General features: G+C 39.6%; 62 protein-coding genes, 5 pseudogenes and 2 other annotated features (1 of these 69 running past the window's edge). Of the genes and pseudogenes, 66 read left to right on the top strand and 1 reads right to left on the bottom strand.

The genetic code is table 11. The features are described 5' to 3' along the window. Window positions 1-581 precede the first annotated feature (581 nt). The 28 genes from KI343_RS07335 to tuf all read left to right on the top strand — a co-directional run bounded on the left by KI343_RS07335 (window position 582) and on the right by tuf (window position 33,393). On the top strand, window positions 582-1,268 hold the full coding sequence (locus KI343_RS07335) for an MgtC/SapB family protein (protein ID WP_244856809.1): 687 nt from the start codon (window positions 582-584) through the stop codon (window positions 1,266-1,268). A 176-nt stretch (window positions 1,269-1,444) separates the two neighbouring features. Next, the gene (locus tag KI343_RS07340; RefSeq protein ID WP_212925787.1) at window positions 1,445-1,912 is read left to right on the top strand and encodes a CtsR family transcriptional regulator; all 468 of its coding nucleotides are present in this window, start codon (window positions 1,445-1,447) and stop codon (window positions 1,910-1,912) included. Between the two features lie 29 nt (window positions 1,913-1,941). Continuing rightward, on the top strand, window positions 1,942-2,502 hold the full coding sequence (mcsA, locus tag KI343_RS07345; protein ID WP_212925788.1) for a protein-arginine kinase activator protein McsA: 561 nt from the start codon (window positions 1,942-1,944) through the stop codon (window positions 2,500-2,502). Beyond that, window positions 2,499-3,563 carry a protein-arginine kinase McsB gene (gene mcsB, locus KI343_RS07350; RefSeq protein ID WP_212925789.1) on the top strand — a complete coding sequence of 355 codons (1,065 nt, stop codon included), beginning with the start codon at window positions 2,499-2,501 and terminating at the stop codon, window positions 3,561-3,563. Before mcsA ends, mcsB begins: the two co-directional genes overlap by 4 nt. Window positions 3,564-3,575: 12 nt before the next feature. Beyond that, entirely contained in the window at window positions 3,576-6,005 is a 2,430-nt protein-coding gene (gene clpC / locus KI343_RS07355; RefSeq protein WP_212925790.1) for an ATP-dependent protease ATP-binding subunit ClpC, read from the top strand. 272 nt (window positions 6,006-6,277) lie between these two features. Further along, entirely contained in the window at window positions 6,278-7,651 is a 1,374-nt protein-coding gene (gene radA / locus KI343_RS07360) for a DNA repair protein RadA (protein ID WP_212925791.1), read from the top strand. Window positions 7,652-7,747: 96 nt separating this feature from the next. Further along, on the top strand, window positions 7,748-8,845 hold the full coding sequence (locus tag KI343_RS07365) for a PIN/TRAM domain-containing protein (protein WP_212925792.1): 1,098 nt from the start codon (window positions 7,748-7,750) through the stop codon (window positions 8,843-8,845). Window positions 8,846-9,018: 173 nt separating this feature from the next. Continuing rightward, the gene (gltX, locus tag KI343_RS07370) at window positions 9,019-10,488 is read left to right on the top strand and encodes a glutamate--tRNA ligase (RefSeq protein ID WP_212925793.1); all 1,470 of its coding nucleotides are present in this window, start codon (window positions 9,019-9,021) and stop codon (window positions 10,486-10,488) included. Window positions 10,489-10,630: 142 nt separating this feature from the next. Continuing rightward, window positions 10,631-10,846 (top strand) — a binding site (T-box leader). 142 nt (window positions 10,847-10,988) lie between these two features. After that, on the top strand, window positions 10,989-11,687 hold the full coding sequence (gene cysE, locus KI343_RS07375) for a serine O-acetyltransferase (RefSeq protein WP_212925926.1): 699 nt from the start codon (window positions 10,989-10,991) through the stop codon (window positions 11,685-11,687). Then, on the top strand, window positions 11,638-13,044 hold the full coding sequence (gene cysS, locus KI343_RS07380) for a cysteine--tRNA ligase (RefSeq protein ID WP_212925794.1): 1,407 nt from the start codon (window positions 11,638-11,640) through the stop codon (window positions 13,042-13,044). Before cysE ends, cysS begins: the two co-directional genes overlap by 50 nt. Continuing rightward, window positions 13,044-13,445: a Mini-ribonuclease 3 gene (locus KI343_RS07385; RefSeq protein ID WP_212925795.1), complete on the top strand. Its 402-nt coding sequence runs from the start codon at window positions 13,044-13,046 to the stop codon at window positions 13,443-13,445. Before cysS ends, KI343_RS07385 begins: the two co-directional genes overlap by 1 nt. 43 nt (window positions 13,446-13,488) lie before the next feature. Continuing rightward, window positions 13,489-14,217 (top strand): 23S rRNA (guanosine(2251)-2'-O)-methyltransferase RlmB, encoded by a 729-nt coding sequence (rlmB, locus tag KI343_RS07390; protein ID WP_244856845.1) that lies wholly within the window; start codon window positions 13,489-13,491, stop codon window positions 14,215-14,217. Further along, entirely contained in the window at window positions 14,218-14,724 is a 507-nt protein-coding gene (locus KI343_RS07395) for an NYN domain-containing protein (RefSeq protein ID WP_212925796.1), read from the top strand. 413 nt (window positions 14,725-15,137) lie between these two features. After that, window positions 15,138-15,788, top strand: coding sequence for an RNA polymerase sporulation sigma factor SigH (sigH, locus tag KI343_RS07400; RefSeq protein WP_212925797.1), 651 nt, complete (start codon window positions 15,138-15,140; stop codon window positions 15,786-15,788). Window positions 15,789-15,960: 172 nt separating this feature from the next. Continuing rightward, window positions 15,961-16,110, top strand: coding sequence for a 50S ribosomal protein L33 (gene rpmG, locus KI343_RS07405; protein WP_212925798.1), 150 nt, complete (start codon window positions 15,961-15,963; stop codon window positions 16,108-16,110). A gap of 47 nt (window positions 16,111-16,157) precedes the next feature. Then, window positions 16,158-16,331, top strand: a complete 174-nt coding sequence (secE, locus tag KI343_RS07410) for a preprotein translocase subunit SecE (RefSeq protein ID WP_212925799.1) — start codon at window positions 16,158-16,160, stop codon at window positions 16,329-16,331. Window positions 16,332-16,467: 136 nt separating this feature from the next. After that, window positions 16,468-17,004: a transcription termination/antitermination protein NusG gene (nusG, locus tag KI343_RS07415; RefSeq protein ID WP_212925800.1), complete on the top strand. Its 537-nt coding sequence runs from the start codon at window positions 16,468-16,470 to the stop codon at window positions 17,002-17,004. A gap of 279 nt (window positions 17,005-17,283) precedes the next feature. Beyond that, on the top strand, window positions 17,284-17,709 hold the full coding sequence (rplK, locus tag KI343_RS07420) for a 50S ribosomal protein L11 (RefSeq protein ID WP_212925801.1): 426 nt from the start codon (window positions 17,284-17,286) through the stop codon (window positions 17,707-17,709). 176 nt (window positions 17,710-17,885) lie between these two features. Continuing rightward, window positions 17,886-18,578 (top strand): 50S ribosomal protein L1, encoded by a 693-nt coding sequence (gene rplA / locus KI343_RS07425; RefSeq protein ID WP_212925802.1) that lies wholly within the window; start codon window positions 17,886-17,888, stop codon window positions 18,576-18,578. A gap of 50 nt (window positions 18,579-18,628) precedes the next feature. After that, window positions 18,629-18,770: a sequence feature (ribosomal protein L10 leader region), on the top strand. 50 nt (window positions 18,771-18,820) lie between these two features. Beyond that, window positions 18,821-19,318: a 50S ribosomal protein L10 gene (gene rplJ / locus KI343_RS07430; RefSeq protein WP_212925803.1), complete on the top strand. Its 498-nt coding sequence runs from the start codon at window positions 18,821-18,823 to the stop codon at window positions 19,316-19,318. Between the two features lie 54 nt (window positions 19,319-19,372). Then, a complete protein-coding gene (rplL, locus tag KI343_RS07435) occupies window positions 19,373-19,735 on the top strand; it encodes a 50S ribosomal protein L7/L12 (protein WP_212925804.1) in 363 nt (120 codons plus the stop codon). 406 nt (window positions 19,736-20,141) lie between these two features. After that, window positions 20,142-20,747 carry a class I SAM-dependent methyltransferase gene (locus KI343_RS07440; RefSeq protein ID WP_212925928.1) on the top strand — a complete coding sequence of 202 codons (606 nt, stop codon included), beginning with the start codon at window positions 20,142-20,144 and terminating at the stop codon, window positions 20,745-20,747. 406 nt (window positions 20,748-21,153) lie between these two features. Then, window positions 21,154-24,699, top strand: a complete 3,546-nt coding sequence (rpoB, locus tag KI343_RS07445; RefSeq protein ID WP_212925805.1) for a DNA-directed RNA polymerase subunit beta — start codon at window positions 21,154-21,156, stop codon at window positions 24,697-24,699. 359 nt (window positions 24,700-25,058) lie between these two features. After that, window positions 25,059-28,673, top strand: coding sequence for a DNA-directed RNA polymerase subunit beta' (gene rpoC / locus KI343_RS07450; protein WP_212925806.1), 3,615 nt, complete (start codon window positions 25,059-25,061; stop codon window positions 28,671-28,673). A 375-nt stretch (window positions 28,674-29,048) separates the two neighbouring features. After that, window positions 29,049-29,468 carry a 30S ribosomal protein S12 gene (gene rpsL / locus KI343_RS07455; RefSeq protein WP_212925807.1) on the top strand — a complete coding sequence of 140 codons (420 nt, stop codon included), beginning with the start codon at window positions 29,049-29,051 and terminating at the stop codon, window positions 29,466-29,468. Between the two features lie 35 nt (window positions 29,469-29,503). Beyond that, the gene (rpsG, locus tag KI343_RS07460) at window positions 29,504-29,974 is read left to right on the top strand and encodes a 30S ribosomal protein S7 (protein WP_040985105.1); all 471 of its coding nucleotides are present in this window, start codon (window positions 29,504-29,506) and stop codon (window positions 29,972-29,974) included. Between the two features lie 42 nt (window positions 29,975-30,016). Continuing rightward, window positions 30,017-32,095 carry an elongation factor G gene (fusA, locus tag KI343_RS07465; RefSeq protein WP_212925808.1) on the top strand — a complete coding sequence of 693 codons (2,079 nt, stop codon included), beginning with the start codon at window positions 30,017-30,019 and terminating at the stop codon, window positions 32,093-32,095. A gap of 107 nt (window positions 32,096-32,202) precedes the next feature. Continuing rightward, a complete protein-coding gene (gene tuf / locus KI343_RS07470; RefSeq protein WP_212925809.1) occupies window positions 32,203-33,393 on the top strand; it encodes an elongation factor Tu in 1,191 nt (396 codons plus the stop codon). Between the two features lie 212 nt (window positions 33,394-33,605). Here tuf and glpX read toward each other — a convergent pair. Continuing rightward, a pseudogene (gene glpX, locus KI343_RS20455) lies at window positions 33,606-34,452 on the bottom strand (class II fructose-bisphosphatase). 456 nt (window positions 34,453-34,908) lie between these two features. On the opposite strand from glpX, the pseudogene KI343_RS07480 reads away from it, so the two are divergent. From KI343_RS07480 to KI343_RS07660, 38 genes and pseudogenes are all read left to right on the top strand, one after another. Beyond that, a pseudogene (locus tag KI343_RS07480) lies at window positions 34,909-35,961 on the top strand (sigma 54-interacting transcriptional regulator); the annotation flags it as partial. 81 nt (window positions 35,962-36,042) lie between these two features. Then, window positions 36,043-36,198, top strand: coding sequence for a helix-turn-helix domain-containing protein (locus KI343_RS20065; RefSeq protein ID WP_244856847.1), 156 nt, complete (start codon window positions 36,043-36,045; stop codon window positions 36,196-36,198). A gap of 397 nt (window positions 36,199-36,595) precedes the next feature. Then, window positions 36,596-37,289, top strand: a pseudogene (locus tag KI343_RS07485) (CoA transferase subunit A). Window positions 37,290-37,313: 24 nt separating this feature from the next. After that, complete coding sequence (locus KI343_RS07490; protein ID WP_212925810.1) at window positions 37,314-37,988, top strand: 3-oxoacid CoA-transferase subunit B; 675 nt, start codon at window positions 37,314-37,316, stop codon at window positions 37,986-37,988. 97 nt (window positions 37,989-38,085) lie between these two features. After that, window positions 38,086-38,862 carry a 3-hydroxybutyrate dehydrogenase gene (locus tag KI343_RS07495; protein WP_212925811.1) on the top strand — a complete coding sequence of 259 codons (777 nt, stop codon included), beginning with the start codon at window positions 38,086-38,088 and terminating at the stop codon, window positions 38,860-38,862. A 111-nt stretch (window positions 38,863-38,973) separates the two neighbouring features. Further along, window positions 38,974-39,072: pseudogene (locus tag KI343_RS07500) on the top strand (hypothetical protein); the annotation flags it as partial. A 170-nt stretch (window positions 39,073-39,242) separates the two neighbouring features. Next, window positions 39,243-40,527, top strand: a pseudogene (locus KI343_RS07505) (GntP family permease). Between the two features lie 322 nt (window positions 40,528-40,849). Further along, window positions 40,850-42,175, top strand: coding sequence for a short-chain fatty acid transporter (locus KI343_RS07510; RefSeq protein WP_212925812.1), 1,326 nt, complete (start codon window positions 40,850-40,852; stop codon window positions 42,173-42,175). Window positions 42,176-42,534: 359 nt separating this feature from the next. Further along, window positions 42,535-42,843, top strand: a complete 309-nt coding sequence (gene rpsJ, locus KI343_RS07515; RefSeq protein ID WP_152657755.1) for a 30S ribosomal protein S10 — start codon at window positions 42,535-42,537, stop codon at window positions 42,841-42,843. Between the two features lie 28 nt (window positions 42,844-42,871). Beyond that, window positions 42,872-43,501: a 50S ribosomal protein L3 gene (rplC, locus tag KI343_RS07520; protein ID WP_212925813.1), complete on the top strand. Its 630-nt coding sequence runs from the start codon at window positions 42,872-42,874 to the stop codon at window positions 43,499-43,501. Between the two features lie 26 nt (window positions 43,502-43,527). Then, window positions 43,528-44,151: a 50S ribosomal protein L4 gene (gene rplD / locus KI343_RS07525; RefSeq protein ID WP_212925814.1), complete on the top strand. Its 624-nt coding sequence runs from the start codon at window positions 43,528-43,530 to the stop codon at window positions 44,149-44,151. Then, window positions 44,151-44,438, top strand: coding sequence for a 50S ribosomal protein L23 (gene rplW, locus KI343_RS07530; protein WP_212925815.1), 288 nt, complete (start codon window positions 44,151-44,153; stop codon window positions 44,436-44,438). The genes rplD and rplW overlap by 1 nt, the downstream gene beginning before the upstream one ends. Window positions 44,439-44,481: 43 nt before the next feature. Then, complete coding sequence (gene rplB, locus KI343_RS07535) at window positions 44,482-45,312, top strand: 50S ribosomal protein L2 (RefSeq protein WP_212925816.1); 831 nt, start codon at window positions 44,482-44,484, stop codon at window positions 45,310-45,312. A gap of 57 nt (window positions 45,313-45,369) precedes the next feature. After that, complete coding sequence (rpsS, locus tag KI343_RS07540; protein WP_212925817.1) at window positions 45,370-45,648, top strand: 30S ribosomal protein S19; 279 nt, start codon at window positions 45,370-45,372, stop codon at window positions 45,646-45,648. An 18-nt stretch (window positions 45,649-45,666) separates the two neighbouring features. Further along, window positions 45,667-46,008: a 50S ribosomal protein L22 gene (rplV, locus tag KI343_RS07545; RefSeq protein WP_212925818.1), complete on the top strand. Its 342-nt coding sequence runs from the start codon at window positions 45,667-45,669 to the stop codon at window positions 46,006-46,008. Between the two features lie 3 nt (window positions 46,009-46,011). Then, window positions 46,012-46,653 carry a 30S ribosomal protein S3 gene (rpsC, locus tag KI343_RS07550; RefSeq protein WP_152657748.1) on the top strand — a complete coding sequence of 214 codons (642 nt, stop codon included), beginning with the start codon at window positions 46,012-46,014 and terminating at the stop codon, window positions 46,651-46,653. Between the two features lie 18 nt (window positions 46,654-46,671). Continuing rightward, entirely contained in the window at window positions 46,672-47,106 is a 435-nt protein-coding gene (gene rplP, locus KI343_RS07555) for a 50S ribosomal protein L16 (protein ID WP_212925819.1), read from the top strand. Then, a complete protein-coding gene (gene rpmC / locus KI343_RS07560; RefSeq protein WP_212925820.1) occupies window positions 47,096-47,296 on the top strand; it encodes a 50S ribosomal protein L29 in 201 nt (66 codons plus the stop codon). Before rplP ends, rpmC begins: the two co-directional genes overlap by 11 nt. Window positions 47,297-47,321: 25 nt before the next feature. Continuing rightward, window positions 47,322-47,585 carry a 30S ribosomal protein S17 gene (rpsQ, locus tag KI343_RS07565; protein ID WP_077605113.1) on the top strand — a complete coding sequence of 88 codons (264 nt, stop codon included), beginning with the start codon at window positions 47,322-47,324 and terminating at the stop codon, window positions 47,583-47,585. Window positions 47,586-47,627: 42 nt separating this feature from the next. Next, entirely contained in the window at window positions 47,628-47,996 is a 369-nt protein-coding gene (rplN, locus tag KI343_RS07570; protein ID WP_077605112.1) for a 50S ribosomal protein L14, read from the top strand. A gap of 34 nt (window positions 47,997-48,030) precedes the next feature. Next, on the top strand, window positions 48,031-48,342 hold the full coding sequence (gene rplX, locus KI343_RS07575; protein WP_212925821.1) for a 50S ribosomal protein L24: 312 nt from the start codon (window positions 48,031-48,033) through the stop codon (window positions 48,340-48,342). Between the two features lie 27 nt (window positions 48,343-48,369). Next, window positions 48,370-48,909 carry a 50S ribosomal protein L5 gene (rplE, locus tag KI343_RS07580; RefSeq protein WP_212925822.1) on the top strand — a complete coding sequence of 180 codons (540 nt, stop codon included), beginning with the start codon at window positions 48,370-48,372 and terminating at the stop codon, window positions 48,907-48,909. Between the two features lie 29 nt (window positions 48,910-48,938). Further along, window positions 48,939-49,124 carry a type Z 30S ribosomal protein S14 gene (locus KI343_RS07585; RefSeq protein ID WP_010652082.1) on the top strand — a complete coding sequence of 62 codons (186 nt, stop codon included), beginning with the start codon at window positions 48,939-48,941 and terminating at the stop codon, window positions 49,122-49,124. Between the two features lie 29 nt (window positions 49,125-49,153). Then, window positions 49,154-49,552 carry a 30S ribosomal protein S8 gene (rpsH, locus tag KI343_RS07590; protein WP_212925823.1) on the top strand — a complete coding sequence of 133 codons (399 nt, stop codon included), beginning with the start codon at window positions 49,154-49,156 and terminating at the stop codon, window positions 49,550-49,552. Window positions 49,553-49,583: 31 nt separating this feature from the next. Next, a complete protein-coding gene (gene rplF, locus KI343_RS07595; RefSeq protein ID WP_212925824.1) occupies window positions 49,584-50,120 on the top strand; it encodes a 50S ribosomal protein L6 in 537 nt (178 codons plus the stop codon). A 29-nt stretch (window positions 50,121-50,149) separates the two neighbouring features. Further along, on the top strand, window positions 50,150-50,509 hold the full coding sequence (gene rplR / locus KI343_RS07600; protein WP_212925825.1) for a 50S ribosomal protein L18: 360 nt from the start codon (window positions 50,150-50,152) through the stop codon (window positions 50,507-50,509). Between the two features lie 25 nt (window positions 50,510-50,534). After that, window positions 50,535-51,038 carry a 30S ribosomal protein S5 gene (rpsE, locus tag KI343_RS07605; protein WP_212925826.1) on the top strand — a complete coding sequence of 168 codons (504 nt, stop codon included), beginning with the start codon at window positions 50,535-50,537 and terminating at the stop codon, window positions 51,036-51,038. A 13-nt stretch (window positions 51,039-51,051) separates the two neighbouring features. Next, window positions 51,052-51,234, top strand: a complete 183-nt coding sequence (gene rpmD / locus KI343_RS07610; protein ID WP_077605106.1) for a 50S ribosomal protein L30 — start codon at window positions 51,052-51,054, stop codon at window positions 51,232-51,234. Between the two features lie 30 nt (window positions 51,235-51,264). Further along, window positions 51,265-51,705: a 50S ribosomal protein L15 gene (gene rplO, locus KI343_RS07615; RefSeq protein ID WP_212925827.1), complete on the top strand. Its 441-nt coding sequence runs from the start codon at window positions 51,265-51,267 to the stop codon at window positions 51,703-51,705. A 1-nt stretch (window position 51,706) separates the two neighbouring features. Further along, the gene (gene secY / locus KI343_RS07620; RefSeq protein ID WP_212925828.1) at window positions 51,707-53,002 is read left to right on the top strand and encodes a preprotein translocase subunit SecY; all 1,296 of its coding nucleotides are present in this window, start codon (window positions 51,707-51,709) and stop codon (window positions 53,000-53,002) included. A gap of 34 nt (window positions 53,003-53,036) precedes the next feature. Then, on the top strand, window positions 53,037-53,681 hold the full coding sequence (locus KI343_RS07625) for an adenylate kinase (protein ID WP_212925829.1): 645 nt from the start codon (window positions 53,037-53,039) through the stop codon (window positions 53,679-53,681). Between the two features lie 459 nt (window positions 53,682-54,140). Then, window positions 54,141-54,359 carry a translation initiation factor IF-1 gene (gene infA / locus KI343_RS07630; RefSeq protein WP_040985051.1) on the top strand — a complete coding sequence of 73 codons (219 nt, stop codon included), beginning with the start codon at window positions 54,141-54,143 and terminating at the stop codon, window positions 54,357-54,359. 31 nt (window positions 54,360-54,390) lie between these two features. Further along, entirely contained in the window at window positions 54,391-54,504 is a 114-nt protein-coding gene (gene rpmJ, locus KI343_RS07635) for a 50S ribosomal protein L36 (protein ID WP_010095733.1), read from the top strand. A gap of 23 nt (window positions 54,505-54,527) precedes the next feature. Then, window positions 54,528-54,893 carry a 30S ribosomal protein S13 gene (gene rpsM / locus KI343_RS07640; protein WP_212925830.1) on the top strand — a complete coding sequence of 122 codons (366 nt, stop codon included), beginning with the start codon at window positions 54,528-54,530 and terminating at the stop codon, window positions 54,891-54,893. 21 nt (window positions 54,894-54,914) lie between these two features. Further along, entirely contained in the window at window positions 54,915-55,304 is a 390-nt protein-coding gene (gene rpsK / locus KI343_RS07645; RefSeq protein ID WP_040985036.1) for a 30S ribosomal protein S11, read from the top strand. 204 nt (window positions 55,305-55,508) lie between these two features. Then, window positions 55,509-56,453: a DNA-directed RNA polymerase subunit alpha gene (locus KI343_RS07650; protein WP_212925831.1), complete on the top strand. Its 945-nt coding sequence runs from the start codon at window positions 55,509-55,511 to the stop codon at window positions 56,451-56,453. A 44-nt stretch (window positions 56,454-56,497) separates the two neighbouring features. Next, a complete protein-coding gene (gene rplQ, locus KI343_RS07655; RefSeq protein ID WP_212925832.1) occupies window positions 56,498-56,851 on the top strand; it encodes a 50S ribosomal protein L17 in 354 nt (117 codons plus the stop codon). A gap of 703 nt (window positions 56,852-57,554) precedes the next feature. Next, window positions 57,555-57,671, top strand: partial view of an energy-coupling factor ABC transporter ATP-binding protein gene (locus KI343_RS07660; protein ID WP_212925833.1) — the start only. The gene runs 726 nt beyond the window's last position; the window shows 117 of its 843 coding nt (coding positions 1-117); it begins with the start codon at window positions 57,555-57,557; the stop codon falls past the right edge of the window.

The raw sequence follows: 57,671 nt of genomic DNA on the forward strand, positions 1-57,671 counted from the left end.
AGATACACTGCCTCTAGCCGCTTTTTTATGTATCTACTTATAAATGATTTCAAAAAAGATGGATTTCACTTCAAAACTCAATGTGAAATCCATCTTTTTTATTTTTGGCTAGTTATGTCCCAGCCTCTTTTTTTATATAATTTTGGAACAAACTCTATGGTTAATATTAAAGAATCCTCTATCTAGTTATATAGTCGGAATTTGTTGGATGGAAATTACTTTTTTCTTATCTTTGCTAAAAGTGTAATTTTATTCGTTGTATCTACTAAATATTTTGGTGAAAGCCTTAAATATAAGTCGAAAAATCGGACTTTATAGAGCTTTGTATAGAAGATAGTTATGCTATATAAGGTGCTGTTACGAAATACCGATGTTGTCAGTTGAATAAAAATTATTAAGTAGTAAATCAATTTTATTCATCTTTTATAGCTTCGTCTCTTTATTTATGTAAGCGTGATCTCTTTATGTAACAAACAAAACGACGATATAGTTGAAAAAAGTCTATTTTAGAGATAATTTAATACTATATATATTATGAATAGTTTAGGGTGGAAAAAATTTTAAGAAAGGAGCAAGTAAAATTGGAGCAATTCCTCGGTGATGATTTTTTTGTCATTGTATCACGTTTATTTATAGCGTTGATATTATCTGGCCTAATTGGTTTTGAACGAGAAATCAACAATCATTCTGCCGGGTTCCGTACGCATATACTAGTTGGAGTAGGCTCTTGCTTAATGATGATTTTATCTATGTTTGGCTTTACTGCTTTTATGGATGCGTATGATAATATCCGATTTGATCCTGCTCGTATTCCTTCCTATGTAATCAGTGGTATTGGTTTTCTCGGTGCAGGCACCATTATTGTTTACGGAGGAACCATTAAAGGATTAACAACCGCTGCTTCTATATGGACTGTAGCTGGCATTGGATTGGTTGTCGGGGCCGGTATGTATAGTATTGCTATGGTGACAACGTTCATTATTCTTATTAGTTTGATTTTCTTAAATCAAATTGAGAATTTCTTTCCGCGTTTTAAATTTAGTAATTTTATTGAAATTACTGCAACAGAGGAATTTGAGGTACATGAAGCTGTAAAAGCCGTTGAAAAGAATCAATTTAATATCAAACAAATTGAAATAAAGCTGTTAGAAGGTAACCAGCGCACAATTCTTATATGGACAAATAAGAAAAAGAAGAATGATTTAGTCTATCTATGTATTGAAATATCTAAACTTCCAGGAGTTATAAACCTGTCCAAACGAACGTAAATTTAAATATTTTCATAGAGTTTCTATAATTATGTTTTGATTTCTTGTTGGTTTGTCAAAAATAGAAATACCATCCATTTGCAACTTGAAGATTTTATATTATAATAAAGTCATAGTCAAAGTTAGTCAAAGTCAAAAGAACTTATCGAATAATTATTTGATTTGAGGTGCAAAGGATGAGCAACATTTCAGATATCATTGAACAATATTTGAAAAAAGTATTACAGGCAGAGGAACAACAAGCTATAGAAATTAAAAGAAGTGAAATTGCAGATCAGTTTCAATGTGTACCTTCTCAAATAAATTATGTTATTAATACGCGTTTTACAGTGGAAAAAGGGTATATAGTAGAAAGCAAACGTGGGGGCGGCGGCTATATTCGCATTATGCGCATTCGCCATCAGAATCAATCGGAGCTAATCGATGAAATCAATTATTTGATTGGTGATTCGATTTCCCAACGTGCTGCAGTGGATATTTTAGATCGACTTTTAGAGGAGGAGCTGATTACCCCGCGTGAAGCGAAGTTAATGTTAGCAAGTATTGATAGAACAACATTAGCTTTTCAATTACCACTTCGAGATGAGTTGCGGGCACGTATACTCAAATCTGCATTAACAACACTTAAGTATTTGAACGATTAATTACCTATTACCTAAAGGGGAGGAATCGTATGGAGTGCCAGGAATGCCATAAAAGAAAGGCTACCTTACATTTTAAACATATAATAAATGGTCAAGAAGCAAAAATTAGTCTTTGTGAAATGTGTGCGAAGAAAAAAGGATATATAACTTATCCAGAAGAAGGTTTTTCATTAAATGACCTCTTATCCGGTCTATTTCAAACGGAAGGATTGAACTTAGGATCAACAGGAACAGCGAAGGCCAATCAGCCGAAGCATCCTCAAGAGGTAAGGTGTTCTTCTTGCGGCAGGACATTTACGGAATTTAAAAAAGCTGGTAAGTTTGGATGCGCAGACTGTTATGCTTCCTTTGGTTCTAAGGTAGAACCTATTTTACGACGCGTTCATGCAGGGAATACAAAGCATACAGGCAAAATACCAAAACGTGCTGGAAAGTATATCCAACAAAAGCAGCTAATTTCTTCGCATAAAGAGAAATTAAAGAAACTTATTGAAGAAGAAGAATTTGAAAAAGCAGCTGTACTGCGTGATAAAATTAGAGAACTGGAAAAAGCGAATAATCATAATAAAGAAGCGGGTGGTAACACGTGACATTAGAATCATTTATTAACGAAGCGATTAGCCCGTGGATGTTGGAGGATGGCCCTGATAAAGATATTGTGATGAGCAGTCGCGTTCGTCTGGCCCGCAATTTTGCGAATAAGCTGTATCCTACATCTGGGAATAAAGAAGCTTTGCAAGAGGTGCTACAATTTGTAAAGCATTCTTATATCGATCAAGATAATTCGGGCCAACAACCTCTTGCTTTTTTACCAATGAAAAATCTAAATATGATTGAAAAGCTTGTATTAGTGGAAAAGCATTTAATAAGCCCGCATTTAATCAAACATAGTGATTATGCAGCGGTGTTACTATCGGAAAATGAGCAGACTTCAATTATGGTAAATGAAGAGGATCATTTGCGCATTCAAGTGTATTATCCAGGGCTTCAACTAGACAAAGCGTTAGAAGAAGCATACTACTTAGATGATTGGCTAGAGGAGAAGGCCGACTATGCATTCAATGAAACAAAGGGCTATCTAACGAGTTGTCCTACCAATATTGGAACTGGAATGCGCGCCTCCATTATGATGCATTTACCTGCCCTCGTACTGACAAAGCAAATTAATCGATTAATTCCTGCAATTAATCAGTTAGGACTTGTTGTAAGAGGAATATATGGGGAAGGCAGTGAAGCGAGGGGCAATATATTTCAAATTTCTAACCAGATTACATTAGGTAAGTCTGAAGAGGATATTGTGGAAGACTTAGAAAGCATTGTTCACCAGTTAGTAGAACATGAGCGTATGGCTCGCAAGTATATTTACGAACAATCAGAGATTGGTTTAGAAGACCGTGTCTTCCGCTCATACGGAACATTAAAAAATAGTAGAATTATTGACTCAAAGGAAGCATCTATTTGTATTTCTAATTTGCGTTTAGGTATTGACTTGGGCATAATAGAAAACATTTCTGAGAATATACTGAATGAGCTGATGGTTTTAACACAGCCAGGATTCCTACAACATTATGCTAATAAAGCATTACGCTCTGATGAACGTGATATTCGAAGAGCTTCCATTATTCGTGAAAGATTAAATTTGAAAAAGTAGGAGGAAAAACATATGATGTTTGGTCGCTTTACAGAGAGAGCACAAAAGGTACTAGCGTTATCTCAGGATGAGGCTGTACGATTAGGCCATAATAATATTGGAACAGAACATATTCTTCTTGGCCTGGTACGTGAGGGGGAAGGTATTGCTGCAAAAGCACTTCAGTCCCTTGGGTTAGAAGTATCTAAAATTCAAGAAGAGGTTGAAAAACTGATTGGCGTGGGTAAACAGCCTTCTCAATCGATTCATTACACACCTAGAGCGAAGAAAGTGGTTGAATTATCTCAAGATGAAGCAAGAAAACTAGGTCACTCCTACGTGGGAACAGAACATATTCTTCTTGGTTTGATTCGTGAAGGAGAAGGGGTGGCTGCCCGTGTTTTAAATAACCTCGGTGTGAGCTTAAATAAAGCTAGACAACAAGTACTTCAATTATTAGGGAGTAATGAGTCTCAAACTGGCCGGCAAGGACGCTCAGGACAGCAAACAAACGCAAGTACACCTACTTTAGATTCTTTAGCCCGTGATTTGACAGTAAGTGCAAAAGAAGGAAAAATAGATCCCGTCATTGGACGGTCTAAAGAAATTGAACGGGTGATTCAAGTATTAAGTCGCCGTACAAAAAATAATCCTGTACTGATTGGCGAACCTGGTGTCGGGAAAACAGCTGTTGCTGAAGGATTAGCACAGCAAATTATCGACAATGAAGTACCGGAAACATTACGAGATAAACGTGTCATGACATTAGATATGGGTACAGTTGTTGCTGGTACCAAATATCGTGGTGAGTTTGAGGACCGTTTGAAAAAAGTAATGGAAGAGATTCGTCAATCTGGAAATGTTATTTTATTCATTGACGAACTTCATACCCTTATTGGCGCTGGCGGTGCGGAAGGTGCCATTGATGCATCCAATATCCTGAAGCCTTCTCTTGCACGTGGGGAATTACAATGTATTGGTGCAACAACTTTAGATGAATACCGTAAATATATAGAAAAGGATGCTGCTTTAGAGCGCCGTTTTCAGCCAATCCAAGTTGATGAGCCAACACTGGATGAGACGATTCAAATCTTAAAAGGTTTAAGAGATCGTTATGAAGCACATCATCGAGTAACGATTACAGATGAAGCTATTGAAGCGGCAGCAACTTTATCTGATCGATACATTACTGATCGTTTCCTGCCAGATAAGGCGATTGATTTAATTGATGAGGCTGGCTCGAAAGTACGCCTAAATTCATATACTGTTCCACCAAATTTAAAGGAATTGGAACAAAAATTAGAAGAAGTAAGAAAAGAAAAAGATGCTGCTGTTCAAAGTCAAGAATTTGAAAAAGCTGCATCCTTGAGAGATTCTGAGCAGCGTTATCGTGAAAAACTGGAAAAAACCAAAGATGAATGGAAAGAAAAACAAGGGCAGACAGATTCCGAAGTAACGATGGAAGATATTGCTGCGGTGGTATCTATTTGGACTGGGGTTCCTGTCTCTAAGCTAACGAAGGACGAAAGTGACCGCCTATTGAACATGGAAGAAATTCTGCATGATCGCGTCATTGGCCAGTCTGAAGCTGTGAATGCAGTGGCAAAAGCCATCCGTCGTGCGCGTGCAGGATTAAAAGATCCAAAACGTCCAATTGGCTCCTTTATTTTCCTTGGACCGACTGGAATTGGTAAAACGGAGCTGGCTCGTGCGCTTGCAGAGGTAATGTTTGCCGATGAAGATGCAATGATTCGTATTGATATGTCTGAGTATATGGAAAGACATGCGACGTCTCGTTTAGTTGGATCTCCTCCAGGCTATGTAGGTTATGAAGAAGGTGGTCAATTAACAGAGAAAGTACGTCGTAAACCATATTCTGTTGTACTGCTGGATGAGGTAGAAAAAGCACATCCAGAAGTCTTCAATATCCTTTTACAAGTACTTGAAGATGGTCGACTAACAGATTCAAAAGGAAGAGTGGTTGATTTTCGTAATACGGTTATCATCATGACCTCCAATGTGGGAGCAAGTGAATTGAAACGTAATAAATTTGTCGGTTTTACCTTAGATGATGAACAAAAACAGCATCAAGATATGAAATCAAAAGTGATGGATGAATTGAAAAAAGCATTCCGACCAGAATTCTTAAACCGTATTGATGAGACAATTGTGTTCCACTCACTCGAGAAGAAACACATGAAAGATATTGCCACTTTAATGATTAAACAGTTGCAAAAACGTTTAGAGCAGCAAGATTTATCACTTTCTTTAACTGATAAAGCAATTGATAAAATTGCAAATGAAGGCTTCGATCCAGAATACGGTGCTCGTCCGTTAAGACGTTCCATTCAAAATAACATCGAAAACTTATTATCGGAAGAGCTTTTAAAAGGAAACATCCAAAAAGAACAAAAAGTGAAAATAGGTTTAAATAGCAAAGGCGAATTTATTGTTCTGACTTAAAAAGTACCGCCTATATAGCGGGATAAAACATTTAAAGCTAGAAGAACGCACTCTTCTAGCTTTTTCCTTTTTTAATATAGGTGTAATGTTTACATTTGAAAAAAGATTTTCTCAAAAATAGTAACTTGTGGCATAAATATGGAAGATTGTTTTTTAATTTGATGCTTTCCTGTAACCTATGAAACCGAGAAATGGTCTATAATAATAAGTAAGGGTGGTTCTAAGGCTGGGAAACAACTAGCTTGCGCATCGCTCGAAGGAGGTAATTCATTTTGGCAAAACGAAAAACAAAATTTGTCTGTCAAGAGTGTGGATATGAATCAGCGAAATGGATGGGGAAATGTCCAGCTTGTCATCAATGGAACACAATGGTAGAAGAAATTGAAGCTGCAGCTGTTAAAGGCAGGGCTGGATATATGTCTGGGGCAACCACCTCGCAAAAACCAGAAAAAATCACCTCCATTGAATCGAAGAAAGAGCCGCGCATCACAACGAGAATGAAAGAATTTAATCGTGTGTTAGGAGGAGGCGTTGTATTGGGGTCATTGGTTTTAATTGGCGGTGATCCGGGTATTGGAAAATCAACCCTCTTATTGCAAATCTCTGCACAATTAGCTGAGAAAGCCCTTCCGGTTCTTTATGTTTCTGGTGAGGAATCGATCAGACAAACGAAACTACGTGCTGACCGGTTAGATATTAAAACAGATGAACTATATGTATTATCAGAAACAAATTTAATGGATATTAGCAGGCAAATAGAAGAAATCAATCCTTCCTTTGTAGTCGTGGATTCCATTCAAACCATTTTTAAAGAAGAAGTAACAAGCGCACCCGGCAGCGTTTCGCAGGTTAGAGAATGTACGATGGAACTAATGAAGATTGCAAAGACAAAAGGCATCCCTATTTTCATTGTTGGACATGTAACGAAAGAAGGATCTATTGCCGGCCCTCGTTTACTAGAACATATGGTGGATGCTGTTTTGTATTTTGAGGGAGAGCGGCATCATACGTATCGTATCTTAAGAGGTGTAAAGAACCGTTTTGGAAGTACGAATGAAATGGGCATTTTTGAGATGAAGGAAGAGGGATTGCGCGAAGTGATGAACCCTTCAGAAATCTTCTTGGAAGAGAGGTCCCAGGGGGCAGCAGGATCTACGGTCGTTGCTTCAATGGAAGGTACGCGAACAGTTTTAGTAGAGATACAAGCGTTAATTTCGCCTACGAGTTTTGGTAATCCACGTAGAACTGCCACAGGAGTAGACCATAATCGTGTTCCGCTCTTGATGGCTGTATTGGAAAAACGCGTGGGGCTTATGCTGCAAAATCAAGATGCTTATATCAAAGTAGCTGGCGGTGTGAAACTAGATGAGCCGGCCATTGATTTAGCACTTGCGGTAAGTATTGCATCGAGCTTTCGAGACCAGCCGACCAAGCCGGATGACATTTTTATAGGGGAAGTTGGTTTAACAGGGGAAATTCGCCGTGTATCTCGAATTGAGCAGCGCGTACAAGAATCTGCAAAGCTAGGGTTTAAACGAGTGATTTGTCCAAAAAATAATTTAGACGGCTGGAATTATCCAGCTGGTATCGAAGTGATTGGTGTTTCCAATGTACAAGAAGCTTTAGAAATTGGGTTGAATCAGTAGTTTATCGCTTGTATTTTTATGTTAAATCCAGTTAAGAAAGCATATATAACATATCATTTGGTAATACTACTAATAATAGTTAGGAGGTGAAAGAAATTGATAAAGAAAGTTGTGCACTTGTTCTTTATTATATTAGGTGGTACCATGGGGTATCTTTATCTTCCAGGAATCGTTCAGTTATTAAATGTTGCTGAATCAAGTTGGTTAAGTTCATCTATATTGGGAATGATTGTTGGAGCCATTATATTTTTTATCTTGTCTTACTTACTAGTAAACTATATTGTAGATTTCTTTCGTTGGGTGGAAGATGCACTGATAAAGTTACCAGCTGTGGATTTATTCTTTGGAAGTATCGGTTTAATTGTCGGTCTAGTTATAGCTTACTTTGTTAATATGCCACTACAAGATATTAGTATTCGTGTGTTCTCACAAATCTTGCCGCTTTTCATCATGATTATCCTTGGTTATTTAGGATTCCAAGTTGGTTTTCGCCGACGGGAGGAATTTATGAATTTACTTAAATCAACCAAAAAGGACAAGCGTCGGAGCAGCGATGAAGAAGATATAGATTCGAATGTTCCATACCCAAGCCCTAAAATTTTAGATACAAGCGTCATTATCGATGGGCGGATCGCGGACATTTGTCAAACAAACTTCTTAGAAGGAACAATTGTCATCCCTCAATTTGTTCTCGGTGAATTACAGCATATTGCCGATTCCTCCGATGCATTGAAACGAAATCGCGGTAGGCGCGGGTTAGATATTCTTAACAGAATTCAGAAAGAGCTTTCTGTAAAAGTAGAGATTTATGAAGGGGATTTTGAAGATATTCATGAGGTAGATAGCAAGCTGATTAAACTGGCAAAAGTCATAGACGGCATTGTCGTTACCAATGATTTTAATTTGAATAAAGTTTGTGACTTCCAAGGAGTGCCTGTTTTAAACATTAATGATCTTGCCAATGCGGTGAAGCCGGTAGTTCTGCCAGGTGAAGAATTACATGTCCAAGTAATTAAAGATGGGAAAGAACATAATCAAGGCGTTGCATATTTAGACGACGGAACAATGATCGTTGTGGAAGAAGGCAGAGATTATATCGGTAAAAATATTGAGGTTGTTATTACAAGTGTGTTACAAACCTCTGCAGGCCGGATGATTTTTGCAAAACCAAAATTACTTGAAAAAGCTTTGTAAAAAGGGTATAACTGATAAAGGATAAAAAAAGTGATAACATGTACATGTTATCACTTTTCGCATAGAACTTGTTTGTAATAATGATGGGAAAGTTCCACCTTTAAACAATCTCTTTTAGCAAAAAGCAGGTAAATTATACAAACTTGAGAAAATCAGTGAGGGAGGCATTTTAAATGAGTAAGGAAGTTCGCGTACGTTATGCGCCAAGTCCAACAGGGCATTTACACATTGGTAACGCTCGTACAGCTTTATTTAATTATTTATATGCAAAACATTTTGATGGGAAATTTATCATTCGTACAGAAGATACAGATGATAAAAGGAATGTAGAAGGTGGCGAAGAGAGCCAATTAAAATATTTAAAATGGCTCGGCTTAGAATGGGATGAAGGCGCAGATATTGGCGGAGAGTACGGTCCATATCGTCAAACAGAGCGTTTAGATATTTATCAAAAATACGTAGATGAGCTTCTTGCACGTGATTTAGCTTATAAATGCTATATGACAGAGGAAGAGCTGGAAACAGAGCGTGAAGAGCAGCGTGCAAATGGACAAGTCCCTAAATACGCAGGTAAACATAGTAACTTGACCGAAGAAGAAATACAAGCCTTTGAAGCAGAAGGCAGGAAGCCAAGTATTCGTATTCGTGTTCCTAAAAATAAAACATATAGTTTCCAAGACATTGTACGTGGCGAAATTACTTTTGAATCCAGTGATTTTGGTGACTGGGTGATTGTAAAGAAAAATGGTATCCCTACTTATAATTTTGCTGTAGCAATAGATGACCATTTTATGGAGATTACAGATGTGCTGCGCGGGGAAGAGCATATTTCAAATACACCAAAGCAAATGATGGTTTATGATGCATTTGGTTGGACTCCGCCTCGTTATGGACATATGACATTAATTTTGAATGAAGAGCGTAAAAAGCTAAGTAAACGTGATGAGCATATCTTACAATTTATTGAGCAATATCGTAACTTAGGCTATTTACCGGAAGCGATGTTTAATTTCATCAGCCTGCTTGGATGGTCTCCGGTCGGTGAGGAAGAAATATTTACGCAGGATGAGTTGATTCAAATGTTCGACCCAGAACGTTTATCTACATCTGCTGCCATCTTTGACCAGCATAAATTGAAATGGATGAACAATGAATATATTAAAAAAGCAGATCTAAGCCATGTCATTGATCTTGCGTTGCCACATTTAATTGAAGCGGGAAAACTTCCTGAAAATATGGATGAGAAAACTCGTGAATGGGCAGAAAATGTGATTAGCCTGTATCGTGAACAATTACGCTATGGAGCAGAAATTGTTGAATTGACAGAGCTGTTTTTCCAACAGGATATTTCTTATGGGGAAGCAGAATGGGAAGTTCTAAATGAAGAACAAGTTCCGGAAGTGTTGCAAGTATTCACAGATAAGTTAATTCACTTAGAATCATTTGACAAGGATTCTATTAAGGCACAATTTAAAGCAACACAAAAAGAAACAGGGCACCGTGGTAAAAAGCTCTTTATGCCGATTCGTATTGCAACAACGGGGCAAATGCATGGCCCAGAGCTTCCTTTTGCAATTGAATTATTAGGAAAAGATGTTGTCGTGAAGCGCTTGGATAAATTATTAAAAGAAATGGGAGCTTAGGAGTTCACATTTGATTGGTTATATAATATATTAGGCTTATAAGATAAACGGTTGCTAAAACTTGATTCATTGAGTATATGCTCAACAAGTCCACTTTTACACCGAATCTGAATGAAGCATTGCAGGAATAAAACGAAATATCCATAAAGCGTTGATGAGGTAAAGTAAAAAAGAAGTTCTTACCCAGAGAGAGTCACAGTTGCTGCGAGTGACTTTAAGATTTCTTTTTGAAGTGCGCCTCAGAGTCTATCATGGAAGTTAGAGTATATGATAGCGGTTCTCTGCCGTTAACAGAGCAAAGTGGAGAGAGGATTCTTTTCTCTAAGCAGAGTGGGACCGCGCAAAAAGCGTCTCTGTGTTTTCGATAACACAGAGACGCTTTTTTATTTACCGTAAATGGAAGATGGGAAAGATAAATAGGGCTGTAATTTATCATTCTATCCAAAAGAATGTTAAAAAATCACCACCATAATTTAGGCAAAAGGGGGATGTATGTAATGATCTTTCGTAAAATGAAAGAAGATATGGATGTTGTCTTTGAACAGGATCCAGCTGCTCGGACCTACTTTGAAGTGATGCTGACTTATTCTGGCGTCCATGCAATATGGGCTCACCGTATAGCGCATTGGCTGTATAATAAGCGACTTAAATTTTTGGCGCGTTTTACCTCGCAATTATCGCGTTTTCTAACCGGTATTGAAATACATCCTGGAGCCAAAATAGGGAGAAGACTGTTTATTGATCATGGGATGGGTGTAGTTATTGGGGAGACCTGCGAAATAGGAAATAATGTCACCATTTTTCAAGGAGTAACCCTTGGGGGGACGGGAAAAGAACAAGGTAAACGACATCCTACCATTGAAGACAATGCGATGATCTCAACAGGTGCAAAAGTACTTGGTGCCATTACGATTGGGGAGAATTCCAAAGTAGGAGGGGGATCAGTTGTATTAAAAGATGTCCCTGCAAATTCTACTGTTGTCGGTGTTCCTGGTCAAGTAGTAGTCCAAGATGGAAAACGTCTTAATAAGGATTTGGATCATCAAAATATTCCGGATCCAATAGCGGAGAAATGCAGTGATTTACAAGAACAAATTAAGGAGCTAAAAGCAGAAATAGAGCTTTTAAAGAAAGGAAGAATAAACCATCATGGCGATTCAAATATACAATACGCTAACGAGACAGAAGGAAGAGTTTAAACCGATAGAGCCTGGAAAAGTATCCATGTATGTATGCGGCCCTACGGTATATAACTATATCCATATTGGAAATGCGCGTCCTGCAATTGTGTTTGATACAGTGCGTCGATATTTTGAATACCGTGGATACGATGTCCGCTATGTTCTGAATTTCACAGATGTAGACGATAAAATTATTAAAGCTGCTAGAGAAGCTGGGGAGGAAGTAAGTACCCTTGCTGATCGCTTTATTGAAGCCTATTTAGAAGATGTGCAAGCGTTAGGTGTTAAAAAAGCAACCAAGAATCCGCGAGTAATGGATTCAATGGAAGATATTATCACTTTTATCAAAGAACTTATGGACAAAGGATATGCCTATGAAGCAGAAGGAGATGTTTATTTCAAACCGCGCTCTTTTGGCGAGTACGGAAAGCTTTCTCACCAGTCTGTGGATGAATTACGTTCTGGTGCACGTATTCAAGTTGGTGAGAAAAAGAATGATCCGCTAGACTTTGCTTTATGGAAAAAAGCGAAAGAAGGCGAAATTGCATGGGATTCTCCTTGGGGCAAGGGACGACCGGGCTGGCACATTGAATGTTCAGCAATGGCTAAGAAATATTTAGGAGATACGATTGATATTCATGCTGGAGGACAGGATTTAACTTTTCCGCATCATGAAAATGAAATTGCCCAATCTGAAGCGCATAATGATCAAACATTTGCAAATTATTGGATGCACAATGGCTATATTAATATTGATAATGAAAAAATGTCGAAATCACTTGGCAATTTTGTGCTTGCCCGCGATTTAATTGAAAAGCATGACCCAAAGGTATTGCGTTTCTTTATGCTTTCTGTCCATTATCGCAACCCAATTAATTTTTCAGAAGAACTATTACAAAGCGCCCGAACCAGTTTAGAACGAATTGAAACAGCTTATCACAACTTAGGTTATCGTCGTAAAGCAAGTATGGACTTAAGAGAAGATAATAAAGTGTGGTTAGACCGTATCGAGGACATGAAAAAACGTTTTGAAGCAGAGATGGATGATGATTTTAACACCGCAAACGCTATTTCCATTCTTTTTGATTTATCGAAAGAAGCCAATGTCTACGTTCAAGAGGAGCAAACATCTACAGAGGTAATTGATGCATTTCGAGAGACGATGGTATCAATGCTTCAAGTGTTAGGAATTGATATAGAAGAAGAACAGGAAGCGTTGTTAGATGAAGCTATTGAAGCGTTAATCGTTGAGCGGGAGGAAGCCCGTAAAAGACGTGACTTTGCCCGTGCAGATGAGATACGAGATCAATTAAAGAAGGAACAGATAATCTTGGAGGATACCCCTCAAGGTGTAAGATGGAAAAGAGGTAAATAATGAAATCAAGTGATGTCAGGCAGATGAAAAGCCTCGCTCTAGCATATATTGGCGACGCTATTTACGAAGTTTATGTGCGAGAGCTATTATTAGAGCGGGGAACCATTAAACCTAACCAATTACATCAAGCAGCCATTCAATATGTATCCGGTAAGTCTCAGGCAAAAGTTGTTCTCCACTGGCTGGGACAGGAAACATTTTTAACAGAAGAAGAGCGTTCGGTAGTGATTCGTGGAAGAAATGCGAAGTCTGGCAGCACTCCAAAAAACATCAGTGTGCAAACATATCGCTACAGTACAGCATTTGAGGCGTTAATTGGTTATCATTATTTATTAAAAAATCAGCAAAGACTGCAAGAGTTAATGACGAACGCAATTGATTTTTTACATGTTGGAGATTAAAAAGAAGGGAGTGCTTAAAGTGACACAGGAAAAGGAATGGATTATGGGTAAAAACCCAGTAATGGAAGCATTAAAATCAGGTCGTTCTGTAAATAAAGTATTGGTGTCAGAACAATTACAGGGAACAGCTTTTCGGAATATACAGCAACTTGCACGAGAATCGGGAGCAGTTGTTCAAAAAGTACCAAGATCGAAATTAGATAAAATACAAGAAGGGAATCATCAAGGGGTTATTGCTTATGTGGCTTCTTATCCCTATGCTTCCATAGATGATCTTTTCAAACGGGCAGAGGAAAGGGAAGAAGCACCGTTCTTTATTTTATTGGATGAATTAGAAGATCCGCATAATTTAGGTTCCATATTACGGACTGCTGATGCAACGGGTGCGCATGGAGTAATTATTCCTAAGCGACGCTCGGTCGGTTTAACAGCCACAGTTGCAAAAACAGCAGCAGGAGCGTTAGAACATATTCCAGTAGCAAGAGTGACCAATATGGCTAATACACTCGATGAGCTGAAGGAAAGAAATGTATGGATCGTTGGAACGGAAGCGAATGCGAATGAAGATTACAGGCAGCTTGACGGGACTTTGCCGATTGGCCTTGTAATCGGAAATGAAGGCAAAGGGATGAGCCGTCTCGTCCGCAAAAAATGCGATTGGACTGTCAGTTTGCCGATGGTTGGACAAGTATCCTCGTTAAATGCTTCTGTCGCATGCAGCTTGCTTCTCTATGAAGTATTTCGAAAGCGCCGGCCGTTTGGGTGTTCTTAAATGGTGGTTTTAATAGTAGATGGCTATAATATCATTGGCTCATGGCCAGAGCTTGTACAGCTAAAAGAAAAAGATATTGGCCAAGCAAGAGATCGCCTTATCGAACTCCTTGCAGAGTACCAAGCATTTACCGGTGAACGTGTTATTATTGTTTTTGATGCCTACTATGTGCGGGGAATGGAGTCGAAAGAGGAACAATTTAAAGTGGAAGTTATTTACACGAAAGAAAAAGAAACCGCCGATGAATGTATTGAGAAACTCGTAAAGAAAGTGAAGAATGTCGAGACACAAGTCTATGTTGCAACATCCGATTATGCAGAACAGCGAACCATTTTTGGACAAGGTGCTCTGCGCAAATCAGCTAGAGAGCTACAGATTGAAATGGACGATATGAATCAGGAAATTCGAATAAACCTTGAAGTTCATAAAAAAGAAAAACCAGTTGCTAAAATTCCAATAAACCAAGATCTATTGAAAAAGTTTGAAGAAATGCGACGGGGAAAATAGAAGAATCTAATGTATAGGACAAAAACAGGAAGCGCTTTTCATAAAGGTCATGGTGAAAAGTAATTCCTGTCAAAGCGTTGCTGCTTCCATTGTCATTTTAGTGCTATATTAGATAAAGTTCGACGAATGCTGTCCTGCCTCAAAGGTGAGAACTCCTTGCATGATGATGACAAAAAAATATTTTTGGAGAATAAATAATCATGGTCCTAGCATGTTGTGTTCCTAGTGGATATGGGCAATTTGCACATTTTGTGCTACGTGCTAGATAGGGATAAAGTCTCTCTTGTTTATAAGAAAACGACAAATTGCGACTGCTTATGTCATAAAAGGGTCGTTGACGATATTTCGGCTCGTCTAGTATAATAGTGCCTATCGTAGAGCGTTTGGAGATACCGTTTAGGAGGGGATTGTCAGTGAGTATTGGGCAAATCAATACACGCAGCAAGAAGCTGGACAAGCTAGAAGATATTAATTTGCTAGAGTTAATCCGCCAAGGTGATAGCTATGCATTAGACCTCCTTATACAACGGTATATAAATTTTGTGCGGTCAAAAGCAAGAACCTATTTTTTGGTTGGTGCTGATAGAGAAGATATTATTCAAGAGGGAATGATTGGCTTATACAAGGCAGTTCGTGATTTTAACATGGAACAACCGTCTTCTTTTAAATCGTTTGCGGAACTGTGTGTAACAAGACAAATCATCACAGCCATAAAAACGGCGACTAGGCAAAAGCATGTGCCCTTGAATTCTTATGTTTCACTTGACAAACCAATTTATGAGGAAGAATCTGATCGCACGCTGCTTGATATAATTAGCAGCTCGGAAAACAGTGATCCAGAGGAAATGCTAATTAATCAAGAAGCGTACGGCGCAATGGAGTTTAAGTTGTCAGAATTATTGAGCGGATTAGAGAGACAAGTACTCCAATTATATCTGGATGGTTGTACCTATCAAGAAATTGCTGTGCAATTAAATCGGCATGTGAAGTCGATTGACAACGCTTTAGTGAGAGTGAAACGAAAACTCGAATCTCTGCTTGAGACAGATAAAGTTACTACGTAAAGGGTAAGGGGCCAATTTGTTGGAAAATCAGCAAATAAACAATTGGATAATAGCGTTTGTTTCTATTAAACACGCTGCTGCTTTTGCTGGAAAAGGAGAGATAACATTGACATTGTGATAGTGAAATGCTATGTTAGTAAGGTCTATATCCCGATGTATTGGGGTGGAGTATATGAGTAAAAAGGTAGTCTTATCGTGTGCAGTATGTTCTAGCAGGAACTATTCAACGAACAAAAACGCAGCCAATCAATCGCAAAGGTTAGAAGTGAAAAAGTTCTGTAAACATTGCAAAACACATACGTTGCATCGCGAGACGAAGTAGATATAGATTGATGGATAGATTCGCGTAAGTTCGGGGGGTACCAGTAGATGTTTAAGTTCTTAAAGAATGTTTCAAGAGAAATGAAAAAAGTAAGTTGGCCAAAGGGAAAGGAATTAAGAAACTACACTTTAGTGGTAATTTCTACAGTAGTCTTTATGGCGGTCTTCTTTTTCGTGATTGATTTAGGTGTATCTCAACTTTTAGATGCATTTTTTGAATAATTCCTTTATAATGTAGATATAATGAACAGAAGAAAACAGTCAACAAAACCCGATCTATGCGGGTTTTTTAAATTGCATAAAAAAGCGACGAGACATTTATAAAGGAGGGGACAGGGCATTTTAATGTCCGACAACAATGGAAAAGAATTGGTTTGTGGTTCATACTTATTCTGGCTATGAGAATAAAGTAAAGATGAATCTTGAAAAAAGAGTAGAGTCCATGGGTATGGAAGATAAAATTTTCCGTGTTATTGTTCCGGAAGACGAGGAAGCAGAAATTAAGAATGGCAAGAAAAAAATCGTGAAGAAAAAATCCTTCCCGGGTTATGTCTTAACAGAGATGATTATGACAGATGATTCATGGTATGTAGTTCGTAATACTCCTGGCGTTACAGGCTTTGTTGGATCTAGCGGACACGGTGCGAAGCCGACACCAATATTGCCGGATGAAGTAGAAACGATTTTAAAAAGAATGGGTGTTAATGAACCTGCCGTTCAAATTGATTTTGAACTCAAAGAAAGTGTTCGTGTTACGGACGGTCCATTCACAGACTTTACCGGTACGATTGAACAAATTGATACCGATAAACAAAAAATAAAAGTGCATGTGAATATGTTTGGAAGAGAAACACCAGTTGAGCTAGACTTTTCTCAAGTGGATAAACTTTCCTAAGTTTTTTTGATTAGAAGCTGGAAAGAAAAATTAAATTGACGCAAATATATTGCGTTTCTCGGAGCGCGTGTCACTGCTGCAAGAGAGGATTACAGTAAGAACATGGATGCTCTGTCAAACGGTGTGTTTTAAGAATCGAGGCTTGCTTTTTTTCTCAATTCATGCTAAGATTCTTTTGTTATTCTAGTTCCTAATAAAAATGGAACCAGATATGAGTGGGAGGGTAAATAAAATTAGAGACCCTATTACCACATCACGGACTTTAAGGAGGTGTGTCTCGTGGCTAAAAAAGTAATCAAATTAGTAAAATTGCAAATTCCTGCGGGAAAAGCGAATCCGGCACCACCAGTTGGGCCAGCGCTTGGTCAAGCAGGTGTTAACATTATGGGATTCTGTAAAGAATTTAACGCTCGAACACAAGATCAAGCAGGTCTAATCATTCCTGTAGAAATCACAGTATTCGAGGATCGCTCATTTACATTTGTTACAAAGACTCCACCGGCAGCAGTGCTATTGAAAAAAGCAGCTGGAATTGAGTCTGGTTCAGGTGAACCAAACAAAACAAAGGTCGCTACTGTAAAACGCGACAAAGTTAAAGAAATCGCAGAAACAAAAATGCCAGATTTAAATGCGGCTGATGTTGATGCGGCAATGCGCATGGTTGAAGGTACTGCGCGCAGCATGGGAATCACAATCGAAGACTAATTCGATTTTTTGAAGACAGGCTCCCTGAAGTTTAGAGGTTGCGGTTTTTTTACCCGCAGCCTTATTCGTGAGAGTGTCGGATGGATAAATGATTCACGTGCTAGACAAGAGTTTCTTGCTCTTGTCCCGTGGGAGGTACAACCGTTATAACCACAAAAGAGGAGGATATTAATAATATGGCTAAATATGGTAAAAAACATCAAGAAGCTTTAAAGCTGATTGATCGTACAAAAGCATATGAAATTAAAGAAGCTGTAGAGCTTGCTAAAAAGACTGCGAAAGCAAACTTTGATGAAACAGTAGAAGCTGCTTTTCGTCTTGGTGTAGACCCTAAAAAAGCAGATCAACAAATCCGCGGAGCAATGGTTTTACCGCATGGTACTGGTAAAACTCAACGCGTTTTAGTATTTGCTAAAGGTGAGAAAGCAAAAGAAGCAGAAGCTGCTGGTGCTGATTATGTTGGAGAAGGAGATTACATTAACAAAATTAACCAAGGTTGGTTCGAGTTTGATGTAATTGTTGCGACTCCAGATATGATGGCTGAAGTAGGTAAATTAGGTCGTGTTTTAGGACCCAAAGGTTTAATGCCGAACCCTAAAACTGGAACAGTAACTTTCGAAGTAGAAAAAGCTGTTCAAGACATTAAAGCTGGTAAAGTTGAATATCGTGTAGATAAATCTTCTAATATCCATGTTCCAATCGGAAAAATTTCTTTCGACGAAGAAAAATTAGTAGAAAACTTTGCTGCACTTACTGAGCAACTTGTAAAAGTTAAACCTCAGTCTGCTAAAGGTGTTTACCTTAAAAATGCTTCCATTGCATCTACAATGGGACCAGGAATCAAAGTTGACGTTTCAAACTTCCGTTAATTAGTAGTTGACTTTTAAGCCAACGTTCGATATACTAATTTTCGGTTTCAATAAAATCGAATGTTATACCGTAGACAGCAGGGGCCGATGTGCTTAATCATCCTGCCGAGGTGTTTATTTATAGAAAGGCAAACCGTTTTGCCAATCTAAAGTAAGCTCTCATGTCTACATGAGAGCTTTTTTAATAGAAAGCACGTTCGAACGGTGTAATAATAGCGACTGTTACTTTAGGAGGTGGAAAGATGTCAGGAATCATTGAACAAAAGAAACAATTAGTAGAGGAAATTGCAGATAAGTTTCGTAAGAGCCAAACTGCAGTAATCGTTGACTATCGTGGTCTTAACGTATCTGAGGTTACTTCATTACGTAAAGAGCTTCGCGAAGCAGGGGTTGAATTCAAAGTATACAAAAATACAATGGTTCGCCGCGCTGTAGAATCTGTAGAACTAAATGAGCTTAGTGAAGTATTAGCTGGGCCTAGCGCAATTGCATTTAGTGAAGATGTTGTAGCTCCTGCGAGAATTTTGAACAACTTCAGTAAAGATCACGAAGCTTTAGAAATTAAAGGCGGAGTTATCGAAGGTAAAGTTGCTTCTCTTGAACAAATTAAAGAGCTTGCAGATCTACCAAACTACGAAGGTATGGTATCTATGCTGCTTAGCGTACTTCAAGCTCCAATTCGCAACTTTGCTTATGTTACAAAAGCTGTTGCTGAGCAAAAAGAAGAACAAGGTGCGTAATACAACCGGATTATTCATAAAAAAACAAACTTATATATTAGGAGGAATTTAATCATGACAAACGAAGAAATGATTAGTGCAATTAAAGAAATGTCTGTACTTGAATTAAATGATTTAGTAAAAGCGATCGAAGAAGAATTTGGCGTAACTGCTGCTGCTCCAGTTGCTGCTGCAGGTGCTGCTGGCGGCGCTGCTGAAGAAGAAAAAACTGAATTTGACGTTGTTCTTAACGATGCTGGTGCATCTAAGATCAAAGTTGTTAAAGCAGTTCGCGAAATCACTGGTCTTGGCTTAAAAGACGCTAAAGACTTAGTAGATAACGCTCCTAAAGCAATTAAAGAAGCTGTATCTAAAGAAGAAGCTGAAGAAGTTAAAGGTAAACTTGAAGAAGCTGGTGCTTCTGTAGAAGTTAAATAATTTAACGAATATATGAAAAAGGAGCTCGTCGTGTTTAGACGGGCTCTTTTATCAGGAATTCACTACAGCATGAGCGCCTGTGATTTTCCTTATCGAACATCGAAAAATGTATACATGGAGAAAGGGAAAAACGGTCGCTGAATATACTAATTAACTCAACTTGTATGCAGCGAGGGAAAGTACCTGTTGCATGAAGTTTCATTTTATAAAGGTCACCATTGTCACTAGAAAAAGTTCAAGTTTATATACGAGAATGATTTTTAGTTGAATAGGTGATCTTTTTTTTAACAAAAAAGTATTTGGGTTGGAAATGGTAGTGGCTCCTGCCATTGCTCATATTACGAAAAGTGTAATCACAACCCACCCAGGTATTTTCTTAATTAAAACAAAGTGGGTGCTAATCCATATGACAGAGCATTACTATTCAAAACAACCTCAAGCGAAATCTTCACCCAAAAGCTGGTCTTTTGACTTGAGAGGGAAGACATTTCAATTTAAGAGTGATATTGGTGTGTTCTCAAAAAGTGAAGTAGACTTTGGTTCAAGAGTGCTCATTGAAGCTTTCCGCGAGCCTGAGGTAAAAGGGCCGATATTAGATGTGGGATGTGGATATGGACCGATTGGACTATCATTAGCCTCCAGTTTTTCAGATAGACAGATTTTTATGATTGACGTGAATAAACGTGCGGTTGAATTAGCTAAAGAAAATGCGGTAATCAATAAAATCTCTAATACAACGATTTTTCAAAGTGATTTATACGAACAATTGAATGAAAAATCTTTTGCATCTATTGTGACAAATCCACCGATACGTGCGGGTAAAAAAGTAGTGCATGCTATATTTGAAGAAGCCTATGATTATTTGGCGGAACAAGGAGAATTATGGGTGGTTATTCAGAAAAAGCAAGGAGCACCTTCCGCAAAAGATAAGATGGAAGAAATTTTTGGCAATGTGGAAGTTGTTCAAAAGAACAAGGGATACTTTATACTTCGAGCAAAAAAATTTGACTAATAAGTGGGGCTATGCTAAGATTGGAAGATGCTAAGATTAGGGTACGTTTGCCCTGGATTTTTTCTAGTTCAAATGTATAAAATCTTTTTAAGTGGGAAAGGCTTATAGAATCGGGAAAAATCACGATTCGACAATTTGCTTTTCTATAGTTTATCAAAATTCCTTCATCTGCACAATCTAAAATCACAATGTCCTTGTAATAGCTTTGGTTTTTAGAAGCTGATTTGATCCTATGTTTCAAAAAGGAGCCTTACAACAAGGTAGTGATGAACAGAGTGAATGATAGGATAACTAATTTATAGTTTTGTTTTTTAAAGAACAGATGATTAACTCAGACGTTCTTTTAAATATGAGTTACATTTTGTAGAAAGTACTACTAAAATGGATGATTTAAGGGGTGAAGCAGTTGACAGGTCAACTAGTTCAGTATGGACGGCACCGCCAACGCAGGAGCTATGCACGTATTAATGAAGTGTTAGAATTACCTAACCTAATCGAAATTCAAACCGCTTCTTATAAATGGTTTTTAGAAGAAGGTTTGAGAGAAATGTTCCAGGACATTTCTCCAATTGAAGACTTTACAGGAAATCTATCACTCGAGTTTGTGGATTACAGTTTGGGTGATCCGAAATATCCTGTAGACGAAGCAAAAGAGAGAGACGTGACATACAATGCTCCCCTTCGCGTGAAGGTTCGTTTAATTAATAATGAAACCGGAGAAGTAAAGGAACAAGAAGTATTTATGGGTGACTTCCCATTAATGACAGAAACGGGAACTTTTATTATCAATGGAGCAGAGCGTGTTATTGTATCACAGCTTGTACGTTCACCAAGTGTTTATTATAACGAAAAAATTGATAAAAATGGTAAACGTGGCATCGCGACAACGGTTATTCCTAACCGCGGGGCATGGCTGGAGTTTGAAACGGATGCAAAAGATGTTGCTTATGTTCGTATTGATCGTACTCGTAAATTACCGATCACCGTTTTATTAAGAGCGTTAGGATTTGGAACAGATCAAGAAATTGTTGATGTGTTAGGCGAGAACGAGTATTTACGAAACACGTTAGAAAAAGATAATACAGAGAATGCTGAAAAAGCTCTTTTAGAAATCTATGAACGCTTGCGTCCTGGTGAACCGCCAACAGTAGATAATGCGAAGAGTCTATTAGTATCTCGTTTCTTTGATCCAAAACGTTATGACTTAGCCCATGTAGGCCGCTACAAAATGAATAAAAAGCTTCATATTAAGAATCGTTTATTCAATCAAGTGTTAGCAGAGCCAGTTGTAGATCCAGAGACTGGAGAAGTTATTGCGAACAAAGGCGATCGTTTAGAAAGAAAATTATTAGATAAGATTTTGCCTTATCTTGAGCGTAAAGAAAACCGTTTCGGAGATACAACAATTACGCCGCATGACGGAGTGTTGGAAGAGGATATAACCATACAATCTGTGAAAATTCTTGATCCGACAGATCCGAATGGAGAGCGTGAACTAACTGTTATTGGGAACGGGGAAGTAACAAAAGAAATTAAAAATATCACACCAGCTGATATTTTAGCTTCTATCAGTTATTTCTTTAACTTGCTGCATCAAGTAGGAGATACAGATGACATCGATCACCTAGGGAACCGTCGTCTGCGTTCTGTTGGTGAATTATTACAAAATCAATTCCGTATCGGGTTATCTCGTATGGAACGTGTGGTTCGTGAGAGAATGTCTATTCAGGATACTTCTAGCGTCACCCCACAACAATTGATAAATATTCGTCCAGTAATTGCATCTATCAAAGAATTCTTTGGCAGCTCTCAGTTATCACAGTTTATGGACCAAACAAACCCATTAGGCGAATTAACGCATAAGCGTCGTCTATCAGCGCTTGGACCTGGTGGTTTAACGCGTGAACGTGCTGGATTTGAAGTGCGAGATGTTCACTACTCTCACTATGGTCGTATGTGTCCGATTGAAACACCAGAGGGTCCAAACATTGGTTTGATTAACTCCTTATCCAGTTATGCACGAGTAAACAAATTTGGGTTTATTGAGTCACCATATCGTCGTGTTGACCCTGAAACAGGAAAAGTAACCAACAAAATAGATTATCTTACAGCGGATGAACAAGATCATTATGTCGTTGCACAGGCCAACTCGCCATTAGATGATGATAACTATTTTGTGAATGAAGAAGTAACAGCTCGTTTCCGTGAAGATAATATCATCGTTTCTCGAGATAAAATCGACTATATGGACGTATCTCCAAAACAGGTTGTATCAGCTGCGACTGCGTGTATTCCATTCCTGGAAAACGATGACTCCAACCGTGCATTAATGGGAGCGAACATGCAACGCCAAGCGGTTCCTTTAATGAATCCAAAGGCACCAATTGTGGGTACTGGTATGGAATATGTAAATGGTAAAGACTCTGGTGCTGCTGTGATTTGCCGACACGATGGAATTGTGGAACGTGTAGAAGCGAAAACCGTTATTGTCCGCCGCATTTCCAATGTAGATGGCAAAGAAGTAGAAGGCGATATAGATCGTTACGGATTACAGAAGTATAAACGTTCCAACCAAGGTACTTGCTATAATCAACGTCCAATTGTTGCAGAGGGAGACCGTGTAACAAAAGGAGAGGTTCTTGCTGATGGTCCTTCGATGGAAGATGGCGAATTAGCATTAGGCCAAAATGTTCTTGTCGGCTTTATGACTTGGGAAGGTTATAACTACGAGGATGCAATCATCATGAGTGAACGTCTTGTGAAAGATGATGTATATACTTCCATTCATATTGAAGAATTTGAATCCGAATCTCGTGATACAAAACTCGGACCGGAAGAAATCACAAGAGATATCCCTAACGTCGGGGAAGATGCACTTAAAAACCTTGATGAGCATGGAATTATTCGTATCGGTGCAGAAGTAACTGACAGTGATATTCTTGTAGGGAAAGTAACACCTAAAGGAATGACGGAGCTTTCAGCAGAAGAGCGCTTATTACACGCTATTTTTGGTGAAAAAGCTCGTGAAGTCAGAGATACATCTCTACGCGTTCCACATGGTGGCGGCGGCATCGTATTAGATGTAAAAATCTTTAATCGCGAAGATGGCGATGAGTTACCACCGGGTGTAAATCAGCTTGTTCGTGTATATATCGTTCAAAAACGTAAAATTCACGAAGGAGATAAGATGGCAGGTCGTCACGGTAACAAAGGGGTTATCTCTAAGATTTTACCAGAAGAAGATATGCCATTCTTACCAGACGGGACACCAATCGATATCATGTTGAACCCGCTAGGGGTACCTTCACGTATGAATATCGGACAGGTATTTGAGTTGCATTTAGGAATGGCTGCTAGACAGCTTGGATTACATGTGGCCAGTCCAGTATTTGATGGAGCAACAGAGGAAGATGTTTGGGAAACCCTTGAAGAAGCTGGTATGCCAAGAGATGCGAAAACGATTCTTTATGATGGACGCACAGGGGAAGCTTTTGACAACCGTATATCTGTAGGTGTTATGTATATGATTAAACTTGCACACATGGTTGATGATAAGCTGCACGCTCGTTCAACCGGACCATACTCTCTTGTAACGCAACAACCACTTGGCGGTAAAGCTCAGTTCGGCGGACAGCGTTTTGGTGAGATGGAAGTTTGGGCATTAGAGGCTTACGGTGCTGCATACACACTTCAAGAAATCCTAACTGTTAAATCAGATGATACAGTTGGGCGTGTGAAAACATATGAAGCTATCGTAAAAGGAGATAATGCACCAGAACCAGGTGTACCTGAATCGTTTAAAGTACTCATCAAAGAGCTTCAAAGTCTTGGTATGGATGTGAAGATGCTCTCTAGTACAGAAGATGAGATTGACATGCGTGAGCTAGAGGATGAAGAAGGTCAAACATCAACAAAGCTTAACATTGAAGTGGAAGAACCACTAAATCAATAAATAAAATTTAGTGCAGCAATGGTTGAGGGTCACCCTTGAGCCATTCTGCGCTTTCTATACAACAATACTTGATTTAGGGGATACATTTCCCCGCTGGATCTTAGTAGAGTTAATCAGGAAAGGAAGTGCCCGTCTCTTGCCCTTAAGAATTAGGTGAGGGTAAGGACGGTCATGCACACTGTGATAAAATTCATTCGGAACGGAAGAAAACCCCTTTTGAGTGAAGTTTCATTCTATACTATCGGAAGCATAAATTTTCGTTGTAGGTAGTATAAGAAAATCCCAGACTTTCGCCAAGATATGACGATTAGCCAGGTTTTCTCATACTTTCTTAACTTGTTAAAAGGGAGGATTGCCCCTTGTTGGATGTAAATAATTTTGAGTACATGAAAATAGGGCTTGCTTCACCAGAAAAGATTCGTTCTTGGTCTTATGGTGAAGTGAAAAAACCAGAAACGATTAACTATCGTACCTTAAAGCCGGAAAAAGACGGTTTGTTCTGTGAACGTATCTTTGGACCGCAGAAAGATTGGGAATGTCACTGTGGTAAGTATAAGCGCGTTCGTTACAAAGGTGTTGTCTGTGACCGTTGCGGCGTAGAAGTCACAAAAGCCAAAGTACGCCGTGAGCGTATGGGACATATTGAACTTGCTGCCCCTGTATCACATATTTGGTACTTTAAAGGAATCCCTAGCCGTATGGGGTTAGTCTTAGATATGTCTCCACGTGCACTAGAGGAAGTTATCTATTTTGCAGCATATATCGTAACAGATCCAGGAAGCACGCCTCTTGAGAAGAAACAACTGCTTTCTGAAAAAGAGTATCGCTCTTATTATGATAAATACGGTAATAACTTTAAAGCCCAAATGGGAGCAGAAGCTATCCGTAAATTATTACAAGATCTTGATTTAGAAAAAGAAGTTGACGCATTACGTGAAGAGTTGAAGACAGCTCATGGTCAACGTCGTACACGTGCAATTAAACGTTTGGAAGTAATGGAAGCATTCCGTAATTCTGGAAACGACGCAAGCTGGATGGTTTTAGATGTTTTACCAGTTATCCCTCCAGAAATTCGTCCAATGGTTCAATTGGATGGCGGACGTTTTGCTACTTCCGATTTAAATGACCTTTATCGTCGTGTAATCAACCGTAATAATCGCTTAAAACGTCTGCTTGATCTAGGCGCTCCAAGTATTATTGTTCAAAATGAAAAACGAATGCTTCAGGAAGCTGTAGATGCTTTAATCGATAACGGGCGCCGTGGTCGTCCAGTTACAGGACCAGGAAATCGTCCATTAAAATCTCTTTCTCATATGTTGAAGGGGAAACAAGGTCGTTTCCGTCAAAACTTGCTGGGTAAACGTGTGGATTATTCTGGTCGTTCTGTTATCGTAGTAGGACCTCACTTGAAAATGTATCAATGCGGATTGCCAAGAGAAATGGCATTAGAATTATTCAAGCCATTTATTATGAAAGAATTGGTAGCTAGAGGTCTTGCGCACAACATTAAATCAGCGAAGCGAAAAATTGAAAGAGTGCACCCTGATGTATGGGATGTTCTAGAAGATGTTATTAAAGAACATCCAGTATTGCTAAACCGTGCACCGACCCTTCATAGATTGGGTATCCAGGCGTTTGAGCCTACGTTGGTTGATGGCCGTGCAATCCGTCTGCATCCGCTTGTATGTACTGCATACAATGCTGACTTCGATGGAGACCAAATGGCCGTTCACGTGCCGCTTGGAGCAGAAGCACAAGCAGAAGCCAGAATTTTAATGCTGGCAGCACAAAACATCCTTAATCCGAAAGACGGAAAACCAGTTGTTACACCATCTCAGGATATGGTATTAGGAAACTATTACCTTACACTAGAACGAGAAGGTGTTGTTGGAGAAGGTTCTTACTTCAAGGATACAAGTGAGGCATTAATTGCTTATCAAACTGGTTATGCGCACTTGCATACAAGGATTGCAGTTCAAGCATCTAGTTTAAATAACAAAACATTTACGGAAAAACAAAATAGCCAGCTATTGCTGACAACAGTTGGTAAGTTAATCTTTAATGAAATTCTTCCAGATTCGTTCCCTTATATGAACGAGCCAACAAAGGTGAATCTAGAAGAAAAAACACCAGAGCATTATTTTGTGGACCCTGGTACAAATATTAAAGAAGAAATTAAAAACCGTGAAGTTGTTAAACCATTTAAAAAAGGTTTCCTAGGCGATATTATTGCTGAAGTCTTTAAACGTTTCAAAATCACCGAAACCTCTAAAATGCTTGACCGTATGAAAGATCTAGGATTCAGCTACTCTACAAAAGCGGGTATGACTGTTGGTATCTCTGACATCGTAGTATTACCTGAGAAACAAGGTATCTTAGAGGACGCGCAAGCAAAAGTAGATAAAGTCTTAAAACAATTCCGTCGTGGTCTTATCACGGAGGAAGAGCGTTATGACCGCGTTATTGCTATCTGGTCAGAAGCAAAAGACGTTATTCAAGATCGCTTGATGGGATCATTAAGTAACCGAAACCCAATCTTTATGATGAGTGATTCCGGTGCCCGTGGTAACGCATCAAACTTTACGCAGCTTGCTGGTATGCGTGGATTGATGGCCGACCCAGCTGGTAAGATTATTGAGATTCCAATCAAATCAAGTTTCCGTGAAGGCTTAACCGTAATGGAATACTTTATTTCTACGCATGGTGCACGTAAAGGGCTTGCCGATACAGCACTGAAAACAGCCGATTCAGGTTACTTGACTCGTCGTCTTGTAGACGTTGCCCAAGATGTTATCATCCGTGAAGCAGATTGTGGAACGGATCGTGGCTTGAAAGTTGCTGCACTCGTAGATGGTTCAGAAGTTATTGAACCGTTGTTAGATCGTTTAATCGGCAGAACAGCGTTCGAGAACGTGAAGCATCCAGAAACTGGCGAACTGATTGTGGAGAAAAATGAACTTATCCATGAAGATGAAGCCAAAGCTATTGTGGAAGCTGGTATTGAAGAAGTTATTATCCGCACAGCCTTTACTTGTAACACGAAGCACGGTGTATGTCAGAAATGTTATGGCCGCAACTTAGCTACTGGATCAGATGTAGAGGTAGGAGAAGCGGTTGGAATCATCGCAGCTCAATCTATCGGTGAACCAGGTACACAGTTAACCATGCGTACCTTCCATACAGGTGGGGTTGCTGGTGACGATATTACACAAGGTTTACCACGTATCCAGGAGTTATTTGAAGCTCGTAATCCGAAAGGGCAGGCTATAATTACTGAAATTGATGGTACTGTACTTGAAATGAAAGAAGTAAAAGACAAACAAGAAATTGTTGTCCAAGGCAATGTGGAACAACGTAGCTATGCTGTTCCTTACAATGCTCGCTTGAAGGTTCAAGAAGGCGATCAAGTGGTTGCTGGGCAAGAGCTTACAGAAGGTTCTGTGGACCCGAAAGAACTTCTTCGCGTAAAAGGTGTTCAAGGTGTTCAAGATTACTTGCTTAAAGAAGTACAACGTGTATACCGTATGCAAGGGGTAGAGATTGGTGATAAACACGTCGAAGTAATGGTTCGCCAAATGCTTCGTAAAATCCGTGTTGTTGCAGCCGGAGATACAGATGTATTACCAGGTTCCTTGCTTGAATTACATCAATTCAAAAATGCGAACCAAAAAGTATTTACAGAAGGTGGAGAACCTGCAACAGGTCGCCCGGTATTACTCGGTATTACAAAAGCATCGCTTGAAACAGATTCCTTCTTATCAGCTGCATCCTTCCAGGAAACAACTCGTGTCCTAACAGATGCTGCTATTAAAGGAAAACGTGATGAATTGCTCGGCTTGAAAGAGAATGTTATTATTGGGAAACTTGTTCCAGCTGGTACAGGGATGCCGCAATATCGTACATTAGAAGCTGAACTTGATTTACCGGAATCTGATGAAGAAACAACAGATGAAGTAAGTACGCAAAGAGTTTAAACTAAATTTCATTTAAAGGGAGACTGCTCCCTTTAAATGATAGGAGGGATTTGCCTCCCATCCTGTAAGTCATTATTGGAAGCACCCTAAAAAAATACCATGGACATATTGACAAACAATGTAGGGGATGGTACTATATTCAAGGTGCTTCCGATTATGCTTGCAAAAAGTAATTTTCGGATGCGATCCGTAATCGGAATGTCGGTTTATTTTAAACGATATCAGCAAAGACAATCTAAGGATAAGATGAAAGTTTTTTCGCAAATGTTTTGTGAGAGATTTTTTTATCATTAAAAATGAACCACCTGGATGTGTGGTATTACAAAATAGATTGTTATTTGATTACTAACCCTATATCGAGAGGAGGAAAATAGAATGCCAACAATTAATCAGCTAGTGCGTAAAGGTCGTGTGTCAAAGACAAGAAAATCTGACTCACCTGCACTTAACAAAGGCTACAACAGCTTTAAAAAGAAAATGACTGATCAAAGCTCTCCACAAAAACGTGGTGTATGTACTCGTGTGGGTACACTAACTCCTAAGAAGCCAAACTCTGCACTTCGTAAATATGCGCGTGTACGTTTGTCTAACAACATGGAGGTAACTGCATACATCCCTGGAATTGGCCACAACTTGCAAGAACATAGTGTTGTTCTTATCCGCGGTGGTCGTGTAAAAGACTTACCAGGGGTACGTTATCATATCGTACGTGGGGCACTTGATACTGCTGGAGTAGAAGGCCGTATGCAAGGACGCTCTAAATACGGAACTAAAAAACCTAAACAAAAAAAATAAATGAATAATTCATATAAAGGAAAGGAGGATGTACAATGCCTCGTAAAGGTCCAGTACCAAAGCGCGATGTGTTACCAGATCCGCTTTATAACTCTAAATTAGTTACACGCCTCATCAACCAAATCATGATTGACGGAAAGCGTGGTAAAGCACAAAAAATTCTTTATAATGCGTTTGAATTAGTTGCTGAAAGAAGCGGCCAAAACGCTATGGAAGTTTTTGAACAAGCAATGAAAAACGTTATGCCAGTACTTGAAGTACGTGCTCGCCGTGTCGGTGGTTCAAACTATCAAGTACCAGTGGAGGTTCGTCCAGAACGTCGTCAAGCTTTAGGATTACGTTATATTGTTAACTACTCTCGTCTACGCGGAGAGAAGACAATGGAAGAACGTCTTGCTAATGAAATTCTTGATGCTTCTAATAATACAGGAGCTGCTGTTAAGAGAAGAGAAGATATGCATAAAATGGCAGAAGCGAACAAAGCATTCGCTCACTACCGTTGGTAATACAAATCTAACAAACGCTTTTTATAGGAAGGAGAAGAATACATGGCTAGAGAGTTCTCCTTGGAAAAGACACGTAATATCGGTATTATGGCGCACATTGATGCGGGTAAAACCACCACTACTGAACGTATTCTTTTCTATACAGGACGTATTCATAAAATCGGTGAAACCCATGAAGGTGCTTCACAAATGGACTGGATGGAACAAGAGCAAGAGCGTGGAATCACAATTACTTCCGCTGCAACAACTGCTGCTTGGAAAGACCATCGTATCAACATCATTGACACACCTGGACACGTAGACTTCACAGTTGAAGTAGAACGTTCCCTTCGTGTACTAGATGGTGCGGTAACAGTTCTTGATGCACAATCTGGTGTGGAACCACAAACAGAAACAGTATGGCGTCAAGCGACAACATACGGTGTTCCGCGTATTGTTTTCATTAACAAAATGGACAAAACAGGTGCTGATTTCTTGTATTCAACAAATACATTAAAAGAGCGCCTTGGTGCAAACGCACATCCAATCCAAATGCCAATTGGTGCAGAGGATGAATTTAGTGGGATTATTGACTTAATCACAATGGAAGCTCATATCTATTTAGATGATTTAGGCCAAAAATCGGACACTACTGAAATTCCTGCTGAGTTAAAAGACGAAGCTGAAGAGTTACGTGCTAGCTTAATTGAAGCAGTAGCGGAAACTGATGAAGAATTGATGATGAAGTATCTTGAAGGAGAGGAAATCTCTAACGACGAACTTACAAATGCAATTCGTCAAGCAACACTAAACGTAGAATTCTACCCAGTACTTTGTGGTTCTGCATTTAAAAACAAAGGTGTTCAATTAATGCTAGACGCAGTTATCGATTATCTTCCTGCTCCAACAGACGTGCCTCCAATTGAAGGTATTGTTCCTGGTACAGAAGAAAAAGTAACTCGCCCATCATCTGATGACGAGCCATTCTCTGCGTTAGCATTTAAAGTTATGACGGATCCTTATGTTGGTAAACTAACATTCTTCCGTGTTTACTCTGGTACGCTTCAATCAGGGTCTTATGTTAAGAACTCTGTAAAAGATAAACGTGAGCGTATCGGACGTATCCTGCAAATGCATGCCAACTCTCGTGAAGAGATTTCTGTTGCTTACTCAGGTGAGATTGCAGCAGCAGTTGGTTTGAAGGATACTTCAACTGGTGATACACTATGTGACGAAAAGAATCTTGTAATTCTTGAGTCTATGGAATTCCCAGAACCGGTTATCTCCGTTGCTATTGAACCTGAAACAAAAGCAGACCAAGATAAAATGGCAATTGCATTAGCTAAACTTGCGGAAGAAGATCCTACTTTCCGTACAGAAACAAACCCAGAAACTGGTCAAACTATCATCTCTGGTATGGGTGAGCTTCACTTAGATATCATCGTTGATCGTTTGAAACGTGAATTTAAAGTTGGTGCATCTGTTGGTGCTCCGCAAGTTTCTTACAGAGAAACTTTCCGTGCTTCTGCTGAAGTAGAGGGTAAATTCGTACGTCAGTCTGGTGGACGCGGACAATTCGGTCATGTTTGGATTAAATTTGAGCCAAACGAAGAAGGCGCTGGCTTTGAATTTGTTAACAATATCGTTGGTGGTGTCGTTCCACGTGAATACATCCCAGCTGTTCAACAAGGTATTGAAGAATCCATGGAAAATGGTGTCCTTGCTGGTTATCCATTAATCGATGTAAAAGCTACATTATATGATGGAAGCTATCACGATGTCGATTCCAATGAAATGGCATTTAAAGTAGCTGCTTCTATGGCACTTAAAGCTGCTAAAAATAAATGTAACCCAGTTCTGCTTGAACCAATGATGAGAGTAGAAATTGTTGTTCCTGAAGAATACATGGGCGACATCATGGGTGATGTAACATCTCGTCGTGGACGCGTAGAAGGTATGGAAGCCCGCGGAAATGCGCAGGTAGTTAAAGCATTCGTACCACTAGCAGAAATGTTTGGTTATGCAACTGCTCTACGTTCGAACACACAAGGTCGCGGAGTGTACACAATGCACTTTGATCACTATGAAGAAACACCGAAAAGCATTACTGAAGAAATTATTAAGAAAAATGCAGGTCAATAATTGATTTTTTCTTCAATCTAACGTATAACATTTAATAAAGGCTAGGAAATTCTTAATGATTTTCCTAGCAAATAAAAATTGCTATATAATTAAAGGAGGAACTATAAATGGCTAAAGAAAAATTCGACCGCTCGAAAAGTCACGTAAATATTGGAACAATTGGTCACGTTGACCATGGTAAAACAACTTTAACTGCTGCAATCACTACTGTAATGGCAAAACGTAATGGTGATGGTATTGCAATGGCTTATGACCAAATTGATGGTGCTCCTGAAGAGAAAGAACGCGGAATTACAATCGCAACTTCTCACGTAGAGTACGAAACTGAAACTCGTCACTATGCACACGTTGACTGCCCAGGTCACGCTGACTATGTTAAAAACATGATCACTGGTGCTGCACAAATGGACGGAGCTATCCTTGTAGTATCTGCTGCAGATGGTCCAATGCCACAAACTCGTGAGCATATCCTACTTTCTCGTAACGTTGGGGTACCTTCTATCGTAGTATTCCTTAACAAAACAGATATGGTAGACGATGAAGAACTACTTGAATTAGTTGAAATGGAAGTTCGTGATCTATTATCTGAATATGACTTCCCTGGTGATGATGTACCAGTAATCAAAGGTTCTGCTCTTAAAGCTCTTGAAGGCGATGCAGAGTATGAAGAAAGAATCGTAGAATTAATGGCTGCAGTTGACGATTATGTTCCAACTCCAGACCGTGACACTGACAAACCATTTATGATGCCTGTTGAGGATGTATTCTCAATCACAGGTCGTGGTACTGTTGCTACAGGCCGTGTTGAACGTGGACAAGTTAAAGTAGGGGACGAAGTAGAAATCATTGGTATTAATGAAGAATCTTCTAAAACTACAGTAACTGGAGTAGAAATGTTCCGTAAGCTTCTTGACTATGCAGAAGCTGGAGATAACATCGGTGCATTACTACGTGGTGTTGCTCGTGAAGATATCAACCGTGGACAAGTGCTTGCTAAACCAGGTTCAATCACTCCACACACTAACTTCAAAGCTGAAGTTTATGTATTATCAAAAGACGAAGGTGGACGTCATACTCCATTCTTCTCTAACTACCGCCCTCAGTTCTACTTCCGTACTACGGACGTAACTGGAGTAATCCAACTTCCAGAAGGAACTGAAATGGTTATGCCTGGAGATAACATTGAAATGAGTGTAGAACTTATTGCACCAATCGCGATTGAAGACGGAACTCGTTTTTCTATCCGTGAAGGTGGACGTACAGTTGGATCTGGCGTTGTATCTTCTATCCAAAAATAATACATTCTTTTCATGCAGGAAGACAGCGTGACGACGTTGTCTCCCTGTTCCAAATTAAAAAAGAACCTTCGATAAATTATCAGCTGATTATCGAAGGTTCTTTTTCTTATTGTTATACAAAAACTTTAGGATGCTCTGTTGCGATACGACGAAAACATTTATCAAGACCATTTAAAACGATAGAATGTGTAATAAAAATATGTTGATTATTTTCAAATTCCCTGTGAAAGCATATTGCTGGTTATACTTGTAGCTATAAAAGCACATTCATCCGTATTGACTAACTGATGATGGGAAAGTGCTTCATTTGGACGGGCAAGTCCCATAGATACACATCGATTCCATTGTTCATCCGAATTAGGAAGTAACCTCGCCTGCATTTCTCCACCTAAACTTTTTCTCCGACAGCTGCCAGAACTCCTTCAGGTGCACCGCCAATACCAATAAATAAGTCTGCATTCCCTTGTCGTTGTATGCATGTTGAAATGGCAGGAATAATATCTCCCTCTTCAAACAATTCCGTTCTGACGCCTAAAGCACGTGCTTCTTCTATCCAATGGTTGTGTCTTTCCCTGTCTTGTGTAATCACTTTTAATTCTTCGAGCTGTTTTCCCTTTGCCTCTGCAATGATGCGCAAATTTTTCTCCAGAGAAAAGTCAATATTAATTTTACCGGCTGCTTCGGGTCCGGTTACAATCTTCTCCATATACATATCAGGAGCATGAAGCATTGCTCCTCTCTTTGCAATGGCAATGACGGCAATCGCATTATTTTTTCCTTTAGAAGTAGAGGTAGTCCCATCAATTGGATCAACAGCTAAATCGATACATTCCCCGTTACCGGTACCGACTTTTTGCCGATAAACAGCATAGGTGCTTCATCGATTTCTCCCTCACCGATAACAATTTCCCCGTCCATAGGGATTTTATTTAGTTGGGAACGCATCGAATCTGTCGCTGCCTGATCAGCTTCTATTTTATCTCCGGTGCCAATCCAAGGATATGTTGCAAGTGCGGCTGACTCTGTAACATGAAGAAATTCTTGAATGAACTGATTCATAACTGCCAACTCCTTTAGAATTTTTATCTCAACGAATACCCATAGGGGGTGAAAAAACCTGCTGAATATTAGTTCCCCTTTATCTGCTAAGCACAGTTACGTCTTAGCAGGTGAAAAAGAAAGATTAAAAATCGACTTAAAGAATAATAAAATGAGTATTAAGTTAATAGTAATATAACTTTCATTTTATATCAAAATGTTTCATTTATTGTCGATTGATATTATTAGTTTTTGTTTTTGGTTACCTCATCACAATAAGTTGCAAAAAAGGAGCTCCTCCAATAGATATGAATTTGTTATGATAAAAGAGCAGTAAATTAAAATACGTGTTATCGAATTGGATATATAATCAGGAGTTTTGTGATGGGAGAGAGAAGATGCTTTTTAATACTAAGTACAGAGAAGAGATTATAGAAGCTGTATTTGAAAAAACAAATTTTTGCTTTGTTGTAGTCAATGAAGAAGGGCTGATTACGTATTTAAATAAGAACTACTGCGATTTTATTGAAGTAACATTAGATGATGTACTGGGTAAACACGTCACAGAGATTATTGAAAATACAAGAATGCATATTGTTGCAAAGACGGGAACAGAAGAAATTGCTGATTTGCAGTATATCAAAGGGAATCATATGATTGCTAATCGCATCCCGCTGTTTGCCGATGGGAAGCTGGTTGGAGCTGTTGGCACCGTGCTTTACAAAGACACCGAGGAATGGAAGAAAATGAATTCGCACGTGAAAGCTTTGTTATTAGAAATTGAAAACTATCAGAAGAAGTTACGTAATCCAAGAGGGGCGACATACTCATTAAACGATATTGTCGGGAGCTCTGTCCAAATAAATGACATTAAAGAAAAAATTAAAAAGGTTTCATCTGGAGATGCTTCTATCTTGTTAGAGGGAGGCAGCGGCACTGGAAAGGAGCTCTTTGCACATAGTATTCATCAATTGAGTGAACGCAGTGCAAAACCCTTTATAAAAGTGAACTGTGCAGCAATTCCAGTCGATTTACTGGAGTCTGAATTATTTGGCTATGAAGGCGGAGCGTTTACAGGGGCTAAAAAAGAAGGAAAACGGGGTAAATTTCAACTGGCTGATGGGGGGGACCCTCTTCCTGGATGAAATTGGAGATATGCCATTAACGGCACAAGTGAAAATCCTCCGTGCGCTGCAGGAGGGAGAGATTGAAGCTGTTGGAACGGAAAAGACACAGAAAATCGATGTCCGAATTATTTCTGCAACAAATCAGTCAATAGAAGAGCTGATAAAGGAAAATCGTTTTCGGGAAGATCTTTACTACCGGATTAATGTAATTTCTATTAGGATTCCTCCACTAAAGGAGAGGGCAGAAGATATTCGGGTAACTGCCAAATTTTTGCTTAGGAAAATCACACAGCGTACAGGAAAACGAGTGGTCAGCTTCAGTGATGCGGTAATGCATTTTTTTATGCATTATGATTGGCCGGGAAATGTCCGTGAGCTGGAAAATGTGATTGAATCGGCAGTACACCTGACAAATACAGAAATGCTTGAACTGGAAGATTTACCGGATCATATGCAGCAAAGCCTCTATATATCGAAAGAAGTCATGGGGTTGAAAGAAATTATAAGTAGAGCAGAAAAGCAAGCTATCATACATGCTATCCAAAAATCCAATGGAGATAAGATAAAAGCTGCTGATTTACTCGGAATCAGCAAGTCGAGTTTTTATGAAAAAATAAAAAGGTATGATTTATCGCAGTAACGGCCCGATTGGTTTAACTAACCTTTAGTGGAGGAAAGGAAATAGACTAAGTTCGCGACGTCCTGGAACTGGGACTGCGTTTACTCGTCCCACCGAGGAGCTTTTGCGATTATTCGTCTCGCCGTAAAGAATGGTGCGTCGAAAAACCTCCACTGAAGGAAGTTTCACTTTATAGATTCCGGAAACGTGGAAAACGTTCCATAAATCCGGAAAATGAAAAAGGCCTTCGTGCGTAAGTGTTTATAAAAATATAGGAAGTAAAAGAAGTCTGTATTCCATAAAGCTGGAATGCAGACTTTCTGTTTATCGATTTATTAAGCTAGCAGTACTTTATGCTTCTGCTTTAATTATTATTGGTACGTTTTTTGCTAATGTAACGTTGGAGGGGGAGATGCAGATGAAAACAATTTATACGTCTTTTGAAGATGCCGTAAAAAATATTCAGGACGGTTCCACGTTGATGGTAGGAGGATTTGGACTGGTGGGTATTCCTGAGAATCTTATTTTGGCTTTGGTGGATTTAGGGGTTAAACACCTTACAGTTATATCAAACAACTGTGGAGTAGATGATTGGGGACTGGGATTACTTCTAAAAAATAAGCAAATAGATAAAATGATCGGTTCCTACGTTGGAGAAAATAAAGAATTTGAACGGCAGGTTCTGGCGGGGGAGCTGGAGGTGGAATTAACGCCTCAGGGTACGCTGGCAGAGCGAATTCGTGCAGGTGGAGCTGGTATTCCTGCATTTTATACACCGGCTGGAGTTGGTACACCAGTTGCGGAAAGTGGAGAAATACGTGTCTTTCATGATAAAGAATATTTGCTGCAGACTGCATTAAAGGCAGATTTCAGTTTAATCAGAGCCGCCGTGGGAGTATGCCGGAAATTTAGTTTACAACAAGACGGCGAGAAATTTTAATCCAATGATGGCTGCTGCGGGAAAAGTAACCATTGCAGAGGTTGAGCAGCTGGTTGAAACAGGTTCTATCAATCCGGATCATGTTCACACGCCGGGAATCTATGTTCAGGGAATTATTAAAGGCAAACAGGAGAAAAGAATTGAACGCCTGATATTTCGGCAGGAAGTGTAAACCAAGTCAAGGAGGATGAAAGATATGGTCAAACAGTTAGAGAAGGCATCAGTCAGAGAAAGAATAGCAAGGAGAGCTGAAAAAGAAATTGAAAGCGATTCCTACGTTAATCTGGGGATTGGAATGCCTACAATGGTTGCCAACTACATTGGGGAAGGAAAACAAGTTGTCCTTCAATCGGAAAATGGACTGCTCGGGATAGGAAAATCGCCTTTAAAAACGGAGGTGGATCCGGATTTGATTAACGCAGGAAAGGAGACCGTCACAGAGCAAACAGGTGCATCCTATTTTAGTAATGCGGAGTCATTTGCAATGATTCGCGGGGAACATTTAAATCTTGCCATTTTAGGAGGCATGGAAGTTTCGGAAACTGGTGATTTGGCAAACTGGATGATTCCCGGAAGAATGATCAAAGGCATGGGAGGCGCAATGGATATTGTGCATGGAGCGAAAAAAATTGTTGTTATTATGGATCATGTCAATAAGCATAATGAGCCAAAGATATTGAAAAAATGCAGTTTGCCATTAACCGGCAAACAGGTAGTTAATCGGATAATTACAAATCGGGCAGTGATTGATGTAGAAGACAGCGGTCTTGTACTTGTTGAAGTAGCAGAAGGATGGACGGCAGAAGAGGTTATCGCATCAACAGAAGCAGAGCTCCGGATCAGTGAGCATTTACAAACAGAAGCTTATTAACAGCTTTGCTTGAAGAGCGAACCGTATATAAAGTGAAACGATATTCATCGCGATTTTTACAGGCCGTTACACTGTGATAATACGAGGGGGATTATAAATGATAGAAAATAAAGTGGTTTTTATAACAGGTGCAGCAAGTGGTATTGGGTATGAAGTTGGTCGTGCATTTGCAAGAAATGGTGCAAAGGTAGCTTTCTCAGATGTGAATGCGGAGAAAGTGATAAAGGCTTCGGAAGATTTAAAGAACGACGGTTATGACTGTATCGGATTGAAATGCGATGTCACCAGTGAAGAAGAACTGGAACAGGCTTTAGACAAAACAAAAGAAAAATATGGGGGAATAGACGTTTTAATTAATAATGCAGGGTTACAGCATGTATCTGCTATTGAAGATTTCTCGACTGAAAAGTTTGAGTTTATGACAAAGGTCATGTTAGTTGCTCCATTTATGGCAACCAAGCTTGTTTTTCCGCTGATGAAAAAGCAAGGCTTTGGGCGAATTATTAATATGGCTTCGATTAATGGACTGATTGGTTTTGCGGGGAAGGCGGCTTATAACAGTGCGAAGCATGGTGTGATTGGTTTAAGTAAGGTAGCTGCTTTAGAAGGAGCAGCAGATGGCATTACGGTGAATGCCATCTGCCCAGGCTACGTCGATACTCCGCTCGTGCGCGGACAGTTTGAGGATTTGGCAAAAAATCGTAATGTGCCGGTTGAAAAAGTATTGGAAGAAGTATTATACCCGCTGGTGCCGCAGAAACGGCTTTTAGAAGTGCAGGAGATTGCGGATTATGCCATGTTCCTGGCCAGTGATAAAGCAAAAGGAATTACCGGGCAAGCAATTGTATTAGATGGCGGCTATACAGCTCAATGATAAAGAAGAGGAGAGAATAAGAAAATGACAAGTATTTATTTGATAGAAGGAGAAAGAACCCCAATTGGAACATTTGTCGGCAAGCTGTAAGGAAGCGATTCACCGCCCTTGTTACACCGGGAAAAGGTAAATGTCAATGGAGGTGCTATCGCTTTGGGCCATCCGATTGGAGCCAGTGGTACGAGAGTGCTCTACACATTGGCAAAAGAATGACAACGAAGCGGGAAGAAATATGGCATCGCCTCTCTTCGCATTGAGGGAGGCAGGGGATAGCGATGGGTTGAAGCTGGATAAGCTGACATGATACATCAAGAATAGGGTCTTCTCTGCTAAGAAAGAGCAGCTAATCTGCGGTAAAAAATAGAGAACGGAGGGGTAGCATGTTTGGGATTATTTTAGGGTTGATCGTGCTTATGGTTCTTGCTTATCTAGGGTGGTCTATCATTTGGGTAGCGCCTATTGCGGCAGGAGTCGTAGCGCTGACAGGGGGGGCTGGATCTTTTAGAGGCATATACAGATACGTATATGAGCGGCTTTGTTAATTTTGCTAAGCAATGGTTCCCTGTGTTTATGCTTGGAGCAGTCTTTGGTAAACTGATGGAAGACACGGGCATGGCGAGGTCCGTTGCGATGGCATTAACAAAAGTAATCGGCACGAAACGAGCTATATTAGGGGTGCTTGTTTCCTGTGCGGTTTTAACTTATGGAGGGGTTAGTTTATTCGTTGTCGTGTTTGCCGTTTATCCATTAGCGCTAAGCTTATTCCAAGAGGCGAATATCAGCAGACGTCTCATTCCTGGTACTGTTGCATTAGGGGCTTTTACATTTACAATGACAGCTATTCCCGGGACTCCTCAAATTCAAAACTTAATTCCAGTCCCGTATTTTAATACGAATTCGATGGCGGCTCCTATTATGGGTATAACAGCAGCAATTATTATGGCTGTCGGGGGTTATGCTTACATGAGATGGAGAGAAAAGCAGCTGACTGCAAAAGGAGAGGGATATACCGAACCAAAAGATAATAAAATCGTGCAGGTAGAAGGGGCAGCACCTCATTTTATATTATCTATATTACCGTTAATCATCGTTGTGGTCACATTAAATATTCTTAAATGGGATATTGTGGTTGCTTTATTATCTGGAATTATCCTGCTGCTTCTATTGAATATAAAGAAATTCAAAGGATTTGTAAGGGCGATTAATGGCGGTGCAGTAGGTTCTGTTACAGCCATTGTCAATACTAGCGCTGCTGTTGGATTCGGTACGGTTGTCCAGGCGGTACCCGGCTTTGATCGGTTAACTGCGCTATTAATGGGAGTGAAAGGAAACCCTCTGATTTCGGAAGCCATTGCAGTAAATGTATTGGCCGGGTCCACAGGTTCTGCTTCCGGCGGGATGGGGATTGCCTTGGAAGCTTTAGGGGAGAGGTATTATGAACTGGCACTCAGTACAGGTGTTGACCCGGAAGCATTCCATCGAATTGCCTCTCTCTCCTCAGGTGGTCTGGATGCTATGCCCCATAATGGAGCGGTTTTAACATTGCTTACCATTACAGGGATGACACATAAAGACAGCTATAAGGATATTTTTGTAGTAGCGGTAGCCATTCCTATTTTGGCAATTGTGGCAGCAATCATTTTGGCGTCTTTGGGCATTTATTAGGATTATGGTTGAACCAATCGGACTGTTACGGTTGTTCGGCTCCCGTCTGGAATTGTTGATTTTCCTCTATTCTTGAAGCGAAGTCTTATAATGGTTACATTGTAATAAAACACTAATCCAACAGCTGAGTTATCATCGCATGCGTATTTTATTTTGAAAAAAAGAGCAGCATGAAATCTCGGCTGATGGAAGTTTTATTCGATAAGTAGTCGTGCTTAAGGAGCAGTATGACAGAATATATTTATAGAAGGAACCGAAACAGTGATTTTGTTGTGGGAATGTATTGGTTGATAATATAGCAGCATACAAGGGGGGGGATTGATTGAAAGTTTTAACGAGATTCTTTGACAGGCTGGTACAAAGGTATTTACCCGATGCTTTTCTATTTGCTATTATTTTAACCATTTTTGTTTACTTATTAGGGGTATTTTTAACAGGCAGCGGTCCAATGGAAATGATAACTTATTGGGGCGGCGGTTTTTGGGATTTGCTTGAATTTGGCATGCAGATGTCACTGGTAGTTGTTACAGGGTATATTTTGGCAAGCACGCCTCTTGTGAAACGGTTTTTAGCCAAGCTTAGCAGAGTAGCGAAAACACCAGAGCAAGCGGTGATGCTCGTGACATTCGTTGCTTTGATTGCTTGTTTAATAAACTATGGCTTTGGACTCGTTGCAGGTGCATTATTTGCAGTTCATGTGGCAAAGCGGGTTCCAGCGGTGGATTATCGAATACTGATAGCCAGTGCATACAGCGGTATGGTTATCTGGCATGGCGGTTTTTCCGGATCCATACCATTGCTTATTGCCACACCGGGTCACTTTCTGGAAGATACCATCGGGTTGATTCTTGTAACAGAAACATTGTTCAGTTCATTTAACCTGTTTATTGTTGTGACACTATTAATTACACTTCCGCTATTTAATCGATATCTATTAAAAGGAGCAGATCCTTTAGGTAAAGTAGATCCTTCATTATGGAAGGAAGAATCAGAAGAGGAGACTGGAGCGGAAGTTCAGCAGCCGGCAACACCTGCAGAAAGGATCGAGAACAGCCAGGTACTGTCTCTTCTGATTGGTTTGATGGGACTTATTTTTGTTGGATATCATTTCGTGACAAATGGATTTGACCTGAACATAAATATTGTCAATTTTATTTTTCTTTTCTTAGGAATTATTCTTCATCGAACACCAAGTCGTTATTTGGAAACGTTAGGGAACGGTGTGAAGAATGCTGGAGGTATTATTGTACAGTTTCCATTCTATGCAGGAATTATGGGCATGATGGTGTCTTCCGGGCTGTCAGATAAAATTTCACTATGGTTTGTTAGTTTCTCAACCGAATATACACTGCCCATCTTTACATTTATCAGTGCGGGTATCGTGAATGCGTTAGTACCTTCGGGCGGTGGACAATGGGCTGTACAAGGTCCTATCATGATACAAGCTGCTCTCGAAATTGGGGCGGATACGGCCAAAACAGCCATGGCAGTTGCTTGGGGAGATGCCTGGACAAATATGATTCAGCCATTTTGGGCTTTGCCTGTACTTGCCATTGCAGGGCTGAAGATTCGAGATATTATGGGGTTCTGTGTTATGATTCTGCTGTTTAGCTTTATTCCGATTGCTGTCGGCTTTCTACTATTATAATAGATGACTATTAAGCGGGACGGTGAATCAGCTGATTCCGCTTATTATTGTTTCATTGCAGGGATACCCGGGTTAGAAAGAGCAAAAAAGCTTCTATTATATAAGGAAATAAAAAAACTTTTAAATTGCTCTTGCAATCGTGATAAATACTATGTATAATAACAAAATGTGCAAACTCATAGATATTACTTATCCGGGGTTGCAATGACCCGATCTTTTTAGTATAATGAGATAGTTGGTCAAATTAATGCGATGATGCGGAAGGTTGTTGGCACACCCGGCCCCTTTGCCATGGCGGAGTGCCGAGGAATTTTCGCGGAGAATGTCTATAATCATATAGGCGAGAAGGAGGGAAAATGATGGCAAAAGAGAAAATCAGAATTCGTTTAAAAGCATACGATCACCGTATTTTAGATCAGTCTGCTGAGAAAATTGTGGAAACTGCAAAGCGTTCCGGTGCAAAAGTATCTGGTCCAATTCCACTACCGACTGAGAAATCTGTTTACACAATTCTACGTGCGGTTCATAAGTACAAAGATTCTCGTGAACAGTTTGAAATGCGTACGCACAAGCGTCTGATCGATATTCTTGAGCCTACACCAAAAACGGTTGATGCGCTTATGCGTTTAGATCTTCCATCTGGTGTAGATATTGAAATTAAATTATAATTTGTTTTAAATACAGGAGGTGTAACGGATGACGAAAGGAATCTTAGGTCGTAAAATCGGCATGACTCAGCTTTTCTCTGAAAATGGAGAACTTGTACCAGTAACAGTTGTTCAAGCTGAGGCGAATGTTGTGTTGCAAAAGAAAACATTAGAAAATGATGGTTACGAAGCGTTGCAAATCGGTTTTGCTGATAAAAAGGAATCACGTACAAACAAAGCGGAAAAAGGTCATGCTGAGAAAGCAGGCACTGCCCCTAAGCGCTACGTTCGTGAAATCCGTGGCGCAGAGGTTGACAACTATGAAGTTGGTCAAGAAATCAACGTTGATATCTTTGAAGCCGGCGAGAAAATTGATGTGACAGGAACATCCAAAGGTAAAGGATTCCAAGGTGCTATTAAGCGTCACAATCAACAACGCGGACCAAAAACACACGGCTCTCATTTCCACAGAGCTCCAGGTGCAATGGGTGCAATTGATGCAATGCGTGTCTTCAAAGGTAAAAAATTACCAGGACATATGGGTTCTGAACAAAAAACAATTCAAAACCTTGAAATAGTTAGTGTAGATGCCGAAAAGAATTTATTACTAATTAAAGGGAATATTCCTGGTGCAAAAAAATCTTACGTGAAAATTACGAGTGCAGTAAAAGGTAACTAATCACACAAACGAAGGGAGGATATGTCATGCCTAAAGTAGCACTTTTAAAACAGGATGGAAGTAATGTTGGAGAGATCGAATTAAATGACGCTGTTTTTGGTATCGAGCCAAACACGCATGTACTTCATGAAGCGGTTGTTATGCAACGCGCATCTTTACGTCAAGGTACGCACGATGTGAAAAATCGTTCTGAAGTTCGTGGCGGAGGCCGCAAACCATGGCGCCAAAAAGGAACTGGCCGTGCACGTCAAGGATCTATCCGTTCACCACAATGGGTTGGCGGTGGAACTGTTTTCGGACCAACTCCACGTAGCTATAGCTACAAATTACCAAAAAAAGTTCGTCGCTTAGCGTTGAAGTCTGCATTATCTTCTAAAGTAAAAGAAGAAGGCTTGTTTGTTTTAGAAGCAATCACAATTGATGCTCCAAAAACAAAAGAAGTTATTAACATCCTAAACGGACTTAAAGTTGAAGAGAAAGCACTAATCGTTCTTTCTGAGAATGATGAAACAGTTGCACGTTCTGCAAACAACTTACAAAACGTGAAGGTATTAACTGTAGAAGAATTAAATATACTTGACTTGCTTACGCATGACAAGCTGATCATCACGAAAGATGCAGCTGAAAAAGCAGGGGAGGTGCTCGCATAATGAAAGATCTACGCGATGTAATTAAACGCCCTGTCATTACAGAGAATTCTGCTGACCTAATGGCAGAGAAAAAATATACTTTTGAAGTAGCGACAAAAGCTAACAAAACTGAAATCAAAGACGCTGTAGAATCAATCTTTGGTGTTAAAGTTGAAAAAGTAAACACAATGAACCTTAAAGGTAAATTTAAGCGAATGGGCCGTTACGGTGGATATCGTTCGGACCGCAAAAAAGCTATCGTTCAATTAACAGAGGATAGCAAAGAGCTCGATTTCTTTGAGGCTTAATAAAACGACTAAATAAAATTTAGATCTAGAAGGAGGGAAAACGATGGCGATTAAAAAGTATAAACCAACCTCAAACGGTAGACGTAACATGTCTGTATCAGATTTTGCAGAGATCACTACAACTACTCCTGAGAAATCCCTTTTAGCTCCATTATCAAAGCGTGGTGGACGTAATAACCAAGGGAGATTAACGGTTCGTCATCAAGGCGGCGGTCATAAGCGCCAATACCGTATTATCGATTTTAAACGCGATAAAGATGGTGTTCCAGGACGCGTTGCTACAATCGAATACGATCCTAACCGTTCAGCGAACATTGCATTAATTAATTATGCTGACGGTGAGAAACGTTATATCCTTGCTCCGAAAAATATAAAAGTAGGGCAAGTTATTGAATCTGGTGAAAATGCAGATATTAAAGTAGGTAACGCATTACCGCTAGGAAGCATTCCAGTAGGTACAGTTATCCACAACATCGAATTAAAACCAGGTCGCGGAGGACAATTAGCTCGTTCTGCTGGTGCAGAAGCTCAAATCCTTGGACGCGAAGATAAATATACACTAGTACGTCTTGCTTCTGGAGAAGTTCGTTTAGTATTAACAACTTGCCGTGCAACAATCGGTCAAGTGGGTAACATTGAACATGAACTTATCCGCGTAGGTAAAGCTGGTCGTTCTCGTTGGAAAGGTATCCGTCCAACTGTTCGTGGTTCTGTAATGAACCCTAATGATCACCCGCATGGTGGTGGTGAAGGACGCGCACCAATCGGACGTAAATCACCAATGTCACCTTGGGGCAAACCAACTCTTGGTTACAAAACGCGTAAACGCAATAAACCATCTGATAAGTATATCGTTCGTAGACGTAAAAAATAAACGGAAAAACGGACGGGCTAAAGCACCCGTCTCTAATCCCCGGAAGGAGGCTTATCCATGGGTCGTAGCTTGAAAAAAGGACCTTTTGCAGATGACCATTTATTGAAGAAAGTTGAAGTGTTAAACGCAGAAGACAAGAAGCAAGTAGTAAAAACTTGGTCTCGTCGTTCTACAATTTTCCCGCAATTCATTGGTCACACAATTGCAGTATATGATGGACGTAAGCATGTACCAGTATATATCACTGAAGATATGGTCGGTCATAAATTAGGTGAATTCGCACCAACACGTACGTATAGAGGACACGCTGGTGACGATAAGAAAACAAAACGCTAATGAGAGGAGGTACTAGGCATGCAAGCTAAAGCCGTTGCGAAATCAGTTCGTATTGCTCCTCGTAAGGTTCGTTTAGTTGTAGATCTAATTCGAGGAAAAAAAGTTGGCGAGGCGATTGCTATTTTGAAACATACTCAACGTGGCGCTTCTCCAGTCGTAGAAAAAGTATTAAATTCTGCAGTTGCTAATGCAGAGCATAATTATGAAATGGATGCAGACAATCTTGTGGTATCTGAAGTTTTTGTTAACGAAGGAGCTACTTTGAAACGTTTCCGTCCACGTGCACAAGGACGTGCAAGCAGAATCAACAAACGTACTAGCCACATCACAGTAGTGGTAACTGAAAAAAAGGAGGGATAGTCAGTGGGTCAAAAAGTTAATCCAACAGGTCTTCGCGTAGGTGTCATTAAAGACTGGGAGTCTAAATGGTACGCTGGTAAAGACTATGCAGACTTACTGCATGAAGATATTAAAATCAGAGAATATCTTGAAGGACGTCTTAAAACGGCTGCTGTTTCTTCTATTGAAATCGAACGTGCAGCAAACCGTGTAAACATTACAATTCACACTGGTAAACCAGGAATGGTAATTGGTAAAGGCGGTTCTGAAGTTGAAGCTTTACGTAAATCTTTAAACAACTTAACTGGCAAACGAGTTCACATTAATATCGTTGAAATCAAAAAAGTAGATATTGATGCAACACTTGTCGCTGATAACATTGCTCGTCAATTAGAAAATCGTATCTCATTCCGTCGTGCTCAAAAGCAAGCTATCCAACGTGCGATGCGTGCTGGAGCAAAAGGAATTAAAACACAAGTATCTGGACGTCTAGGCGGTGCGGATATCGCTCGTGCAGAACATTACAGTGAAGGAACAGTGCCACTTCATACTTTACGTGCTGACATTGACTACGGTACAGCAGAAGCTGATACAACGTATGGTAAATTAGGTGTTAAAGTATGGATCTATCGTGGAGAAGTCCTTCCAACTAAAACCGATAAATAAGGGAGGGGGCTCATTACTATGTTAATGCCTAAACGTGTTAAATATCGTAGACAACATCGTGGTAAAATGAGAGGCCAAGCAAAAGGCGGTACAGCTGTTTCTTTCGGAGAATACGGTTTACAAGCTCTTGAGGCTTCTTGGATTACAAGCCGCCAAATCGAGGCAGCGCGTATTGCAATGACTCGTTACATGAAACGTGGCGGTAAAGTTTGGATCAAAATTTTCCCAGACAAACCATACACTGCAAAGCCTTTAGAAGTTCGAATGGGTTCCGGTAAAGGTGCTCCAGAAGGATGGGTAGCAGTAGTTAAACCAGGTAAAATTATGTTTGAAATCGCAGGCGTATCTGAAGAGGTTGCTCGTGAAGCACTTCGCCTAGCATCTCATAAACTACCTATTAAAACGAAATTCGTAAAACGTGAAGAAATTGGTGGTGAAAGCAATGAAGGCTAAAGAAATTAGAGATTTAACCACTGCCGAAATTGAACAAAATGTAAAAACATTAAAAGAAGAGTTATTTAATTTACGTTTCCAATTAGCTACTGGTCAATTGGAAAACACTGCACGCATCCGTGAAGTACGTAAATCCATTGCTCGTCTTAAAACTGTCGTTCGCCAACGCGAATTACACGCAAATAACTAAGATTCCAGAGGGGAGGTTAACCTCAATGTCTGAACGTAATGATCGTAAAGTTTATACTGGTCGTGTTGTATCCGACAAAATGGATAAAACTATTACAGTTTTAGTTGAAACTTACAAGTTCCATAAACTTTATGGAAAACGTGTTAAGTATTCTAAGAAATTTAAAACACATGATGAGAACAATGTTGCAAAAACAGGCGACATCGTACGTATTATGGAAACTCGCCCGCTATCAGCTACCAAACGTTTCCGTTTAGTAGAAGTAGTCGAAGAAGCGGTAATTATTTAATAAAGTTCGCTCGGAAGGTATCCGAAGGGAGGTCACAGTGTTATGATTCAACAAGAAACTCGTTTGAAAGTTGCAGATAACTCTGGTGCTCGTGAAGTATTAACCATTAAAGTATTAGGCGGTTCCGGTCGTAAAACTGCCAACATTGGTGATGTAATTGTTTGTACTGTGAAACAAGCAACACCAGGGGGCGTTGTCAAAAAAGGCGACGTTGTTAAAGCAGTAATTGTACGTTCAAAATCTGGTGCACGTCGTAAAGATGGTTCTTACATCCGTTTTGATGAAAATGCTGCCGTAATTATTCGTGATGATAAAAGTCCAAGAGGAACACGTATCTTCGGACCAGTTGCACGTGAATTACGTGATGCTCAATTCATGAAAATCGTATCTCTAGCTCCAGAAGTTCTATAATAAGAAATTTCCTCATCAAGGAGGTGCGTAAAGCATGCATGTAAAAAAAGGTGATAAAGTCAAAGTGTTATCCGGTAAAGACCGCGGTAAAGAAGGCACTGTATTAGAAGCATTTCCAAAGAAAGAGCGCGTATTAGTAGAAGGCGTGAACATGATTCAAAAACATGCGAAACCTTCTCAAGACAACCCACAAGGTGGAATCTTGAATATCGAAGCTCCAATTCATGTTTCTAATGTATTGCCAATCGATCCGAAGTCCGGAGAACCAACTCGTGTTGGCTATGAAGTAAGAGATGGTAAAAAAATCCGTATTGCTAAAAAATCCGGTGAAGCATTAGATAAATAAGTTTTTCTGTGAAAGGAGGGCTAACGCATGAACGAATTAAAACAAAAATACCAAGATGAAATTGCATCATCTTTAATGAATAAATTCAATTATGATTCTGTAATGGAAGTACCTAAAATCGAGAAAATCGTGATCAACATGGGTGTTGGTGACGCGGTTCAAAACTCAAAGGCATTAGACAGTGCTGTTGAAGAATTAGCTTTAATTTCTGGTCAAAAACCATTAATCACTCGTGCTAAGAAATCAATCGCAGGTTTCCGTCTTCGTGAAGGAATGCCAATTGGTGCAAAGGTTACTCTACGTGGAGAACGCATGTATGAGTTCCTACAAAAGCTAGTTGCTGTATCTCTTCCACGTGTACGTGACTTCCGCGGGATTTCTAAAAAGGCATTTGATGGTCGTGGAAACTACACTTTAGGTGTAAAAGAACAGTTGATTTTCCCAGAAATTAATTACGATAAAGTAAGTAAAGTTCGTGGAATGGATATTGTTATTGTAACGACTTCCAACACTGACGAAGAAGCTCGTGAACTTTTAGCTGGACTGGGCATGCCTTTCCAAAAGTAAGCTAAAAGCTAATACAAGGAGGGAAAATTTTGGCTAAAAAATCTATGATAGCGAAACAAAAGCGCCCGCAAAAATATAAAGTACAAGAATATACACGTTGCGAACGCTGTGGTCGCCCGCATTCAGTAATTCGTAAATTTAAACTTTGCCGTATTTGTTTCCGTGAACTTGCCTATAAAGGTCAAATTCCTGGTGTCAAAAAAGCAAGTTGGTAATCCCCGATTCGGGAAGGAGGTAATTAGTAATGGTTATGACAGATCCAATTGCAGATATGCTTACTCGCATTCGTAATGCGAACATGGTTAAACATGAACAATTAGAGCTTCCTGCTTCTAAAATTAAAAAAGAGATCGCTGATATCCTGAAACGCGAAGGCTTTGTAAAGGATTATGAGCTAGTTGAAGACAACAAGCAAGGTATATTACGTATCTTCTTAAAATACAGCGCAAACGAAGAAAGAGTTATTACAGGAATTAAACGTATCAGTAAACCAGGTTTACGCGTATATGCTAAAGCTGATGAAGTACCACGTGTATTGAATGGTCTTGGCATTGCTATCGTATCAACTTCTAATGGAGTGCTTTCTGATAAGGAAGCTCGTTCTCAAGCAGTTGGTGGCGAAGTACTAGCGTACGTTTGGTAAGAACTTATTTTTATAAGAGGAGGTGCAAGGAATGTCTCGTGTCGGACTTAAGCCTGTAGAAATTCCAGAAGGTGTAGAGTTGAAATTCAACGGAACTACACTAACGGTCAAAGGACCAAAAGGTGAATTAACAAGAGATTTTCACCCAGATATTAAAATCAATGTTGAAGGTAATATTTTAACTGTAGAGCGCCCAAGCGATCACAAAGATCACCGTGCCCTACATGGTACTACCCGCAGCTTAATCAATAACATGGTAGTTGGTGTAAGCAAAGGTTTTGAAAAATCATTGGAAATCAACGGTGTTGGTTACCGTGCTCAAAAGCAAGGGAACAAAACTGTTATTAACGCTGGTTATTCACATCCTGTTGAAATTGACCCAATTGACGGTATTGAAATCGAAGTACCTAAAAACACACAAGTTGTTGTAAAAGGTATTGATAAAGAATTAGTAGGTGCAGTTGCTGCTAATATCCGAGCAATCCGCCCGCCAGAGCCTTACAAAGGTAAAGGTATTAAATATGCGGATGAATATGTACGTCGTAAAGAAGGTAAAACTGCTAAGTAAGTTGTTAGCTTGAGAAAGGAGTGACCCAGATGATCACAAAGCCTGACAAAAATGTTATTCGTAAAAAGCGTCACAACCGTGTGCGCCGAACATTATCAGGAACTACAGAACGTCCACGTTTAAATGTGTATCGTTCTAACAAAAACATTTATGCTCAATTGATTGATGATGTAAATGCTGTTACCCTAGCAAGTGCTTCTACAATGGATAAAGAACTTGGAATCAGCGGAAGTAATACGGAAGCTGCTAAACAAGTGGGGGCAGCTATTGCGAAACGTGCAATTGACAAAGGATATAAATCCGTAGTATTTGATCGTGGTGGTTATTTATATCATGGACGTATCAAAGCTTTAGCAGAGGCAGCTCGTGAGGAAGGCCTTGAATTTTAAGAGTAAAAGGAGGTAACCATCTATAATGAATACGAATATTGATCCGAGCAAATTAGATCTTGAAGAACGTGTTGTTACGGTCAACCGTGTTGCAAAGGTTGTAAAAGGTGGACGTCGTTTCCGCTTTGCAGCTCTCGTGGTTGTAGGTGACAAAAACGGTCATGTAGGTTTCGGTACTGGTAAAGCACAAGAAGTACCTGAAGCTATTAAAAAGGCAGTAGATGATGCTAAGAAAAACTTAATTACTGTACCAATCGTTGGCACAACCATTCCACATGAAATTCATGGACAGTTTGGTTCTGGAAACGTATTGATGAAGCCAGCTTCTGAAGGTACTGGAGTTATCTCTGGTGGTCCAGTGCGTGCGATTTTAGAGCTTGCTGGTGTAGGTGATATCCTAACTAAATCTTTAGGATCTAATACACCAATCAACGTAATCCGTGCTACATTGAACGGTTTAACTAATTTAAAAACAGCTGAAGACGTAGCTAAATTACGTGGAAAGTCTGTTGAAGAACTGTTAGGATAAGGAGGGAAACACAATGTCTAAAAAATTGGAAATAACCCTCACTCGTAGTGTTATCGGCGGCACTGACGTTCAACGCAAAACGGTTGAAGCGTTAGGGTTAAAGAAAATTCGTCAATCGGTTGTACGTGAAGATACTCCAGCCGTTCGTGGTATGGTTAACAGAGTGTCCCACTTATTGACAGTTAAAGAAGTATAATTAAATTTTGTTTAAAGAGGAGGTGCTCGCATGAAACTTCATGAATTAAAAGCGGCAGAAGGATCTCGTAAAGAAAGAAACCGTGTAGGTCGCGGAATGTCTTCCGGTAACGGTAAAACTTCTGGACGTGGACATAAAGGTCAAAAAGCACGTTCCGGTGGTGGAGTAAGACCAGGTTTTGAAGGTGGTCAAATGCCTTTATTCCAACGTTTACCAAAACGTGGTTTTACAAACATTAACCGTAAAGAATATGCTATTGTTAACCTTGATACACTTAATCGCTTTGAGGATGGTACTGAAGTTACCCCAGAGCTATTATTAGAAACTGGTGTCGTAAGCAAATTAAACGCTGGAGTTAAGATTCTTGGAAAAGGTCAATTAGAAAAGAAATTAACTGTTAAAGCTCATAAGTTCTCCGCATCTGCGAAAGAAGCAATTGAGGCAGCGGGCGGTCAATCTGAGGTGATCTAATTTGTTTCAGACACTCTCCAATTTTTTGCGAGTAGCAGATATAAGGAATAAAATTATATTTACACTGCTTATGCTTATTGTATTCCGTATTGGCACGTTTATCCCCGTGCCTTTTACAGATAAAGCAGCGATTGATTTTATGATGAATCAGCAAAATGTGTTTGGCTTTATGAACACATTTGGTGGCGGGGCATTACAAAACTTCTCCATTTTTGCAATGGGAATCATGCCTTACATCACAGCATCGATTATTATGCAGCTACTGCAAATGGATGTTGTTCCGAAATTTGCTGAATGGAAGAAGCAAGGGGAAATGGGGCGTAAGAAAATTGCTCAAGTAACACGCTATGCTGCAATTGTCATAGCATTTGTTCAAGCAATTGCTATGTCAATTGGCTTTAATGCCATGGCTGGCGGCTTACTTATTCATGATCCCGGCGTAATGAAATTCTTAACCATAGCAATTGTGTTAACTGGTGGAACAGCCTTTCTTATGTGGTTAGGTGAACAGATTACTGCTCATGGTGTTGGTAATGGTATCTCTATCATTATCTTCGCTGGTATCGTTGCTGCTATTCCGAACGGCGCTGCACAATTGTACAATCAATACTTCTCTAATCCAGGGAATGAATTGTTTATAAATATCGTTATTGTAGCGATTATTGTACTTGTGATTATCGCAGTTACGGTTGGAATCATTTTTGTAAACGAAGCGTTACGAAAAATTCCAGTACAGTATGCGAAGAAATTAGTAAATCGTACACCAGTAGGCGGTCAGTCAACGCATCTGCCAATTAAGGTAAATGCGGCAGGGGTAATCCCAGTTATCTTTGCGATTGCCTTTATGATTGCACCGACAACCATTGCTGGATTTTTTGAAGGAAATCAAATAGCAAGTACAGTGACGTATATTTTTGATTACACACGACCTGTGGGTATGATAATCTATGTAGCACTGATCATTGCTTTCTCATATTTCTATACGTTTGTTCAGGTCAATCCAGAACAAATGTCAGAGAACTTGCAAAGACAAGGTGGCTATATCCCAGGTATTCGCCCGGGACACAATACAGAAGAATACTTAACAAGGGTTATCAATCGACTAACTTTTGTTGGTGCGCTATTCTTAGCATTTGTTTCTGTATTTCCAATTATTTTGGGCAGTCTTGCAAATTTACCATCGACAGTACAGATCGGCGGTACTAGCTTAATAATTGTTGTTGGTGTCGCGTTAACAACAATGAAACAATTAGAAGGTCAGCTTGTGAAGCGACATTATAAAGGGTTTATTAAGTAAGTAATTTCCTGCCTACAAAAGCGAGGGGAAACAATTGAATTTAATCTTAATGGGATTACCTGGTGCTGGTAAAGGTACGCAGGCGGAAAAAATTAACGAAAAATATAAGATCCCTCACATTTCTACTGGGGATATGTTCCGACTAGCTATTAAAGAAGGTACAGACCTTGGTAAAAAAGCGAAGGAATATATGGATCAAGGAAATCTTGTTCCAGATGAAGTAACTATCGGTATTGTCAAAGAACGCTTAGCAAAAGAAGATTGTAAAGAAGGATTCTTATTAGATGGATTCCCTCGTACAATTGCTCAAGCTGAAGCTTTGCAAGAATTGACAGCTGATTTGAATAAAACCATCGACTATGTATTACATGTGGATGTACCAGAAGAAAAATTGGTAGAGCGTTTAACTGGACGGAGAATTTGTCCGACTTGCGGAACAGCTTATCATGTAATTTATAACCCTCCGAAAGAGGAAGGTATTTGTGATAAAGATGGCTCCCAGTTAATTCAGCGAGATGATGATCAACCAGAAACGGTTAAAAATCGGCTAGCCGTTAACGTAGAGCAAACACAGCCATTACTTGATTTTTATCAAGATAAAGGATATCTTGTGAAGGTAGACGGTGATCGAGATATTAACGATGTCTTCCATGAAATTGAGTCCATTTTGGATAAATAAGTCAAGCCTCTTAACGAACAGATTAGGTGCAAAACCGATGCTGAGAAGTTATAATGAGTGAGATAATGTGTAATGCTTTTATCAAACACGATAAATAATTGGTTTATCAACCTTTTGATATAAAACGAACAATTGCCTAGGTGATGGTGAGAGCTGATATACGTTAACAAATTGATTTTCTTAGCACAGGTCCATTTGTACGTATGATGCAGGATAGTGATTCAGGTCAGTACAATTGATGTCTCGGTTGTGAACGGCCGGTTGTCCTACGCTGGCCAATGGAGGAAGCAGCGCTTATGGTTGATTTTATATGATGAATGTGCGCTAAAAGGTACGTTAAATGTTTCCCGAAGGACCGCATAGCTTTAGATGTACGGCTCGTGTCACAAAAGGGAAATTAAGCTTTATCCTTGATTTAGATAAGGTTGTAACTGATTTGAAGAAGGGAGATCACACACAATGGCGAAAGATGATGTTATTGAAGTAGAAGGTACAGTGACAGATACATTGCCGAATGCGATGTTTAAAGTTGAGCTTGAAAATGGCCATACAGTATTGGCGCATGTATCTGGTAAAATCCGTATGCACTTTATCCGCATTTTACCAGGCGATAAAGTAACGGTTGAACTTTCTCCGTATGATTTAACCAAAGGACGAATTACGTACCGTTATAAATAAACGAGCTCCGATCTAAAAGGAGGTAATGATGATGAAGGTAAGAGCATCTGTAAAACCAATTTGCGAGAAATGCAAAGTCATCAAACGCAAAGGCAAAGTAATGGTAATTTGTGAAAATCCAAAACACAAACAAAAACAAGGCTAAAAAACAGGAGGTGCTAGCATTCTATGGCACGTATTGCAGGTATTGATATTCCACGTGATAAACGTGTAGTAATTTCTTTAACTTACATTTATGGTATTGGTAAAACTACTGCACAGGAAATCCTTAAAGAAGCAGGCGTTTCTGAAGATACTCGTGTCCGTGATTTAACGGAAGATGAATTAACAAGAATTCGTCAAGCGATCGATAACTACACTACAGAAGGAGACCTTCGTCGTGAAGTATCTTTAAACATCAAACGTTTGATTGAAATCGGATCTTATAGAGGTATCCGTCATCGTCGCGGATTACCAGTTCGTGGACAAAAAACAAAGAACAACTCTCGTACACGTAAAGGCCCACGTAAAACAATGGCTAACAAGAAAAAGTAATGTAAGGAGGTAAGCTTACAAATGGCACGTAAAACAAATACGCGTAAACGCCGTGTGAAAAAGAATATAGAATCTGGTATTGCACATATCCGTTCTACTTTTAACAATACAATTGTTACAATTACGGATACACAAGGTAATGCTATTGGATGGAGCTCTGCTGGTGCTCTAGGCTTTAAAGGATCAAAAAAATCTACTCCGTTTGCTGCACAAATGGCTGCTGAAACTGCTGCTAAGTCTGCAATCGAAAACGGCATGAAAACATTAGAAGTTACTGTTAAAGGACCTGGCGCTGGTCGTGAAGCTGCAATCCGTTCTTTACAGGCTGCTGGATTAGAAGTTACTGCAATTGTTGACGTAACTCCAGTTCCTCATAATGGTTGCCGCCCACCAAAACGTCGTCGTGTTTAATTTAACTGTATAGAATTTATCAATCCTGTCAATAATGGTTGATAAAACGTACAGTTATCTACATGTGTAGATAAACAGATTCCAAGACAGTTCGTACGAAAGATTTTTAGGTAGCGCAGAAACGCCAACTGCCTTATTTGAGGAATTTCGGTTAGACTATGTGGTCTAGCCGGGGTTTCGACGTTTTAAAGGAGGGTTTGTAAAATGATCGAGATAGAAAAGCCGAAAATTGAAACGCTTGAAATCAGCGATGATGCTACTTTTGGTAAATTTGTAGTTGAACCGCTAGAACGTGGATATGGTGCCACACTTGGAAACTCCTTGCGTCGTATCTTATTATCCTCACTACCGGGTGCTGCTGTAACAACTGTTCATATCGACGGGGCACTGCATGAGTTTTCAACGATTGACGGGGTTGTGGAGGATGTAACTACCATCATTCTAAACTTGAAGAAACTTGCACTTAAAATCTATTCTGATGAACCAAAAACATTGGAAATTGATGTTCAAGGAGAAGGAGTCGTAACTGCTGCAGATTTAACTTTTGATAGTGATGTAGAAGTAATGAATCCTGATCTTCATATTGCGACATTAAACAGTAAAGGCAATCTTCACATGAAGTTGACTGCTGAAAGAGGTCGTGGTTATCGTCCAGCAGATGAGAACAAGTTTGATGATCAACCAATTGGTGTTATTCCAATTGATTCCATCTTCACACCAGTATCTCGTGTTACTTATCAAGTAGAGAATACACGTGTCGGTCAAATTTCAAATTATGATAAACTAACACTAGATGTTTCAACTGACGGTAGTATTCGCCCTGAAGAAGCAGTTTCTCTAGGTGCGAAAATTATTTCCGAGCATTTGAATATCTTTATTGGCTTAACGGATGAAGCGCAGAACGTGGAAATTATGGTTGAAAAAGAAGAAGACCAAAAAGAAAAAGTAATGGAAATGACCATTGAAGAGCTTGATCTTTCGGTTCGTTCTTACAACTGCTTGAAGCGTGCTGGTATTAACACCGTTCAAGAGCTTGCAAATAAATCAGAAGAAGATATGATGAAGGTCCGTAATTTAGGACGTAAATCATTAGAAGAAGTAAAAGTAAAATTAGAAGATCTAGGATTAGGTCTTAGAGACGATGACTGATAAAGCAGTCACCTGTAAAGTTTTAAAAAAGGGAGGGATAGTCCGTGGCTAGAAAATTAGGACGTACAACAGATAGTCGTATGGCTCTTCTTCGCAACCTTGCATCTGATTTAATTATTCATGAACGCATTGAAACTACAGAAGCAAAAGCGAAAGAGTTAAGAACGATTGTAGATAAAATGATTACTCTTGGTAAGCGTGGCGATTTACATGCACGCCGTCAAGCTGCTTCATTTTTATACAACAAAGAAGCTGATGAAGAAAATAACGTGGTTCAAAAATTATTTGATGATGTTGCTGCGCGCTATGAAGATAGACAAGGTGGTTATACACGCGTTCTTAAACTTGGTGAACGCCAAGGCGATGGCGCTAAAATGGCAATCATTGAGTTGGTTTAATTTACTACAACGGCAAGGGGCAGGACTCAATCTCTCTCAGAGGTTATCCAAGCCCTTTTTTTGTATGAAAAATGGATATATTTTTATGAAGTGAATTTTGAGTATAATTATATAGCTGATTACTACCGCTACAGAAATACACTACGCTTTCCGTGGGCTTGTCCTCAGCCTCGTTTAAAGAAGACTTGCTGATTGGCAAGCCGACAGGCGCAGACAGAAGCAAAGTCGCGCTTATGCCTGTGGTAGAAAAAAAGAAGTTCGCTTTTTTTCTGCGGGGTCTTCACACTACGCATTCCCACAGGAGTCTCCGTGTATTTCTTCCGCTGGTTATAGTTCTTTATCATGGATTATTCCTTTATAATGATAAAAACATTAATTCAATGAGTTTTATAATTAGCTGTTACTATAGCGTTGGAAATGTACCTAGACTGCGCAGGAAAAAATATAGGTGAGCTTCACAGTGCGTCAGTACAAGAGAGCTCACCTAGTACTGCGGTACTCGTACTACCAAAACCGTAGCCGCCCGTGGAAAGCGGAGTATATCTCCGGAGCGGATGATTCTCACAAAATATGTTCGATATTTGTTTTCTTTATTGGTCTAGCTCATACTTTCTTTCATGAAGAGAAATAGATAAAATAATCATGACAAGTCATTAACCAGGGGAATTACATAATAGAAAAAGTAGGAGAGGGAGGTGTCTGGATGGAAAGAAAAAAGCTAGTAGAGTTTAAGAATGTTTCCTTTCGATATGAGGAAGAAGGAGCCCTTGTTTTAAACCAAGTCTCTTTTGAAATTTATGAAGGCGAATGGGTTGCTATT

The organism is Oceanobacillus sp. J11TS1 (genome assembly GCF_018333215.1).
In the GTDB taxonomy this organism is placed as follows: domain Bacteria; phylum Bacillota; class Bacilli; order Bacillales; family Amphibacillaceae; genus Oceanobacillus.

Bases quoted from the DNA above. Each gene is read 5' to 3' on its own strand.
- fusA (WP_212925808.1), top strand. From the start codon at position 30,017: ATGGCTAGAGAGTTCTCCTTGGAAAAGACACGTAATATCGGTATTATG.
- rplD (WP_212925814.1), top strand. From the start codon at position 43,528: ATGCCTAAAGTAGCACTTTTAAAACAGGATGGAAGTAATGTTGGAGAG.
- rlmB (WP_244856845.1), top strand. From the start codon at position 13,489: ATGGGTAAAAACCCAGTAATGGAAGCATTAAAATCAGGTCGTTCTGTA.
- rplJ (WP_212925803.1), top strand. From the start codon at position 18,821: ATGTCAGGAATCATTGAACAAAAGAAACAATTAGTAGAGGAAATTGCA.
- rpmD (WP_077605106.1), top strand. From the start codon at position 51,052: ATGTCTAAAAAATTGGAAATAACCCTCACTCGTAGTGTTATCGGCGGC.
- rplV (WP_212925818.1), top strand. From the start codon at position 45,667: ATGCAAGCTAAAGCCGTTGCGAAATCAGTTCGTATTGCTCCTCGTAAG.
- rpsK (WP_040985036.1), top strand. From the start codon at position 54,915: ATGGCACGTAAAACAAATACGCGTAAACGCCGTGTGAAAAAGAATATA.
- rplN (WP_077605112.1), top strand. From the start codon at position 47,628: ATGATTCAACAAGAAACTCGTTTGAAAGTTGCAGATAACTCTGGTGCT.
- rplL (WP_212925804.1), top strand. From the start codon at position 19,373: ATGACAAACGAAGAAATGATTAGTGCAATTAAAGAAATGTCTGTACTT.
- clpC (WP_212925790.1), top strand. From the start codon at position 3,576: ATGATGTTTGGTCGCTTTACAGAGAGAGCACAAAAGGTACTAGCGTTA.
- nusG (WP_212925800.1), top strand. From the start codon at position 16,468: ATGGAAAAGAATTGGTTTGTGGTTCATACTTATTCTGGCTATGAGAAT.
- KI343_RS07340 (WP_212925787.1), top strand. From the start codon at position 1,445: ATGAGCAACATTTCAGATATCATTGAACAATATTTGAAAAAAGTATTA.
- mcsA (WP_212925788.1), top strand. From the start codon at position 1,942: ATGGAGTGCCAGGAATGCCATAAAAGAAAGGCTACCTTACATTTTAAA.
- KI343_RS07385 (WP_212925795.1), top strand. From the start codon at position 13,044: ATGAAATCAAGTGATGTCAGGCAGATGAAAAGCCTCGCTCTAGCATAT.
- rplF (WP_212925824.1), top strand. From the start codon at position 49,584: ATGTCTCGTGTCGGACTTAAGCCTGTAGAAATTCCAGAAGGTGTAGAG.
- rpsE (WP_212925826.1), top strand. From the start codon at position 50,535: ATGAATACGAATATTGATCCGAGCAAATTAGATCTTGAAGAACGTGTT.
- rplA (WP_212925802.1), top strand. From the start codon at position 17,886: ATGGCTAAATATGGTAAAAAACATCAAGAAGCTTTAAAGCTGATTGAT.
- rpsJ (WP_152657755.1), top strand. From the start codon at position 42,535: ATGGCAAAAGAGAAAATCAGAATTCGTTTAAAAGCATACGATCACCGT.
- rpsQ (WP_077605113.1), top strand. From the start codon at position 47,322: ATGTCTGAACGTAATGATCGTAAAGTTTATACTGGTCGTGTTGTATCC.
- rpsH (WP_212925823.1), top strand. From the start codon at position 49,154: ATGGTTATGACAGATCCAATTGCAGATATGCTTACTCGCATTCGTAAT.
- rplC (WP_212925813.1), top strand. From the start codon at position 42,872: ATGACGAAAGGAATCTTAGGTCGTAAAATCGGCATGACTCAGCTTTTC.
- rpsM (WP_212925830.1), top strand. From the start codon at position 54,528: ATGGCACGTATTGCAGGTATTGATATTCCACGTGATAAACGTGTAGTA.
- KI343_RS07395 (WP_212925796.1), top strand. From the start codon at position 14,218: ATGGTGGTTTTAATAGTAGATGGCTATAATATCATTGGCTCATGGCCA.
- rpsG (WP_040985105.1), top strand. From the start codon at position 29,504: ATGCCTCGTAAAGGTCCAGTACCAAAGCGCGATGTGTTACCAGATCCG.
- rpmG (WP_212925798.1), top strand. From the start codon at position 15,961: ATGAGTAAAAAGGTAGTCTTATCGTGTGCAGTATGTTCTAGCAGGAAC.
- rpmC (WP_212925820.1), top strand. From the start codon at position 47,096: ATGAAGGCTAAAGAAATTAGAGATTTAACCACTGCCGAAATTGAACAA.
- rplR (WP_212925825.1), top strand. From the start codon at position 50,150: ATGATCACAAAGCCTGACAAAAATGTTATTCGTAAAAAGCGTCACAAC.
- KI343_RS07650 (WP_212925831.1), top strand. From the start codon at position 55,509: ATGATCGAGATAGAAAAGCCGAAAATTGAAACGCTTGAAATCAGCGAT.
- rplW (WP_212925815.1), top strand. From the start codon at position 44,151: ATGAAAGATCTACGCGATGTAATTAAACGCCCTGTCATTACAGAGAAT.
- secE (WP_212925799.1), top strand. From the start codon at position 16,158: ATGTTTAAGTTCTTAAAGAATGTTTCAAGAGAAATGAAAAAAGTAAGT.
- rplO (WP_212925827.1), top strand. From the start codon at position 51,265: ATGAAACTTCATGAATTAAAAGCGGCAGAAGGATCTCGTAAAGAAAGA.
- KI343_RS07495 (WP_212925811.1), top strand. From the start codon at position 38,086: ATGATAGAAAATAAAGTGGTTTTTATAACAGGTGCAGCAAGTGGTATT.
- rpsS (WP_212925817.1), top strand. From the start codon at position 45,370: ATGGGTCGTAGCTTGAAAAAAGGACCTTTTGCAGATGACCATTTATTG.
- KI343_RS07490 (WP_212925810.1), top strand. From the start codon at position 37,314: ATGGTCAAACAGTTAGAGAAGGCATCAGTCAGAGAAAGAATAGCAAGG.
- KI343_RS20065 (WP_244856847.1), top strand. From the start codon at position 36,043: ATGGGGTTGAAAGAAATTATAAGTAGAGCAGAAAAGCAAGCTATCATA.
- rplX (WP_212925821.1), top strand. From the start codon at position 48,031: ATGCATGTAAAAAAAGGTGATAAAGTCAAAGTGTTATCCGGTAAAGAC.
- rplE (WP_212925822.1), top strand. From the start codon at position 48,370: ATGAACGAATTAAAACAAAAATACCAAGATGAAATTGCATCATCTTTA.
- rpmJ (WP_010095733.1), top strand. From the start codon at position 54,391: ATGAAGGTAAGAGCATCTGTAAAACCAATTTGCGAGAAATGCAAAGTC.
- infA (WP_040985051.1), top strand. From the start codon at position 54,141: ATGGCGAAAGATGATGTTATTGAAGTAGAAGGTACAGTGACAGATACA.
- rplB (WP_212925816.1), top strand. From the start codon at position 44,482: ATGGCGATTAAAAAGTATAAACCAACCTCAAACGGTAGACGTAACATG.
- rpsL (WP_212925807.1), top strand. From the start codon at position 29,049: ATGCCAACAATTAATCAGCTAGTGCGTAAAGGTCGTGTGTCAAAGACA.
- KI343_RS07440 (WP_212925928.1), top strand. From the start codon at position 20,142: ATGACAGAGCATTACTATTCAAAACAACCTCAAGCGAAATCTTCACCC.
- gltX (WP_212925793.1), top strand. From the start codon at position 9,019: ATGAGTAAGGAAGTTCGCGTACGTTATGCGCCAAGTCCAACAGGGCAT.
- rplP (WP_212925819.1), top strand. From the start codon at position 46,672: ATGTTAATGCCTAAACGTGTTAAATATCGTAGACAACATCGTGGTAAA.
- cysS (WP_212925794.1), top strand. From the start codon at position 11,638: ATGGCGATTCAAATATACAATACGCTAACGAGACAGAAGGAAGAGTTT.
- tuf (WP_212925809.1), top strand. From the start codon at position 32,203: ATGGCTAAAGAAAAATTCGACCGCTCGAAAAGTCACGTAAATATTGGA.